Origin of the sequence: Hydrogenophaga sp. 2FB (genome assembly GCF_005503365.1) — a bacterium.
Taxonomy (GTDB): domain Bacteria; phylum Pseudomonadota; class Gammaproteobacteria; order Burkholderiales; family Burkholderiaceae_C; genus Hydrogenophaga.
The window spans coordinates 1-47,055 of record NZ_SCML01000050.1 but is presented as its reverse complement, the minus strand read 5'-3'; the positions used below and the strand labels follow the sequence as shown (position 1 = coordinate 47,055).

Annotated in this window: 47 protein-coding genes; 28 read left to right on the top strand and 19 right to left on the bottom strand. The window is 66.4% G+C overall.

Going from position 1 to position 47,055, the window contains the following annotated elements; translation table 11 throughout:
• The 3 genes from FFS09_RS23690 to FFS09_RS23680 all read left to right on the top strand — a co-directional run.
• Positions 1–1,018 (top strand): serine/threonine protein kinase (locus FFS09_RS23690; protein WP_137921404.1); only part of this gene is annotated, 1,018 nt, incomplete at its 5' end.
• 353 nt (positions 1,019–1,371) lie between these two features.
• A complete protein-coding gene (locus tag FFS09_RS23685) occupies positions 1,372–1,773 on the top strand; it encodes a GreA/GreB family elongation factor (RefSeq protein ID WP_137921403.1) in 402 nt (133 codons plus the stop codon).
• Positions 1,774–1,857: 84 nt separating this feature from the next.
• A complete protein-coding gene (locus FFS09_RS23680) occupies positions 1,858–2,694 on the top strand; it encodes a universal stress protein (RefSeq protein WP_137921402.1) in 837 nt (278 codons plus the stop codon).
• 12 nt (positions 2,695–2,706) lie between these two features.
• On the opposite strand, the gene FFS09_RS23675 is transcribed toward FFS09_RS23680, so the two are convergent.
• Both FFS09_RS23675 and FFS09_RS23670 read right to left on the bottom strand, forming a co-directional pair.
• The gene (locus FFS09_RS23675) at positions 2,707–3,870 is read right to left on the bottom strand and encodes a CaiB/BaiF CoA transferase family protein (RefSeq protein ID WP_252374495.1); all 1,164 of its coding nucleotides are present in this window, start codon (positions 3,868–3,870) and stop codon (positions 2,707–2,709) included.
• A gap of 62 nt (positions 3,871–3,932) precedes the next feature.
• Positions 3,933–5,096 carry an acyl-CoA dehydrogenase family protein gene (locus FFS09_RS23670; protein WP_502703755.1) on the bottom strand — a complete coding sequence of 388 codons (1,164 nt, stop codon included), beginning with the start codon at positions 5,094–5,096 and terminating at the stop codon, positions 3,933–3,935.
• 94 nt (positions 5,097–5,190) lie between these two features.
• On the opposite strand from FFS09_RS23670, the gene FFS09_RS23665 reads away from it, so the two are divergent.
• A complete protein-coding gene (locus FFS09_RS23665) occupies positions 5,191–6,096 on the top strand; it encodes a LysR family transcriptional regulator (RefSeq protein WP_171020156.1) in 906 nt (301 codons plus the stop codon).
• A gap of 3 nt (positions 6,097–6,099) precedes the next feature.
• Here the strand turns inward: FFS09_RS23665 and FFS09_RS23660 are convergent, their stop codons facing one another.
• Positions 6,100–7,074 (bottom strand): Bug family tripartite tricarboxylate transporter substrate binding protein, encoded by a 975-nt coding sequence (locus tag FFS09_RS23660; protein ID WP_171020155.1) that lies wholly within the window; start codon positions 7,072–7,074, stop codon positions 6,100–6,102.
• 213 nt (positions 7,075–7,287) lie between these two features.
• Here FFS09_RS23660 and FFS09_RS23655 point away from each other — a divergent pair, with 213 nt between their 5' ends.
• Positions 7,288–8,844, top strand: coding sequence for an AMP-binding protein (locus tag FFS09_RS23655; protein ID WP_137921398.1), 1,557 nt, complete (start codon positions 7,288–7,290; stop codon positions 8,842–8,844).
• Positions 8,845–8,923: 79 nt separating this feature from the next.
• Positions 8,924–9,835, top strand: a complete 912-nt coding sequence (locus FFS09_RS23650; RefSeq protein ID WP_137921397.1) for a glutaminase — start codon at positions 8,924–8,926, stop codon at positions 9,833–9,835.
• Positions 9,836–9,861: 26 nt separating this feature from the next.
• On the opposite strand, the gene FFS09_RS23645 is transcribed toward FFS09_RS23650, so the two are convergent.
• The gene (locus FFS09_RS23645) at positions 9,862–10,992 is read right to left on the bottom strand and encodes a substrate-binding domain-containing protein (protein WP_137921396.1); all 1,131 of its coding nucleotides are present in this window, start codon (positions 10,990–10,992) and stop codon (positions 9,862–9,864) included.
• Positions 10,993–11,124: 132 nt separating this feature from the next.
• On the opposite strand from FFS09_RS23645, the gene FFS09_RS23640 reads away from it, so the two are divergent.
• The 5 genes from FFS09_RS23640 to FFS09_RS23620 are packed head-to-tail and all read left to right on the top strand — an operon-like array spanning position 11,125 to position 17,118.
• Positions 11,125–11,604, top strand: a complete 480-nt coding sequence (locus FFS09_RS23640; RefSeq protein ID WP_137921395.1) for a formate dehydrogenase subunit gamma — start codon at positions 11,125–11,127, stop codon at positions 11,602–11,604.
• Positions 11,601–13,160, top strand: a complete 1,560-nt coding sequence (locus FFS09_RS23635) for a formate dehydrogenase beta subunit (RefSeq protein ID WP_137921394.1) — start codon at positions 11,601–11,603, stop codon at positions 13,158–13,160. Before FFS09_RS23640 ends, FFS09_RS23635 begins: the two co-directional genes overlap by 4 nt.
• Before the next feature lie 10 nt (positions 13,161–13,170).
• Positions 13,171–16,050 (top strand): formate dehydrogenase subunit alpha, encoded by a 2,880-nt coding sequence (gene fdhF / locus FFS09_RS23630; RefSeq protein ID WP_137921393.1) that lies wholly within the window; start codon positions 13,171–13,173, stop codon positions 16,048–16,050.
• Positions 16,047–16,892: a formate dehydrogenase accessory sulfurtransferase FdhD gene (fdhD, locus tag FFS09_RS23625; RefSeq protein WP_137921392.1), complete on the top strand. Its 846-nt coding sequence runs from the start codon at positions 16,047–16,049 to the stop codon at positions 16,890–16,892. The genes fdhF and fdhD overlap by 4 nt, the downstream gene beginning before the upstream one ends.
• Entirely contained in the window at positions 16,882–17,118 is a 237-nt protein-coding gene (locus FFS09_RS23620) for a formate dehydrogenase subunit delta (protein WP_137921391.1), read from the top strand. Before fdhD ends, FFS09_RS23620 begins: the two co-directional genes overlap by 11 nt.
• A 4-nt stretch (positions 17,119–17,122) precedes the next feature.
• On the opposite strand, the gene FFS09_RS23615 is transcribed toward FFS09_RS23620, so the two are convergent.
• The 11 genes from FFS09_RS23615 to phnG all read right to left on the bottom strand — a co-directional run bounded on the left by FFS09_RS23615 (position 17,123) and on the right by phnG (position 26,316).
• Positions 17,123–17,674 carry a phosphonate degradation HD-domain oxygenase gene (locus FFS09_RS23615; RefSeq protein WP_137921390.1) on the bottom strand — a complete coding sequence of 184 codons (552 nt, stop codon included), beginning with the start codon at positions 17,672–17,674 and terminating at the stop codon, positions 17,123–17,125.
• Between the two features lies 1 nt (position 17,675).
• Complete coding sequence (phnE, locus tag FFS09_RS23610; protein ID WP_137921389.1) at positions 17,676–18,482, bottom strand: phosphonate ABC transporter, permease protein PhnE; 807 nt, start codon at positions 18,480–18,482, stop codon at positions 17,676–17,678.
• A 22-nt stretch (positions 18,483–18,504) separates the two neighbouring features.
• Positions 18,505–19,449, bottom strand: a complete 945-nt coding sequence (gene phnD / locus FFS09_RS23605; protein ID WP_137921405.1) for a phosphonate ABC transporter substrate-binding protein — start codon at positions 19,447–19,449, stop codon at positions 18,505–18,507.
• Positions 19,450–19,510: 61 nt separating this feature from the next.
• The gene (gene phnC / locus FFS09_RS23600; protein WP_137921388.1) at positions 19,511–20,374 is read right to left on the bottom strand and encodes a phosphonate ABC transporter ATP-binding protein; all 864 of its coding nucleotides are present in this window, start codon (positions 20,372–20,374) and stop codon (positions 19,511–19,513) included.
• An 84-nt stretch (positions 20,375–20,458) separates the two neighbouring features.
• Positions 20,459–21,616 (bottom strand): alpha-D-ribose 1-methylphosphonate 5-triphosphate diphosphatase, encoded by a 1,158-nt coding sequence (locus tag FFS09_RS23595; protein ID WP_137921387.1) that lies wholly within the window; start codon positions 21,614–21,616, stop codon positions 20,459–20,461.
• A gap of 61 nt (positions 21,617–21,677) precedes the next feature.
• Positions 21,678–22,394, bottom strand: coding sequence for a phosphonate C-P lyase system protein PhnL (gene phnL / locus FFS09_RS23590; RefSeq protein ID WP_137921386.1), 717 nt, complete (start codon positions 22,392–22,394; stop codon positions 21,678–21,680).
• The gene (gene phnK / locus FFS09_RS23585) at positions 22,391–23,188 is read right to left on the bottom strand and encodes a phosphonate C-P lyase system protein PhnK (protein WP_137921385.1); all 798 of its coding nucleotides are present in this window, start codon (positions 23,186–23,188) and stop codon (positions 22,391–22,393) included. Before phnK ends, phnL begins: the two co-directional genes overlap by 4 nt.
• On the bottom strand, positions 23,185–24,084 hold the full coding sequence (locus FFS09_RS23580; protein WP_137921384.1) for an alpha-D-ribose 1-methylphosphonate 5-phosphate C-P-lyase PhnJ: 900 nt from the start codon (positions 24,082–24,084) through the stop codon (positions 23,185–23,187). Before FFS09_RS23580 ends, phnK begins: the two co-directional genes overlap by 4 nt.
• Positions 24,081–25,187: a carbon-phosphorus lyase complex subunit gene (locus FFS09_RS23575; RefSeq protein ID WP_137921383.1), complete on the bottom strand. Its 1,107-nt coding sequence runs from the start codon at positions 25,185–25,187 to the stop codon at positions 24,081–24,083. Before FFS09_RS23575 ends, FFS09_RS23580 begins: the two co-directional genes overlap by 4 nt.
• Positions 25,188–25,189: 2 nt before the next feature.
• Positions 25,190–25,816, bottom strand: coding sequence for a phosphonate C-P lyase system protein PhnH (gene phnH, locus FFS09_RS23570; protein ID WP_137921382.1), 627 nt, complete (start codon positions 25,814–25,816; stop codon positions 25,190–25,192).
• Entirely contained in the window at positions 25,813–26,316 is a 504-nt protein-coding gene (phnG, locus tag FFS09_RS23565; protein WP_137921381.1) for a phosphonate C-P lyase system protein PhnG, read from the bottom strand. The genes phnH and phnG overlap by 4 nt, the downstream gene beginning before the upstream one ends.
• Before the next feature lie 75 nt (positions 26,317–26,391).
• Between phnG and phnF the strand changes: the two genes are divergently transcribed.
• The 3 genes from phnF to phnN are packed head-to-tail and all read left to right on the top strand — an operon-like array spanning position 26,392 to position 28,401.
• Positions 26,392–27,141 (top strand): phosphonate metabolism transcriptional regulator PhnF, encoded by a 750-nt coding sequence (gene phnF / locus FFS09_RS23560; RefSeq protein WP_137921380.1) that lies wholly within the window; start codon positions 26,392–26,394, stop codon positions 27,139–27,141.
• Between the two features lies 1 nt (position 27,142).
• On the top strand, positions 27,143–27,844 hold the full coding sequence (locus FFS09_RS23555; protein WP_252374494.1) for a DUF1045 domain-containing protein: 702 nt from the start codon (positions 27,143–27,145) through the stop codon (positions 27,842–27,844).
• The gene (gene phnN / locus FFS09_RS23550) at positions 27,841–28,401 is read left to right on the top strand and encodes a phosphonate metabolism protein/1,5-bisphosphokinase (PRPP-forming) PhnN (protein WP_137921378.1); all 561 of its coding nucleotides are present in this window, start codon (positions 27,841–27,843) and stop codon (positions 28,399–28,401) included. Before FFS09_RS23555 ends, phnN begins: the two co-directional genes overlap by 4 nt.
• 9 nt (positions 28,402–28,410) lie before the next feature.
• Here phnN and putA read toward each other — a convergent pair whose 3' ends face one another.
• Complete coding sequence (gene putA / locus FFS09_RS23545; RefSeq protein WP_137921377.1) at positions 28,411–32,145, bottom strand: trifunctional transcriptional regulator/proline dehydrogenase/L-glutamate gamma-semialdehyde dehydrogenase; 3,735 nt, start codon at positions 32,143–32,145, stop codon at positions 28,411–28,413.
• Between the two features lie 90 nt (positions 32,146–32,235).
• Here putA and FFS09_RS23540 point away from each other — a divergent pair, with 90 nt between their 5' ends.
• From FFS09_RS23540 to FFS09_RS23490, 11 genes are all read left to right on the top strand, one after another.
• Complete coding sequence (locus FFS09_RS23540; protein ID WP_137921376.1) at positions 32,236–32,715, top strand: Lrp/AsnC ligand binding domain-containing protein; 480 nt, start codon at positions 32,236–32,238, stop codon at positions 32,713–32,715.
• A 261-nt stretch (positions 32,716–32,976) separates the two neighbouring features.
• On the top strand, positions 32,977–33,972 hold the full coding sequence (locus FFS09_RS23535) for a Bug family tripartite tricarboxylate transporter substrate binding protein (RefSeq protein WP_171020154.1): 996 nt from the start codon (positions 32,977–32,979) through the stop codon (positions 33,970–33,972).
• A gap of 3 nt (positions 33,973–33,975) precedes the next feature.
• A complete protein-coding gene (locus tag FFS09_RS23530) occupies positions 33,976–34,764 on the top strand; it encodes an aspartate dehydrogenase (RefSeq protein WP_137921374.1) in 789 nt (262 codons plus the stop codon).
• Entirely contained in the window at positions 34,761–35,606 is an 846-nt protein-coding gene (gene proC, locus FFS09_RS23525; protein WP_137921373.1) for a pyrroline-5-carboxylate reductase, read from the top strand. The genes FFS09_RS23530 and proC overlap by 4 nt, the downstream gene beginning before the upstream one ends.
• A gap of 67 nt (positions 35,607–35,673) precedes the next feature.
• Positions 35,674–36,567, top strand: coding sequence for an amino acid ABC transporter substrate-binding protein (locus tag FFS09_RS23520; RefSeq protein WP_137921372.1), 894 nt, complete (start codon positions 35,674–35,676; stop codon positions 36,565–36,567).
• A 24-nt stretch (positions 36,568–36,591) separates the two neighbouring features.
• Complete coding sequence (locus FFS09_RS23515; RefSeq protein WP_137921371.1) at positions 36,592–37,326, top strand: amino acid ABC transporter permease; 735 nt, start codon at positions 36,592–36,594, stop codon at positions 37,324–37,326.
• 3 nt (positions 37,327–37,329) lie between these two features.
• Positions 37,330–38,019 carry an amino acid ABC transporter permease gene (locus FFS09_RS23510; RefSeq protein ID WP_137921370.1) on the top strand — a complete coding sequence of 230 codons (690 nt, stop codon included), beginning with the start codon at positions 37,330–37,332 and terminating at the stop codon, positions 38,017–38,019.
• An 8-nt stretch (positions 38,020–38,027) separates the two neighbouring features.
• Positions 38,028–38,765, top strand: a complete 738-nt coding sequence (locus tag FFS09_RS23505) for an amino acid ABC transporter ATP-binding protein (protein WP_137921369.1) — start codon at positions 38,028–38,030, stop codon at positions 38,763–38,765.
• Positions 38,766–38,779: 14 nt separating this feature from the next.
• Positions 38,780–39,469, top strand: coding sequence for a GntR family transcriptional regulator (locus FFS09_RS23500; RefSeq protein WP_137921368.1), 690 nt, complete (start codon positions 38,780–38,782; stop codon positions 39,467–39,469).
• A 19-nt stretch (positions 39,470–39,488) separates the two neighbouring features.
• Complete coding sequence (locus FFS09_RS23495) at positions 39,489–39,941, top strand: VOC family protein (protein ID WP_137921367.1); 453 nt, start codon at positions 39,489–39,491, stop codon at positions 39,939–39,941.
• Positions 39,942–39,975: 34 nt separating this feature from the next.
• A complete protein-coding gene (locus tag FFS09_RS23490) occupies positions 39,976–41,343 on the top strand; it encodes an NAD(P)/FAD-dependent oxidoreductase (RefSeq protein ID WP_137921366.1) in 1,368 nt (455 codons plus the stop codon).
• Between the two features lie 55 nt (positions 41,344–41,398).
• Here FFS09_RS23490 and FFS09_RS23485 read toward each other — a convergent pair whose 3' ends face one another.
• The gene (locus tag FFS09_RS23485; protein ID WP_137921365.1) at positions 41,399–42,301 is read right to left on the bottom strand and encodes a LysR family transcriptional regulator; all 903 of its coding nucleotides are present in this window, start codon (positions 42,299–42,301) and stop codon (positions 41,399–41,401) included.
• Between the two features lie 94 nt (positions 42,302–42,395).
• On the opposite strand from FFS09_RS23485, the gene glaH reads away from it, so the two are divergent.
• Positions 42,396–43,325 carry a glutarate dioxygenase GlaH gene (gene glaH / locus FFS09_RS23480; protein WP_137921364.1) on the top strand — a complete coding sequence of 310 codons (930 nt, stop codon included), beginning with the start codon at positions 42,396–42,398 and terminating at the stop codon, positions 43,323–43,325.
• 57 nt (positions 43,326–43,382) lie between these two features.
• Positions 43,383–44,663, top strand: coding sequence for an alpha-hydroxy acid oxidase (locus tag FFS09_RS23475; RefSeq protein WP_137921363.1), 1,281 nt, complete (start codon positions 43,383–43,385; stop codon positions 44,661–44,663).
• Positions 44,664–44,705: 42 nt separating this feature from the next.
• On the opposite strand, the gene FFS09_RS23470 is transcribed toward FFS09_RS23475, so the two are convergent.
• Positions 44,706–45,281 carry an RBBP9/YdeN family alpha/beta hydrolase gene (locus tag FFS09_RS23470; protein WP_137921362.1) on the bottom strand — a complete coding sequence of 192 codons (576 nt, stop codon included), beginning with the start codon at positions 45,279–45,281 and terminating at the stop codon, positions 44,706–44,708.
• A gap of 139 nt (positions 45,282–45,420) precedes the next feature.
• On the opposite strand from FFS09_RS23470, the gene FFS09_RS23465 reads away from it, so the two are divergent.
• A complete protein-coding gene (locus FFS09_RS23465) occupies positions 45,421–46,437 on the top strand; it encodes an AraC family transcriptional regulator (protein WP_137921361.1) in 1,017 nt (338 codons plus the stop codon).
• Between the two features lie 393 nt (positions 46,438–46,830).
• On the opposite strand, the gene FFS09_RS23460 is transcribed toward FFS09_RS23465, so the two are convergent.
• On the bottom strand, positions 46,831–47,055 hold a 225-nt coding region (locus FFS09_RS23460; protein ID WP_137921360.1), incomplete at its 5' end, for a transposase.

Below are 47,055 nucleotides of genomic sequence, written 5' to 3'. Positions count from 1 at the left end.
CCACCCCTACAGCGCCCTCACCCCCGACGTGGTGCAGGACGCGCTGGCCCACATCGGCCTGTGGGGCGACGGGCGCATGAGCGCGCTCAACAGCTTCGAGAACCGGGTCTACCAGATCCACCTCGAATCGCCCGTGGACGGTGTGGACCAGGTGGTGGCCAAGTTCTACCGCCCCGGGCGCTGGAGCGACGCGCAGATTGCCGAAGAGCATGCGTTTGCCGAGGAACTCGCCGCCGCCGAAATCCCGGCCGTGCCACCGCTGCGCGTGCAAGGCCAGACCCTGCACCACTTCGGCGGCTTCACCTTTGCCGTGAGCCCACGGCGCGGCGGCCGCCGCCCGGAGCTGGACAACTTCGAGGTGCTCGAATGGATCGGCCGCTTTCTCGCGCGCATCCACAGCGTGGGCGCGGCGCGGCCGTTCGTGGTGCGCCCGGCCCTCGATGCCGCCGCGTTCGCACACGAGCCGCGCGACTGGTTGATGGAGCACGCCGCCGTCGCCCCCGAGGTGCGCACGGCCTGGGCCGCGGCGCTGGAAGAAGCACTGGCGCTGATCGAAGCGCACCCCGTTCTCAGGCCCGACGCACCGGCAGATGAAGACGGCATCCAGTGCATCCGCCTGCACGGCGACTGCCACCCTGGCAACATCCTCTGGACCCCCGAAGGCCAACCCGGCGCCGGCCCGCACTTCGTGGACCTGGACGACGCGCGCACCGGCCCGGCCGTGCAAGACCTCTGGATGCTGCTCTCGGGCGACCGCCGCCAGCAGACGCAACAACTCGGCGCGCTGGTCGACGGCTACGAACAGTTCCGCCCTTTCGACCGGCGCGAACTGGCGCTGATCGAACCGCTGCGCACGCTGCGCCTGATCCACTACAGCGCGTGGGTCGCGCGCCGCTGGGACGACCCGGCCTTCCCGATCAACTTCCCCTGGTTCGGCACCCGCGACTACTGGCAAGGCCAGGTCGACATGCTGGTGGAGCAGATCGGGGAAATGCAGAATGCGCCGTTGATGGCTTGAGGCCGGCCATCGCGCGCCAGGCCTGTGCGGTGCCACGCAATACCCCTGGCTTCAGTGCGACACTCGCGCCAGACCACCCGCGCGCCGCCCGGAAAGCCTACACTGCGGGCATGGCCTTCCACCACCCCATTCACACTGCACGACTCAGCGCGCGCCTGGCCCTCCTGGCCGGCGACACTGTGGCCGGTCGCAAGCTGATGGGCTCGGCGGGACTGCGCCAGCCGGCCGCACATTCCTAAGCCCGGCGATACCCCTTCCCTCCTTTTTGCGCATCCATCTATCGCCGGGCCCAAGCCCCGCGCGATCGCGGCCGTCGCCTGTGTGCGTCGTGTCCGCCCATGTTGGAGTGCCACATGCAAAAGACCCTGGACAGCGAACGTCTGCTCACCGAGCTCGACTTCGCCCGCCTGAGAAACCTGCCCAACGGGCAAGTCTCGCCCGACCTGCTCGATACCCTGGAATCGCTGGAGCAGGTTCCTTCGCAAGCGATCCCCGCCGACGTCGTCACGATGTACTCGCAAGTCATCGTCGCCGACCTGCAGACCGGCAAGCAGCAGAAACTCACCCTGTGCTACCCCGGCGATGCGGAGCCCCACGTGGGCTTCATCTCGGTGCTGTCACCCGTGGGCGCGAGCCTCATCGGGCAGCGCGTGGGCGCCATCGCGCGTTGGCAAACCCCGAACGGGGACCACTGCGCGGCCGAAATCCTCGAGCTGTTGTTCCAGCCTGAAGCCAGCGGCGACTACACCACGTAGTTCGCACCTCTTCGTTCACCACCGATAGCGTCCCTGCAGGCGGCATGCCACAGGGCGGGCTTTCGCACGTCCAGGATCTGTCTCATGAATTTCAACTCCATTCTTGCCGTCTCCGACTTCACCACGAACTCCGAGCATGCGCTGGAACGCGCAGCGCTGCTGGCCCAGCAACACCGGGCCACGTTGCGGTTGGTTTTCTACGCGGAAGAGCGCCACCCCTTCCTGAGCGACCCGATCGCGCGCCTGGAACAACGCGCCCGCCAACTCGCCCGGCGCACCCACGCGACGGTGCACACGGTGCAGAAAACGTGCTCGATCGATGACGTGTTGACCGAAGCGCGCACGGCGGACCTGCTGGTCATGGGGCCTTTGACGCACCGCAACTGGAAAAAATTCCACCGCGGGACCACGCTCGACCAGGCCGTGCACGGCAGCATGTGCCCGCTGCTGGTGGTCAAGCGCGAGCCCGCCAGCGTGTACGAACGGGTGCTGGTGGCGATCGACCTGTCGCCGCTGTCCACGAAGCTGATCGACATCGGCCGTCGGTTCTGCAAGACCTCCGAACTGCGGCTGTTCCACGCGATCGACACCATTGAAGACTCCCGGCTGCGCATGGCCGACGCGTCGTTCGAATCGATCCAGGCCCACCGCATCGGCTCGCGCCTGCACGCGAGAGACCGCCTCTCGCAACTCGTCGGCGCACTGGAAGAACAACACCCCGCATTCGCGTATGAAATTGGCAATGGCGACCCGGCCTACGCCGCCGCACTGCACCAGCACGCCACCCAGGCCGAGCTGGTCGTCGTGGGTCGACGCAAAAGCTCCACCCTGGAACGCCTGGTGACCGGCAGCGTGGCCCAACGCCTGGCAAAGTGGGCGCAGAGCGATGTGCTCGTGGCGCCGCTCGAAGCACGGCGCTGAAGGCCCGCCGCATCACCCGCGGGCGGTTGCCGGCAGTGCTCGGTCCGACGCCAGCCAATCCAGAATCGTTTGACGGTCGCCGTCCAGACCGGGCGCCGTCGGGTCTTGAGGGGAAAGGCCCGACGAGAACTTCACCGGAAAGCCGACGACGCGGCCGCCGTCCTCTGCCGAAGCGGAAGAGACCGCCCGTGCGACCACATGCGGGTCCTGCAACACCTCGTCGTACTCAAGCACGGGAGACCAGGGAATATCCGCATCGCCAAAGCACGCGGCCCATTGCGCAAGACTTCGCTGCAAGAACACCGAGCGCAACAGCGTGTTCAGCGCCCGCTTGTTGCGCATGCGCCTGGCGCGGGTTTCGTAGTCCATGGACGCCAAGGCGGGGAAATCGGGCGCCAGCAAGGCGCGCAGGTTTTCCCAGAATTTTTCTTCCAGAATGCCGAGGGCGATGAAGCGGCCATCGGCCGTGGCGAACAGGTCGTTGTCCGCCATCACGTGGCCCATCTGCCCGACGTCCTTGCCCGTCTTGCGCACCATGGCGTCGATGCCGTGCAGCGTCCATGCCGTGACGGCGTCGTGCAGCGACACATCCAGATGCTGCCCCACCCCCGTCTGGCGCGCGGTCATCATGGCCACCACGAGCGACAGCGCGGCGTACATGGAGCCGCAGTAGTCCGCGAGGCGCACGTTGGGGCGCCCGGTGTGGTCCTGCACCTGTGAAGGCACCGCCCAGTAGCCCGCCAGAGCCAGGTAGTTCAGGTCATGCCCCGGCCGCTGTGCGTAGGGGCCGGTCTGCCCGAAGCCCGAGATGGAGCACATCACCAGCGCCGGGTTCACCGCTTTCAATTGCGCATGGCCCACGCCCAATCGATCCATCACACCGGGACGGAATCCTTCGATCAGGGCATGGCTGCGCCGCGCGAGATCCAGCAACACCTTGCGATCGGCTTCGCTTTTCAGGTCCAGTGCGATCGACAGCTTGCCTCGGTTGTACTTGGCAAAGGTGTCGCTGCCCAGCGCGCGGCCCGAGTCCCCGACCTCGGGGCGCTCGACCTTGATCACGGTCGCGCCGAGTTGCTGCAACAACATGGCGGTGTGGGGCCCCGGGTGCAGTTGACCGAGGTCCAGCACGACCAGCCCGGTGAGGCATGTGGGCATGGGTGCGGCGGCGTTCACTGGACTACCCTCCGCGCGATGCGCTGCGGGGCTGAGCGCCTTCGGAGCGGCCGTGCGGCGCCTCATGCCAGCACCGCCTTGGCGATGGTGTTGCGCTGGATCTCGCTGGTGCCGGTCACGATGCGGTAGAGCCGCAGCCGCCGGAAGGCGAACTCGACCGGGTGGTTCTTGGTGACGCCCACGTTGCCGTGGATCTGCACCGCCTTGTCCGCGATCTCGAAGCACTTCTCGGACACGAACAGCTTGCACATCGCGGCTTCCTTGCGCACGTCTTCGCCCCGATCGGCCATGAGGGCGGCGGCCTTCACCATGCCTTCGCAGGCATAGAGGCCGGTCGCCATGTCCGCCAGCATGTGCTGGATGGCCTGGAAGCGGCTGATGGGGCCACCGAACTGCCGACGCTGGCTGGCATAGTCCAGCGACATGCGGTAGGCCATGCGCGCCAGGCCGATCATGTTGGGGCAATGCAGCAGGCGGTTCACGTTGACGCGCGCCATCGCGATCTTGAAGCCGGAACCTTCCTCGCCCAGCAGGTTGGCGCGCGGCACGCGCACGTTGTCGAAATGAATGTCGGCGTCGACGTGCTGGCCCGTCATCGGCAGATAGTCGTACGAGAGCGACACGCCTGGAGCGTCGAGGTCCACGAGGATGGCCGAGATGCCATCCGCGCCTTTGTCCGGATCGGTCACGCACATCACCACCGCGACATCGGCGAAGGCCGAGGCGGTGATGTAGTGCTTGTGCCCGGAGATGATGTAGTGATCGCCATCGCGCACCGCGCGGGTCTGGATGCTGGTGGCATCGGAGCCCGAATGCGTTTCCGTCATCGCGAAGCACGCGCCCTTCTCGCCTCGGGCCACGGGCAGCATGTAGTTCTCGATCTGGTACGGCGTGGCGACGTTGACGAGATTGCCGATGCGCGAGGGGCCACCCCAGTCGCCCAGCACATGGGGTGAGAGGATCGCGCCGGAGGCCGCCACGTCGTCCTTGAGCACACACAGGTCGCTCACGCTCAGACCGATGCCACCGAGCTCGACGGGCAGCTGCAGACCATAAAATCCCAACTCCCGCGAGCGCTTCCAGATGGTCTTCGCGAAGTCGCGCGACAGTTGATCTTCGTAGGAGATGCCCTGAGACTTCTCGAAAGGGATCAGTTCCTCCACCAGGTAATGGCGGAGTTTTTCGCGGATGCTGGCCAGGTCGGTGTGCGTGGAATGGTTCATGATGGTGTGTGGGTGAAGTACAGGCCACCGATCATGGAGATGCTTGCCCTGCAACGCGATCGGCAAACCGCGTGATCCGATAACCGACTGGAATGACGTGCGCATCGAAGACCTCAACTACTTTCTCGCGGTGGCGGAAACCGGCCATGTAGGGCGCGCCTCGGTGAATCTGGGCCAGAGCCAACCGGCGCTGAGCAAAGGCATTCAACGGCTGGAGAGCGAGTTGCAGTTGCAGTTGTTCGAACGCACCGCCACGGGCATGGCGCTCACCACGCCGGGGCAGGCGTTCTACCAGCGCGCACGGCACGTGCGCGCGAGTCTGGACAACGCGATTCGCGAGGCCAATGACTTGCATCTGGGGCGGGTCGGTCTGGTGCGCGTGGGCGTGGCCCCGACCTACTCGGAGCTTTTTTTCGGCAGTGCCTGCGCAGCGCTGCTGCAGCAGCGGCCCGCGGCGCGGGTGAAGGTCACCATCGGCCTCAACGACCAATTGCTGGCCGCCCTGCAGTTCGGGGATCTCGACCTGGCCATCAGCGCCCTGTCGTCCAACGACGGGCCCGAGTTCGTGCAGCAGCCCTTGTTCCGCGACGACCTGCAGGTGGTGGCACGCGAGGGCCACCCGCTCCTGCTCGCCCCCCGCCTGAACTTCGCCGATCTGGCCAACGCCTCGTGGATTCTTCCCGGGCCTGCGGTGGCGGCACGCCGCTCGATCGAGGCGCGTTTTGCCGAACACGACCTGCCACCACCGAACGTGGTGGTGGAGTCGAACTCATCCATCATTTCGCTGACCAGCGTGGTGCGCTCCACCGATCTGCTGACGGTGATGGCCACGTCGTTGCTGTCCAAGCCGGTGGGTGCGAACCTGGTGCCGCTGGGCTTGGCGGAAGCGGTATGGCCCCGCACCATCGGCATCACCACACGGCGTGGGGCGTACCTGTCGCCGCTCGCCGAGCGGCTCCTGGAGTTGCTGCGCCGGGAGGTCCCTGGCGCGGCGCCGGTCTAAGCTTCAGTCGGCGCTGATCTTGTTGTCGCGCACGACCTTGCCGTAGGTCTCCGTCTCGGCGAGGATGAACCTCTGGAACTGGGCCGGCGTGTTCGGCTCGACACGAAAGCCCATCTCCTCCATGCGCTTGCGGTTGGCCGGGTCTTCCTGGAAGGCACGCACCACCGCCTGCCAGCGCGCGACGATGTCGGCCGACATGCCCTGCGGCCCGGCCACACCCAGCCAGCTACCGGCATTCAGCTCGGGATAACCGACTTCCTGCAGCGCCGGCACATTCGGCAAAGCCAGCGACCGCGCCTTGCTGGTGATGGCAATGGCCCGCACGCGCCCGGCCTTGATGAACTCCTGTGCCGGCGCGATCCCCACGATGCCCAGGTTGACCTGGCCAGCGGCCAGGTCGGTGAGCGCATTGGCGCCACCACGGTAGGGAACGTGCAGGATGTCCAGGCCGTAGTTCGACTTGATCATCTCGAAGGTGAGGTGCATCGAGGTCCCCATGCCAGGGGTGGCATAGCTCAGCTTGCCCGGGTTCTTCTTCGCGTATTGCACCAGCTCGGCCATGGAGTGGATGGGCAAGGCCGCATTCACCAGCACGACGTGCGGCGTGATGCTGACCATGGAGACGGGCGAAAAATCCTTCGCGACGTCGAAGCCCGGCTTGGCGTAGAGCGTCTTGGCGATGGTGTGGTTGCCCCCCAGCAGCAACAGGGTGTAGCCATCCGGCGTGGCGTTCGCCACCTTGGCCGCGCCAATGTTGCCGCCGCTGCCGGTGACGTTTTCCACGATCACGGACTGGTGCAGTTCGCCGCTCGCGAACTGCGCGAGCATGCGGGCCACCATGTCGAACTGGCCGCCCGCGCTGAAAGGCACCACCAGCTTGACGGGGCGGTCCGGATAGCGGGCCTGGGCTTGGGCGGGTGCACTGATGGCGAGCAGGCCGGCCACGAGACCGCTCAGCATCGATCGAATTTTCAACATGGGATGTGTGTCTCCAGGGTGGGTTGTGCGGTGAAGCGAAATTGTCCGATCGCCGCAAGAGAAGCGCCATTCCGGAACGAAGAAATCCGATGCCGCGACGTTATGGCCAGGGTCCATTCCCGCGCGGCATCGGGACACGCAGAAACCTTATCGGATCGGCCCGCCACGGGTCCTAGCATCCGCCATCTTCATTTTCTGTCGAGAGGTCTTCGCATGAACCAAGGTCGTTTTGTCACCCGCAGCGCACGTTACTGGCCCGAGAACACGGCCATCCTGTTTCGCGATCAGGCCATCAGCTACCGCCAGCTCGACGAACGTTCCAACCGCCTGGCCAACGCCCTGATCGCCTTGGGCGCGCGCAAGGGCGACCGCGTGGCGATCCAGTCGTACAACCGGCCCGAGCTGATCGAATTCGAATGCGCGATGTACAAGGCCGGCCTGGTGAAGGTCGCGCTCAACGCGCGGCTGTCACCCGCTGAAACCGTGGAGACGGTCAACAACGCACAAGCCAGGATCCTGCTCGTCGGCCCCGCTCACCTGGCCGAGGTGGCCAAGCTGGTGCCGCAGTTGCCCGAGGTCGAGCGCTTCGTGGCCATCGACGGTTCGCATGAGGGGTTTCTCGACTACGAGGCCCTGCTGGCCCAGGCGGCGACCACCTCGCCCGACGTCGAGATGGCCATGGACGATCTGGCCGTGCTGCATTTCACCTCGGGGTCCACCGGCAAGCTGAAGGCCGCCATGCAGACCGTGGGCAACCGCATGGCGTCGCTGCGCAAGGTCATCATGGGTCGCATGCGCGCAAAACCGGGCGACGTGCTGGCACTGGTCGGCCCCATCACCCACGCCAGCGGCATGTTCATCCAGCCGTTCCTGTACCAGGGCGGCACCATCCTGCTGCACGAGCGCTTCGACGCCGAAGCCTTTCTCGCGTCGGTCGAGAAGCACCGCGTGACGGCCTGCTTCCTGGTGCCGACCATGATCAACATGATCGTGGCACACCCCCGTGTCGGCGATTTTGATCTCGGCTCGCTGCGCGACGTCACCTACGGCTCCGCTCCGATTGCGCCTTCGCGCATCAAGGAAGCCTGGAAGATCTTCGGGCCGGTGTTGTCCCAGGGCTATGGCGCGGGCGAAACCACAGGTGGACTGGTCATTCTCAACGCAGAGGACCACCGCATCGCCATCGAAGAAGGGCGGGAGGACCTGCTGCTGTCCTGCGGGCGCACCTTCGGCGAGGCGCAACTGCGCCTCGTGAACGACGCGGGCCAGGAAGTGGCCCAGGGCGAGATCGGCGAGATCCTCATCAAGGGGCCCGACGTGTTCGCCGGCTACTGGCGCGAACCCGAGATCAGCGCCAGCACATTGGTCGACGGCTGGCTGCACACCGGAGACCTCGCGCGCATGGACCCGAACGGCTACATCTCCATCGTGGACCGCAAGAAGGAAATGATCATCTCGGGCGGGTTCAACGTTTACCCGACGGAAGTCGAGCAAGTGCTGTACCGGCACCCCGCGATCTATGAGGCCTGCGTCGTCGGCGTGCCGGACGCGACCTGGGGCGAAGCCATCAAGGCGGTGGTCGTGCTGCGCGAAGGGCACACGGTGGCGGCCGAAGCACTGGTGGACCACTGTCGCGGGTTCCTGGCGGACTTCAAGAAACCGCGGTCCGTCGACTTCGTCCAGGAACTGCCGAAGAACGCCAATGGCAAACTGTCCCGCAAGGAACTCCGCGAGCGCTACTGGGTGGGGCACAGCCGCCGCGTTTCATGAGGACAGAAGGCCTGCCCCGAACGCGGTCGAACGGGGTGGCGCCGGCGGTGCCTCGTGGCGGCTGGTCAACAATGCGGCCATGCAATTCCAGTCCATCCTCGAAGACATCGTGAACACCCTGCGCCCCGAGCTCGGCGCGCAGGGCCAGGTGGCCAACTACATCCCCGCGCTGGCGCGGGTGCCAGCGGCGCAGTTCGGCATCGCCCTGCGCACCTGCGACGGCGAGGAAGCGCAGGCCGGTGCCTGCGCCACGCCGTTCTCGATCCAGAGCATCTCCAAGGTCTTCGCCTTGACCCTGGGCATGCGCGCCATGGGCGAGACCTTGTGGGAGCGCATCGGTCGCGAGCCCTCGGGCAATCCGTTCAACTCGCTGGTGCAGCTCGAAGCCGAACAAGGCACGCCGCGCAATCCCTTCATCAACGCCGGTGCGATCGCCGTCACCGACCGGCTGGTGAGCCAGGGTGACGCCAAGGCGGCCATGCTGGCGCTGGTCTCCAGCCTGTGCAACGAGCCGGTGCACTTCGACGAGGAAGTGGCGGCCTCGGAAGCGGCGACCGGCTTTCGCAACATCGCGCTGGCCAACTTCATGAAGAGTTTCGGCAAGATCGACAACGGCGTCGCGCCGGTGCTGGAGGCCTACTTCCACCACTGCGCGGTGCGCATGACCTGCCTGCAGCTGGCGCGGGCCACCGGCTTCCTGTGCCGCGACGGCCGGCACCCGTTCAACGGCGAGCCCGTGCTGACCGAGCGCCAGACGCGCCGCATCAACGCGCTGATGCTGACGTGTGGCACCTACGACGCGGCCGGCGAGTTCGCCTTCCGCATCGGCCTGCCGTGCAAGAGTGGCGTGGGCGGCGGCATCGTGGCCGTGGTGCCCGACCACCTGAGCCTGTGCGTGTGGTCACCCGCGCTGGACGCGACCGGCAATTCGCTGTTGGGCATGCGGGCGCTGGAACTCTTCACGTCCAGGACCGGCCTGTCGGTGTTCTGACCGCGGGTCCTCGCGCCTGGGCGTCCTCAGCCCTGCTCGGCCGATGAAGCGGTCACCGCAGGCCGGCCGCGGTTCTGCTGCCACGCCTTGAACGGCGGCAGCGCCTCTACCACCGTCTGCACATCGCCCATGCGGTCGAGGGAGTAACCCGGCAGGCCATTCACGTCCCGCTGGAACTCCGCGCTGCGAAGCACCTCCAGGAATTGCAGGACGTTCGGCGTGCCCAGCTGGTCCGCGCGGCAGAGCAGGAAGTAGGACTCCTGCTGCAGCGGGATGAACTCCAGCTTGAACTGCCGCGCGGGCGGCTCCACGCCCATGCCCGCATCGGCCATGCCACTGGCCACGAAGGCGGCCACCGCGGCGTGGGTGTACTCGTATTGGTCATAGCCCCGCACCTTGGCGGCGGCCATGCCTTGGCGCTTGAGCATCTGGTCGAACAGGAAACGGGTGCCCGAGCCGGGCTGGCGGTTGACGTACCGCACCTCGGGTCGCGCGAGGTCGTCGATGCTGTAGATCTTCTTGGGGTTGCCGGGCAAGGTCATCAGCCCCTGCCGCCGCGTCGCCAGCCGGATGACGCGCAACTCGGGGTCTTGCAGGGCGGGCCCGAAATGCGCGATGGCCGCCGGCGCGAACTCGCCAATGGGCACATGGAAGCCCGCGATATCGCATTCGCCTTGCGCCAGCGCCTCCAGGGCCTCGGCCATGCCGCAGTACTTGAGCTCGTGCGCCAGCCCCTGGCGGTTCAAGGACACATGCAGAAGCTGCACCGCGAAGCCGTGGCTGGCATGGATGCGCAGTTGCGCCGGTTGCGGGGAGACCACGCGTTCGATCTCCGCGCCCACTTCGGACGCGAGGGAGTCCAGCAGCGGCGTCAAGCGCGCCTGGATGCGGCGGTGCGCCCACACCAGCCGCGCGCCGAGCACGGTGAGCTCCGAACCGCGCCCGCGCGACATGGTGAGCAAGGGCTGGCCAAACACCTGTTCCGCGTCCCGGATCAGCGTCCACGCATAGCGGTAGGACACGCCGCAGACCGAACAGGCCTGGGCCAGGCTGCCCTGCTCGTCGACCTTCACCAGCAGATCGACCACTTTCATGCCCAGCGGATTGCCCTGCGGGGCGGCGATGGACCATTCCAGGCCGATAGAGACACGAATCATGGTTTTCAAATAGGCTTTTAAAAGCCTATTAAATCAAGGGTTGGCGCATATTGCGTCATTGGAACATTGCGGTCAATATCCGCAGACAAGAGAGTCAAGAATATGACTTCTGAAGCCTATATGAACCCCACCATGAACGTTGCCCCGCAAGACCCCGCCGCACTGGTCCGTCGCATCGCCGACGAACACCGACACGTCCCGGGCGGCCTGTTGCCCGCCCTGCACGCCGTGCAGGACGCGCTGGGCCATGTGCCCGCCGAGGCGGTGGAGGTGTTGGCCCAGGCCACGAACCTCTCGCGCGCCGAGGTGCATGGCGTGCTGACCTACTACCACCACTTCCGCACGGCCGCGCCCGGGCGCCACGTGGTGCAGCTGTGCCAGGCCGAGGCCTGCATCGCCTGTGGCGCGAACGAACTGGCCGCGCACGCGCAACGCCGGCTGGGCTGCGAGATGCACCAGACCCGGGCCGACGGCGCCGTCACCCTGGAGCCGGTGTATTGCCTGGGCTTGTGCGCGTCCTCCCCTTCTGCCCAGATCAACGGGCGCGTGTACGCACGCCTGACCCCGGAAAAACTCGATGGCATTCTGGCCAGCGCGGGGGTGGCGCCATGAAGCCCTTCAAGGTCTGGGTCCCGTGCGACTCCGCCGCCTTGGCCGTGGGCGCGGACGAAGTCGCGCAGGCCATCGCCACCGAAGCGGCGACCCGCTCCCTTGACGTGGCGCTCATGCGCAACAGCTCGCGCGGCATGTTCTGGCTGGAACCGCTGGTGGAAGTCGACACGCCACGGGGACGCGTGGCCTACGGACCGGTGCAGGCCGAGGACGTGAAGAGCCTGCTCGACGCCGACTGCCTGCGCGGCGGCGCACACCCCCTGTGCCTGGGCCCCGTCGATCAACTGCCCTTCCTCGCGAAGCAGGAACGCCTGACCTTCGCGCGCATGGGCGTCACCGAACCGCTGTCGCTGGCCGCCTACGAAGCCCATGAAGGTTGGTCGGGCCTCAGGCGCGCCCTGGGCATGGAACCCATGGCGATCGTGCAGGACGTGCTGGACGCGGGCCTGCGGGGCCGCGGCGGCGCGGCGTTTCCGGCCGGCATCAAATGGCGCACGGTGCTGCAGGCCCCGGCCGCGCAGAAATACATCGTGTGCAACGCCGACGAAGGCGATTCGGGCACCTACAGCGACCGCATGACGATGGAGGGCGACCCCTTCATGCTGATCGAGGGCATGGCGATTGCGGCCGTGGCGACGGGTGCCACGCGGGGCGTGGTCTACATCCGCTCCGAGTACCCGCACGCCGTGGCGACGATGCGCCAGGCGATCGAACGCGCGACGCAAGCGGGCTACCTCGGCGACAACGTCTGCGCCTCCGGCAAGGCTTTCCACCTCGAGGTGCGCATGGCCGCCGGCGCCTATGTGTGCGGCGAAGAAACCGCGATGCTGGAGAGCATCGAGGGCAAGCGCGGCATCGTGCGCGCCAAGCCGCCGCTGCCCGCGCTCTCGGGCCTGTTCGGGAAACCGACCGTCATCAACAACGTCATCACCTTCGCCAGCGTGCCGGTGATCCTGGCGCGCGGCGCGGACTTCTACAAGGACTACGGCATGGGCCGCTCGCGCGGCACCCTGCCCTTCCAGCTGGCGGGCAACATACTGCACGGCGGCCTGGTCGAAAAAGCCTTTGGCCTCACGCTGCGCGAGCTCGTGTTCGACTTTGGCGGCGGCACGCGCAGTGGCCGGCCGGTCAAGGCCATCCAGGTGGGCGGCCCCCTGGGCACCTATGTGCCCCCATCGAAGTGGGACGAGCCGCTGGACTACGAAGCGTATGCAGCGTTCGGCGGCGTGGTCGGGCATGGCGGCATCGTGGTGCACGACGACACGGCCGACATGGCCCGGCTCGCGCGCTACGCCATGGAATTCTGCGCACTGGAGAGCTGCGGCAAGTGCACGCCCTGCCGCATCGGCAGCACGCGCGGCGTGGAAGTCATCGACCGCATCGTGAGCGGCGAGAACCGGCCACAACAGGTGCACTTGTTGCGCGATCTCTGCGACACCATGGTCCACGGAAGCCTGTGCGCCATGGGCGGCATGACGCCCTACCCCGTGCTCTCCGCGCTGGACCACTACCCCGAAGACTTCGGCATCGCGGCGCCGACCGAGAAAGCCGCTTGAGGACACCCCGATGCTGCAATACCTGAAAGTCGAGATCGACCGCGGCACGCCCCAGCGCGTGTCCGCGAAGACCGTCACCCTGACCATCGACGGCAGCGCCGTCAGCGTGCCGGAAGGCACGTCGCTGATGCGCGCCGCCGCGGACGCGGGCGTGCAGGTGCCCAAGCTCTGCGCCACCGACAGCCTGGAGCCCTTCGGTTCCTGCCGCCTGTGCCTGGTGGAGGTCGAAGGCCGCAAGGGCTTCCCCGCTTCGTGCACCACGCCCGTCGAAGCCGGCATGGTCGTGCGCACGCAAACCCCCAAGCTGCAGGAGCTGCGCAAGGGCGTGATGGAGCTCTACATCAGCGACCACCCACTGGACTGCCTGACCTGCAGCGCCAACGGCAACTGCGAGCTGCAGGACATGGCCGGCGTGACGGGCCTGCGCAACGTTCGTTATGGGGTCGGCGCGGCCGCTGGCAAGCACCACACCGACGCGAAGAAGGACGAGTCCAACCCGTACTTCACGTTCGACCCGAGCAAGTGCATCGTCTGCAACCGCTGCGTGCGCGCCTGCGAGGAAACGCAGGGCACCTTCGCGCTGACGATCTCCGGCCGCGGCTTCGACAGCCACGTGTCGGCGGGCCAGGACCAGCCGTTCATGGAGAGCGATTGCGTGAGCTGCGGCGCCTGCGTCGAAGCCTGCCCGACCGCCACGCTGAGCGAGAAGAGCGTCATCGAACTCGGCCAGGGCGAACACAGCGTGCTCACCACCTGCGCGTACTGCGGTGTCGGCTGCGGCTTCAAAGCCGAGATGAAAGGCAACACGGTGGTGCGCATGGTGCCGTGGAAAGACGGCAAAGCCAACGAAGGCCACAGCTGTGTGAAGGGGCGCTTCGCCTGGGGCTACGCCACGCACAACGACCGCATCACCAAGCCCATGATCCGCGCGAAGATCACCGACCCGTGGCAGGAAGTGTCGTGGGACGAGGCCATCAACCACGCCGCCAGCGAGTTCAAACGCATCCAGGCCAAGCACGGCAAAGACGCGGTTGGTGGCATCACCTCCAGCCGTTGCACCAACGAAGAAACCTACCTCGTGCAAAAGCTGGTGCGCGCCGCGTTCGGCACCAACAACGTCGACACCTGCGCGCGCGTGTGCCACTCGCCGACCGGCTACGGCCTGGGGCAAACCTACGGCACGTCGGCCGGCACGCAGACCTTCAAGAGCGTGGAGGAGGCCGACGTCATCCTCGTCATCGGCGCCAACCCGACCGACGCGCACCCGGTGTTTGCCTCGCGCATGAAGCGGCGCATTCGCGAAGGCGCGCAACTGGTGGTGGTCGACCCACGCCGCATCGAGCTGGTCGAATCGCCGCACATTCGCGCGCAGCACCACCTGGCGCTGCGCCCCGGCACCAACGTGGCCATGATCACGGCCATGGCGCACGTGGTCGTCACCGAAGGGCTGGTGAACGAGGCTTTCGTGCAGGAACGCTGCGACACCAAGAGCTTCAACCACTGGCGCGCCTTCGTGGCGCTGCCGGAGAACTCGCCCGAGGCGTTCGAGGCCGTCACCGGCGTGCCTGCGACCGACGTGCGCGCAGCCGCCCGCCTCTACGCCAGCGGCCCGAACTCCGCCATCTACTACGGCCTCGGCGTGACCGAACACGCGCAAGGTTCGACCATGGTGATCGGCATCGCCAACCTGGCCATGGCCTGCGGCATGGTGGGCCGCGAAGGCGTGGGCGTGAACCCGCTGCGCGGCCAGAACAACGTGCAAGGCAGCTGCGACATGGGCAGCTTCCCACACGAGCTGCCGGGCTACCGCCACATCAGCGACACCACGGTGCGCAGCCAGTTCGAAGCGGCCTGGGGCGTGGACATCAGCCCCGAGCCCGGGCTGCGCATTCCGAACATGTTCGACGCGGCGCTGGGCGGCAGCTTCCTGGGCCTGTACTGCCAGGGCGAAGACATCGTGCAGAGCGATCCCAACACGCAGCACGTGGCCGCCGCGCTGTCCGCCATGGAATGCATCGTGGTGCAGGACATCTTCCTCAACGAAACCGCGAAGTACGCACACGTGCTGCTGCCGGGCACCAGCTTCCTGGAAAAAGACGGCACCTTCACCAACGCCGAACGGCGCATCAGCCGCGTGCGCCAGGCCATGCCACCGATCCCGGGCCTGGCCGACTGGGAGGTCACGGTGAAGCTGGCGAACGCGCTGGGCTACCCGATGCACTACGACCACCCCGAGCAGATCATGGAAGAGATCGCCTCGCTCACACCGAGCTTCGCGGGCGTGTCGTACGAGAAGATCGACCGGCTGGGCAGCGTGCAATGGCCTTGCAACGAGAGCACGGACGAAGCCGGCACAGCGTTGATGCACGTCGACGGTTTCGTGCGCGGCAAGGGCAAGTTCTTCAACACCCAGTACGTGCCCACGCAAGAGAAAATCACCAAGCGTTTCCCCCTGCTGCTCACCACCGGCCGTGTGCTGTCGCAGTACAACGTGGGGGCGCAGACGCGGCGCACCGACAACAACCAGTGGCACGAAGAAGACCGGCTCGAACTGCATCCGCACGATGCCGAAGAGCGTGGCGTGCAGGAAGGCGACTGGGTGGGCATTGCCAGCCGCGCGGGCCATACCGTGCTGCGCGCGCAGATAAGCGAACGCATGCAGCCCGGCGTGGTCTACACCACCTTCCACTTCCCCGAGTCGGGCGCCAACGTCATCACGACGGACAACTCCGACTGGGCCACCAACTGTCCCGAGTACAAAGTGACCGCGGTGCAGGTGACCAAGGTGATGCAGCCATCCGACTGGCAGCGCGACTACGCGGCGTTCAACGAGCAGCAGCTGGACTTGCTCGCGCAGGCACGCAACGTCGAAATGGTGACCGGCAAGTGAAACCTCTGGATGTCGGCGCGGTCCCGCAGGGCGTGTGCGCTGCGCAGGTGACCGAATGGCGCCACGCGCAAGCCACGCCGCGCACCGACTGGATCGCCGACGAAGCTCCCGTTGCGCTGGTGTTCAACGGCGTGTCGCACGCCGTCATGCTCGCCAGCCCCGAAGACCTCGAAGACTTTGCGCTCGGATTCTCGATCACCGAGGGATTGCTCGAATCGCCCGGGGAGCTCTACGGCGTGGAAGCGCAACCGGTCGAAGGCGGCATTGAACTTCGGCTGGAAGTGGCCGCTGCCTGCGAATGGCGCCTGAAGGAACGGCGGCGCACCATGGCGGGCCGCACCGGCTGCGGCCTGTGTGGCACCGACAGCCTGGCACAGGTGCGGCGCGAGCTGCCACGCGTACAACCAACCTCCGTGGCCATCGCTGCCTTGGCCTTGGCCCAACGCGAACTGCAAACCCGGCAAGCCATGCAACACCTCACCGGGGCCACCCATGCCGCCGCCTGGTGCGCACGAGATGGCGCGGTCCGCCTCGTTCGCGAAGACGTGGGCCGCCACAACGCGCTGGACAAATTGATTGGCGCCATGCTGCGCGCCGGTGAGGATGCTAGCGACGGCTTCGTCACCATCACCAGCCGCGCCAGTTTTGAAATGGTGCAGAAGACGGCTGCGATCGGCGTCGGTCTGTTGTCGGCCGTCTCAGCCCCGACCGCCCTCGCCGTGCGCACCGCGCAAGACCTGGGCGTTGCCCTCGCCGGCTTTGTGCGCGGCGACGACTGCGTGGTCTATACCTTCCCCGAACGCTTTTCATTGCCTCTTCAAGCTCAAGCCCATGGACATTGACAACCTGGTTCAGATGGCCAACCGCATCGGCGAATTCTTCGAGTCGATGCCCGACCAGGAAGAAGCGCTGGACGGCATCGCGACGCACCTGAAGCGCTACTGGGAGCCGCGCATGCGCACGCTGTTGCTGGAACACGCCGATCGCGCGGGAGACAGCTCGGGTCTCAGCCCGCTGGTCGCGCAAGCGATCCACACGCGGCGGGCCTCGATCGTCTCCGCGAGCTGAAGGCCTACAAGGCCACGCTCTCCATCACGGTCCGGTAGTGCCCCAGGTCGGGCACGGCCTGGCCCGGCACCTTGGCCAGGTCGTCGTAGCGCCGCAGGCGCACCGCGCTGAGCGAATGGGGCACGCGCGCAAACGCCTCGCCCTGCGCGGTGGTGAAAATGCCGCCCTGCTGTTCCAGGCTGGCCTTGGACGCGGGTGATAGCCGCGTCCAGTAACCCGCTTCGATCAGGCACAGGTAGCGCTTGGCATCCACGTGCAGGCGGATCGGCGCGAGCACGCTGTCGGGGAACACGCCGCGCAGAAATGGCAGGGCCATGAACTGGTGCAGGTCGTCCTGGTCGGGCGGTGGCTCGGCCGACGCGGCCTGTTCGGCGGCCAGCAAATGCCCCAGGTCGTGCAGCAAGGCGGCCACGACCACCTCGGGCCGTTCGCCCGCCGTCTCGGCCAGGTGAGCGCACTGCAGCGCGTGCTGCAACTGGCTCACCGCTTCCTGGCCGTACTGCGCTTCGCCGCGGGTCTGCAGCAGCAGGACGATGTCGTTCAGACTCAGTGCCATGTCAGACCGCCACCTGGCGAATGCGCGCCGAGATCATGTCGATCGCGGTGACGGTCACGATGATGATGATCATCACGGCGCAGGTCTCGGCGTACTGGAAGCCGCGGATGATTTCCCACAGCACCACGCCGATGCCGCCCGCGCCCACCATGCCCACCACCGAGGCCGAGCGCACGTTCGCCTCAAAGCGGTAGAGCGTGTACGAGATCCACAGCGGCATGACCTGCGGGATCACGCCGTAGACGATTTCGTGCAGCGCCGACGCGCCGGTGGAGCGGATGCCTTCGACCGGCTGCGGGTCGATCGCCTCCACCGCTTCGGAGAACAGCTTGGCCAGCGTGCCCGCCGTGTGGATCCACAACGCCAGCACACCCGCGAACGGGCCCAGGCCCACGGCCACCACGAAGAGCATGGCGAACACCACCTCGTTGATCGCGCGGAACGCGTCGAGCAGGCGGCGCACCGGCTGGTACACCCACCACGGCACGATGTTGCTCGAGGCCAGCAGCGACAGCGGGATCGCGGTGAGCACGGCCAGTGCGGTGCCCCACAGCGCAATCTGCAGCGTGATGACCATCTCGTGCACGTAGATGCGCCAGTCCGCGAAGTTGGGCGGGAAGAACTCCGACGCGTAGGCCGCCATGTTGCCCGAGTCGCTGATGAGCGCGAGCGGCCGCATGTCGGCGCCCTGCCACGAGGCCGCGAGCAGCGCCAGCAGCGCGCCCCAGGACAGGTACCAGAGCAGGCCGTGTTTCGGTGAGGCGTTCTCGGCAGCCACCAGCCATTTGGACGAAGAGAGCGTGGTCATGGGGGATGGCCGACGGAATCGTTTACTTCAGCAACGCGATCTGCTGATCGATCTGCGCCATCTGGGCCTTCTTGTCGGCCTCGGCCATCGTCGCGTCGGCTTCGATCTTGTTGCGCTTGGCGAACAGGTCGAGCTGGCGGATCGGCTTGAGCTGGTCGTTGGTGGACGGCTTGAAGCCCGAGAGCTTGGAGATCTTCATCACGATGTCCTTCTCGCGGGCATCGGTCTTGGCGTAGTTGTAGAAGAAGTTCTTGAGCTTGGTCTTGGTGGCCTCCGGCAGACCCTTGTGCATCACCAGCGGGTCCAGCGGAATCAGCGGCGAGGTCCAGACGATCTTGATCATCTTGAACTTCTCGGGCTGGCGCTCGACCAGCTTGTCCATGGTCTCGCTGTTGGTCACGGCGACGTCGACCTGCTTGTTGGCCGCGGCCAGCGCGTTGGTTTCGTGGTTCGCGCTGCGCACGATCTTGAAATGCGTCTTGGCGTCGATCTTGTTCTGCGCGAAGACGTAGAAGCCGGGCACCAGGAAGCCGCTGGTGGAGTTCGGGTCGCCGTTGCCGAAGCTCAGCGACTTGCCGTTCTTGAGCACGTCATCGAGGTTGTTCAGCGGGCTCTCGGCGTTCACCACCAGGTGCGAGTAGTAGCCCTGCGTGCCATCGGCGTTGACCATCTGCGCGAACACCTCGCCGTTGGCGCGGTCCACGGCCTCCATCGCCGACTTGTTGCCCAGCCAGGCCACCTGCACCTTGGCAAAGCGCATGCCTTCGATGATGCCGGCGTAGTCGGGCGCGAAGAAGGCCTTGACCTTCAGGCCGGTCTGCTTCTCCATGTCTTCCAGCAAGGGCTGCCAGTCGGCCTTGAGGTTCTGCGTGGACTCGGTGGAGATGATGCCGAAGTTGATGTCCTGGGCCTGCGCGGTGGCCAGGCCGAGGCCCAGGGCCAAAGCGGCGACGGAATGTTTGAACATGGGAAACATGGAGAACGCTCCTGATGGATGTGAAGGGTTGGGAGAAAAAGATGCGCCAGGCTCAGGCGGCGTGCGCCACCGGCTGGTGCCAGGCGGGGGCAGGAATGGGTGGATTCATGGGAACCACGGTGCCACCGTGGATGAACTCGCTGCCGTTCAGAATTTCGTCGGCCTGCATGCCGTAGAGATCGCGCAGCAGCGCGGTGGAGAGTTGGCTGGCCGGGCCGTCGTACACCACGCGGCCCTGGTGCAGCGCGATCACGCGGCGGCAGAAGCGCTTGGCCATGTCGACCTGGTGCAACGAGACCACCACCGTGCTGCCGTCTTCGCGGTTGATGCGCGCGAGCATCTCCATGACGTTGCGCGAGGCCTCGGGGTCGAGCGAGGCGATCGGTTCGTCGGCCAGCACCACGCGCGCGCCCTGCACCAGCGTGCGCGCGATCGCGGCGCGTTGTTGTTGTCCGCCCGAGAGCGTGGAGGCGCGCTGCGCGTGGCAGTCGGCGATGCCCACGCGGTCCAGCGCTTCCAGCGCCAGCGCGCGTTCCTGTCGGTTGAAAAGCTGGAACCAGCTGCGCCACCACGGCATGCGGTGCAGGCGGCCCACGAGCACGTTGACCAGCACCGGCAGGCGATCGACCAGGTTGAACTGCTGGAACACGAAGCCCACTTGCGAGCGGATGTGGCGCACGTCGCTCTGGATGGCGCCGCCGCGTTGCACGCAGCGCCCGTCGATCTCGATGCAGGCCTGGCTGCCCGCGTCGGCCGGCATGAGGCCGGCGATGTGGCGCAGCAAGGTGGACTTGCCCGAGCCGGAGGCGCCGATCAGCGCCACCATCTCGCCTTGGGCGATTTCCAGGTTGATGTCGCGCAGCGCGTGCTTGCCGTTGGCGAAATGTTTGTCGAGGTGGCGGATGCTCAGCGTCATGGTGTTCGTCCGTTCAAGATGTCTATACAAGCAGTGTCGGGAGAAGCTGTGACAGTTTCTTGACGCTCTCGGGAAACTTTAGGGTCACATCACGCGCCGGCCTTCGCGCCACACACCGCGCACCACCCCTTGCTGGCTGCCGTCGGGCAGGTTCACCACGCGCACCTGGATGAGGTCGGCACGCAGGTCGGGCGCGATCGCGCCGCGGTCGTGCAGGCCCGTGGCGCGCGCGGGGTTCAGGCTCACCATGGCGACCGCTTGCGGCAAGGGTGTGATGCCGTCCTTCACCAACCGCAGCATCGCGCTCAGCAGGCTGCCCGGCACATAGTCGGACGAGAGGATGTCGAGCACGCCGTGGCGCGCCAGGTCGGCGGCGGCCACGTTGCCCGAATGCGAGCCGCCGCGCACCACGTTGGGCCCGCCCATCACGGTGAGCAGGCCGCGCTGGTGCGCCGCCTGCGCCGCGGCGAGCGTGGTCGGAAACTCCGACATGCTGGCACCTTCGGTGTGGGCCTGTTCCACATGCGCGACGGTGGTGTCGTCGTGGCTGGCGAGTGCGATACCGTGCGCGCGGCAGTAGTCCACGAAGTAGGCGCGGTGCGGTTCGGCGTACTGCGCCTGCAGTTCTTCCGAATGCGCCACCTGGCGCTCGAACTTCTCGCCGCTCCAGCCCTTCTTGCCGGTGAAATAGACGCGCGCGTGTTCGATGTTCTCCCACTGGCGCTGGCCCGGTGTGTGGTCCATCAGCGAGATCAGCGACAGGCGCTCGTGGCCCTTGAACGGCTCGAACAGGTCGATGGTGTTGGGCGCCGGCAGTTCGCAGCGCACGTGCAGGTGGTGATCGGCGCGCAGCATCTCGCCGCGCGCGCAGTCTTCCAGCGTGCCCAGCAGTTTGTGCCAGGTGCTGCCGCGCAGGCTGTCGGGGTCGGCGTCACCCACGCCGAGGGCGTCGAACACGGTGGTGATGCCGGCCGCGACCACCTCGGCGTCGTGCGCCATCAGCGCCGGCATCTCGGCCCACTGCACCTTGGGCCGCGGCATGAGGTGGCGTTCCAGGTTGTCGGTGTGCATCTCCACCAGGCCGGGCATGAGGTAGTCACCCTCCAGGTCGACGGTGCCGGTCACGCCGGTGCCATGGCCGTTCACGTCGTGGATGCGGCCGCGCTTCACCGAGACGCTGCCGTGGTGCACCGCGTCGGGCAGGACCACGCGGGCGTTGTTGAACACGATGTCGTGGCTCATTGGACTACCCTCCGCGCGATGCGCTGCGGGACTGAGCGCCTTCGGAACGGCCGTGCGGCGCTCATGCGCGAACTCCCCGAAATTCGGCCACGTTGACGCGGCGGGTGGCCACGGCGTCGCCCACATGGGCGTCGTGGAAGATGCCCATCACGGCGGCGCCGCGCGCCACCGCTTCGCGGATCAGCTCGATCACGGTCTGGGTGTTGGCCGCATCGAGCGAGGCCGTGGGCTCGTCGAGCAGCAGCACCGGGCGCGGCTTGATCATGTTGCGTGCGATGTTGATGCGCTGCTGCTCACCACCCGAGAAAGTGGCGGGTGGCAGCTGCCACAGCCGTTCGGGAATGCGGAGGCGCTGCAGCCACTGGCGCGCCTGCTCCCGCGCGGTATCGCGCGCCGCGTCGTCGGCAGCGTCTTCGAGCAAGGGCTCGGCCACCACGTCGAGCGCGGACACGCGCGGGATCACGCGCAGGAACTGGCTCACGTAGCCCACGGTGTGGCGCCGCATCTGCACCAGCGCACGGGGTGTGGCGGTGGTCACGTCGATCGCGTCGCGCTGCGGTGCGTTCACGGTGATCTGGCCGCTGCTGGCGCGGTAGTTGGCGTAGACCAGCTTGAGCAGCGTGCTCTTGCCCATGCCCGAAGGGCCATCGAGCACCACGCATTCGCCCGGGTCGACGCGCAGGTCGACGGCTTGCAGCACGCGCAGTTCGGCGCCGTGCTGGTGGTGCAGGGTAAAGCTCTTGCTCACCCCCTGGAATTGAAGTGCGGCGGTGTTCATGGTTGCAGTACCGAAGAAACAAGAAGCTGGGTGTAGGGGTGTTGCGGGTCGTCGAGCACCTGGTCGGTCAGGCCGGTCTCGACGATCTCGCCGCGCTGCATCACCGCCATGCGGTGTGCCAGCAGGCGGGCCACGGCGAGGTCGTGCGTGACGATCACCACCGCGAGCTGCATCTGCTGTGTCAAGCCGCGCAACAGGTCGAGCAGGCGCGCCTGCACCGACACGTCCAGGCCCGAGGTGGGTTCGTCCATGAACACCAGGCGCGGTTGCGTCACCAGGTTGCGCGCGATCTGCAGGCGCTGGCGCATGCCGCCGGAGAAGGTGCGCGGCGCGTCGTCGATGCGGATGGCGTCGATCTCCACGCGCTGCAGCCACTCTTCGGCCTGGCAGCGCAGGCGGCCGTAGTGGCGCTCGCCCAGGCCCATCAGGCGTTCGCCCACGTTGGCGCCGGCCGACACGTCCATGCGCAGGCCATCGGCCGGGTTCTGGTGCACGAAGCCCCAGTCGGTGCGCGCGAGCAGGCGCTGCTGCGCTTCGCTCATGGCGTGGATGTCCTGCAGCTGGCCGTCGCGGCCGAGGAACTCGACGCTGCCCGCGTCGGGCCGGCTGCGCGCGGCAATCGCGTTGAGCAGCGTGCTCTTGCCCGAGCCGGATTCGCCGACGATGGCGAGCACCTCGCCGGGCCAGAGGTCGAAGGAGGCGCTGTGCAGCGCCACGCGGTCGCCGTAGCGCTTGGCCACGTTGCGCACGCGCAGCAGGGGCGTGGGGTCGGTGTGAAGGTTCTGCAGGTTCATTGGACGTCCTTCGTGCAAGCGACCTGCCGCGTCTGGCAGTAATCGGAGTCCGAGCACACGTGCATGCGCTGGCCGGCGTTGTCGGTGATCACCTCGTCGAGGAAGGAATCGTCCGCGCCGCAGAGCGCGCAGACGGCGTCCCATTTCTGGATCTCGAACGGGTGGTCCTCGAAGCCCAGGCTCTCGACTTCGGTGTAAGGCGGCACCGCGTAGATGCGCTTCTCGCGGCCCGCGCCGAACAGCTGCAGGGCCGGGTTCATGTGCATCTTGGGGTTGTCGAACTTCGGGATCGGCGAGGGCGCCATGATGTAGCGCCGGTTCACCATCACCGGGTAGTCGTAGGTGGTGGCGATGTGGCCGTAGCGCGCGATGTCCTCGTACAGCTTCACGTGCATCAGCCCGTACTCGGCCAGGCCGTGCAGCGTGCGCGTCTCGGTCTCGCGCGGCTCCAGCCGCTGCATCGGTTCGGGCACCGGCACCTGGTAGACGATGACCTGCCCTTCGGTGAGCGGAATTTCCGGAATACGGTGGCGCGTCTGGATCACCGTGGCCTCGGGGGTGCGCGTGGTCGTCCGCACACCCGCGGTGCGCTGGAAGAAGCGGCGGATGTTGACCGCGTTGACCGTGTCGTCCGAGCCCTGGTCAATCACCTTGAGCGTGTCGTCGGGCCCGATCACGGCCGCCGTGACCTGGATGCCGCCCGTGCCCCAGCCATACGGCAGCGGCATCTCGCGCGAGCCGAACGGCACCTGGTAGCCGGGAATGGCGATGGCCTTGAGGATGGCGCGGCGGATCATGCGCTTGGTGCGTTCGTCGAGGTAGGCGAAGTTCACGCCGGCCTCGACGTGGGCCGCCTCGGTCTCGGCGATGAAAGGGGATTCGATCGGGGCGTTCATGCGCGCTCCTCCTGTGTGTCGTGGGTGGGCGCGGTGGGCTGGGCGCGCATCTTGCGCACCAGCTCCAGCTCGGCCTGGAAGTCGACGTAATGGGGCAGCTTCAAGTGCTGCACGAAGCCGGAGGCTTCGAGGCTGTCGCTGTGCGAGAGCACGAATTCCTGCATCTGCGCGGGCGACTCGATGGCCTCGCCCAGTTCGTCGGCGCGCAGCGCGCGGTCGACCAGGCTCATGGCCATGGCCTTGCGCTCGCTGTGCCCGAAGGCCAGGCCGTAGCCGCGCGTGAATTGCGGTGGCTCGTGTTTGCTGCCGGCGAACTGGTTCACCATCTCGCATTCGGTGATCTCGATGTCGCCGATGGAGATCGGGAAATTCAGTTCCTCGGGCACCACCTCCAGCGCCACACGGCCCAGCCGCAGCTCGCCCACGAAGGGGTGCGAGTGCGCGTAGCCGCGCTGCGTCGAGTACGCCATCGACAGCAGAAAACCTTCGTCGCCGCGCGCCAGGTTTTGCAGGCGCGTGGCGCGGCTGGCGGGAAAGCGCAGCGGCTCGCGCGTGAGGTCCTTCGGTGCGGGGTCGCTCTCGGGGCGCGGGTGGCGCTCGATCAGACCCTCCTGGTTCAACAGGTCCACCACGCGCGGCACGGACTCGCCTTGAGGCGATGCCGCGTCGCCCGCCGGGAGGTCGGCGCCCTGCGCCTGGGCCAGCAGCGTGAAGTCGAGCAGGCGCTGCGTGTAGTCGTAGGTCGGGCCGAGCACCTGGCCACCGGGCAGGTCCTTGAAGGTGGCGGAGATGCGGCGGTCGAGCTGCATCTGCGCGGTGTCCAGCGGCTCGGTGCTGCCCAGGCGCGGCAGCGTGGCGCGGTAGGCGCGCAGCAGGAAGATGGCTTCCACCAGGTCGCCGCTGGCCTGCTTGATGGCGAGTGCCGCGAGCTCGGGGTCGCAGACCGAGCCTTCGGTCATCACACGGTCCACCGCGAGCTTGAGCTGGGTCTGGATCTGCGCGACGCTCAGTTCGGGCTGGGCGGTGTCGCCGCGGCGTTGCTGGTCGAGCAGCTTGTAGCTGTTGAGAATGGCGGCTTCACCGCCTTTGACGGCCACGTACATGGTCAGGCCTCCTCGGTGTGTTGCGGCGCGGCTGCGCCGATGCGGGTGGTGCGCGGCAGGCCGGCGATGTGCGTGGGCGTGCTCAGGAACACGTCGACACCGCGCGGAAAGCTGGCGTGGTTGTGGGACCACTGCGCGGCGAAGTCGGTTGGCAAGCCGTGCACCGACAACAGCGCCGTGCCCTGGATGCCGGGGCCGCTGAGCGTCCAGGCGTCACCGTGCGTGTCGAGCACTTCCAGGATGCAGGTGGCCGAGTGGTCGGGCTGGTTGTCGCTGCCGCGGAGCAGGCTGGCGAGCGCGGGCATCGCGTCGCCTTTGGCCACCCACACGAACTGCGCGTCGCACGCGTTGGCCACCCGTTGGCAACCGGTGTGAAAGCGCAGCCACGACGCGGCGTCGGACGCGGCCAGCGTGGGCGAGAGCCACACGGTGCAGTCGGCATCGAGCAGCGACAGCAGCAGCACGGCCGCCGCGCCGTGGCCTTGCCGTGGCCGCTCGGCGTGCATCGGCATGGCGGTCCAGCGGCCGGGGTAGGACAACGCATTCATGGACGCGCGAAACGCGGCCTGGCTGCCGAAGGCTTCGTGCTCGAAGCCGCCGACGATGTGTTGCAGGTCGGTGGCGTTCATGCGTCGTCCTCTTCGTCGTTGCCCGCACCCGCTTCGCGCGCCACGGTAAAAAATTCGACCTTGGTGGTCTGCGCCCGTGCGTGCCGCTGCGCGGCCTCGTGCCGCAAGTGCACGCGAATGGGTTCGAGCAGGCTCAGCTCCAGCGCGGCCTGGTGCGCGGGCTGCTGCAGCAGCGCGTCGGCCACGGCGGCCAGGCGGGCCTGGCGCTGGTTGCGGCCCATCACATAGGCCACGCCCACCGATGCGTCGCCCGCGGCCAGGCGCAGAGCGCAGCGCGTGACCGTGACCTCGCCGAGGTTGAAACGTTCGCCGGTGCCGCCCGCGCGGCCCTGCACCATCATCAGCCCGGTTTCGGGCCGGCGCAGCCAGCGCACATCGCTGTGCGCGTGGGCCGCAAGCGCGGCCTCCAGCAGACCCTGCGGCGCGCGTGCCAGCAAACCCATCCAGGCTTGCCGGCCCATCGGCCGGTTCGGTGCTGCATTGTCAAATGCATGAAACATGTCGGTGGTACTCTGTGGATTGTCTATACAACTTCAAACACAGCCCCGAGCGTAGAGACCCACTGTGTAGCTTTCATGACAACAAATCTGGTTTTGGATTCCGATGCCGCGCCGCGCCAGAGCTTCTGGTCACACATCGCCAACGAGATCGCGCAGGCCATCGGCCAGGGCGTGTATTCGCCCGGCGAGCGGCTGCCCTCCGAGCACACGCTGGCCGAGACCTTCGGCGTGAACCGGCACACCATCCGCCGCTCGATCGCGGCGCTGTGCCAGCGCGGCCTGCTGCGTTCCGAGCAAGGCAGCGGCACCTATGTGGAGGACTTCGCGGTGGACCTCGCCATCGGCAAGCGCACGCGCCACCGCCAGAACCTGGCGCAGGCCGGTCTGCGCGGTGGCCTGCAGGTGCTGATGGCCGAGCGCGTGCGCGCCAGCGCCGACCAGGCGCGCGCGCTGCAGGTGGCGGCGCGCAGCGCGTTGCTGCACCTGCAGATCCTCGGCGAAGGCGGCGGGCAGCCGCTGCACGTGAGCGACCGTTACTTTCCGTTGCCACGTTTCGAGAGTCTGGAAGACGTGGTGCGCGAGACCGGGTCCATCACCGCCGCGTTCGCGGCGCACGGCGTGAGCGACTATGTGCGCCACGAAAGCCGCATCAGCGCGCGCCTGCCCAGCGCCGGGACCGCCGCGCTCTTGCGCCAGCCGGTCACCCGCCCCGTGCTGCTGGTGACCAAGGTCAACACCGACCTCGACAACCAGCCGATCGAACTCGCCGAGACCTGGTTCGCCGGCGATCGCGTCACGCTCACGGTGAACCACGATGGCGAATGACATGCAACAGCCGCACCGTGTCGCGGTCTATTTCGCGCCACGTCCTCAGAGCGTGTGGTGGCAGGCCGGCAGCCAGTGGCTGGGGCGTTGTGCCGCGACCGGTGCGGCGTTCGAACTGCGCGAGGTGCCCGGCGTGTCAACGGACCTGCTGCGCGACCTCACCGCCGAGCCGCGCCGCTACGGCTTTCATGCCACGCTCAAGCCGCCGTTCCGGTTGCAACAAGGCCAGAAGCTGGACGATGTGCTGCAGGAGCTTCACCGCCTGTGCGGCGGCATCGCGCCCTTCACCTTGCCGCCCCTGCGGGTGGCGATGCTGGGCGACTTTCTCGCCTTGCGGCCCGAGGGCGACAACCGGCGCGCCGATGATCTCGCCGCACGCTGCGTGACGTCGCTGCAACCCTTGGCCGCACCGCTGTACGCCGACGAGTTGGCGCGCCGCCGGCGGCAGCCGCTCACGCCCGAGCAGGACGGGCTGCTGCAGCGCTGGGGCTACCCCTGGGTGCTGCAACAGTTCCGTTTTCACCTCTCGCTCACCAGCAGCCTCAAGGCCTGCAGCGAGGCACAGCGCGCGGCGCTGGTGCACGCCGCCGAGGCCGTGTTCCACCCGCTGCCGGCGTGCAGCGTCGACAGCATCGCCGTCTTCGTCGAGCCCCGGCCCGGCGCGGACTTCGTGCTGGCGGACCATCAGGCGTTGCGCGCATGAGCCGCCGCCTGGTGTATGTGATGGGCCCCTCCGGCGTGGGCAAGGACAGCGTGCTGGACTGGCTGAAGGCGCACGCGCCCGCCCGACCCGTGGTGCATTTCGCGCGGCGCACCGTGACGCGCCCGGTGAACGCCGGTGGCGAGGACCACGAAGCCCTGTGCACCGACGCCTTTGAACAGCAGACGCAGGCCGACGCCTTTGCGCTGCACTGGCAGGCCAACGGCTTGCGCTATGGCGTGCGGCATGGGCAACTGGCGCCGCTGCGGCAAGGGCGATGTGTGCTGGTCAACGGCTCGCGCGGCCACCTGCGGCAAGCCCTGGAGGCCTATCCGGACATGACGGTGGTGCACATCACGGCGCGGCCCGAGACCGTGCGGCACCGCCTGCTCGGGCGGGGTCGCGAGACCGCCGACGAGGTCGAAGCCCGGCTGCAACGCGCACAGGCGTTCGTGGCTCCACCGGGCGCGCACCGCATCGAGAACGACGGCGCGCTGCAGGACGCGGGGCTGGCCTTGTGGCGCATCGTGGGTCGGCTCGACGCTTCGGCGGGCGCGTGAGACCCGGGGTCAGCCGATCGTCATGAGCGACGCATTGCCGCCCGCCGCTGCTGTGTTGACACTGAGCGCGCGCTCGACCACCAGACGCTCCAGGGGCACGTCGCTCTCACCGGGCGCCAGGCGCTCCACGCTGATGACGGGCCCATCACGACGGGCCAGCTGCTGCTGGATCTCTTCGAGCCGGGACAGGTCGCCATGCAGCAGGACAGCATCGAACGCCACCGCAGGGCTGAACGGGTCGCTGGCGACCCGCACGCAGGCCTGGAACTCCGCGGGGAGACGCTCCAGCTGGTGTTGTGCCTGCGCGGGCCAGATCGCGCGGCTGCCCACCGCCAGCACCGCCGCCAGCTGCACGAGGCGGTCCTGTGGGTCGTCGGCGATGCTCAGCACCGCGGTGCGCGGCACCAGCGAATAGACGTTGCGTTCGCCGGTCGGCCCCGGCAGCTCCAGCGAATTCCGTGCGGGCATCGCACGTTGAAGGGCGTCGCACACCTCGGCCAACGGGTGGTTGTTCTGCGCGACGGCCCAGTTCCTGAAGCGGTGCAGCGGCGAACGCCCATTCTCGGGTTGGGCGGCGTCCTGGGCCTCCAGCGCCCGTGTCAGCACGTCCTTCGGCCGCGCCGCCAGCAAGCGGACCAGGTAGAGCGGCCCACCCGCCTTGGGGCCCGTGCCCGACAGGCCTTCGCCACCGAAGGGCTGCACGCCCACCACGGCGCCCACCATGTTCCGGTTCACGTACAGGTTGCCCGCATGCGAAGCGTCGACCACGCGGGCAATCGTCTCGTCGATGCGCGTGTGCAGGCCCATCGTCAGTCCATAGCCAGTGCCATTGATCTGGGACATGAGCCCATCGAGTTCTTCGCGTTTGTAGCGGACGAAATGCAGCACCGGGCCGAACACCTCGCGCTGCAGCGCGGCCAGGCTGTCGATTTCGATCAGGGTCGGCAAGACGAAGGTGCCGCTCTCCAACGCGTGTTCGCTGTGCCCGGCAATCTGGTGCACGCGGTGGCCCTTGGCGCGCATGGCGTGGATGTGGCGGTCGATGTTGGCCTTGGCCTCGCCGTCGATCACGGGACCCACGTCGGTGGCCAGGCGCGACGGATCGCCCACGCGCAGCTGCGCCATTGCACCGAGCAACATCTCGAGCACCCGGTCGGCGGCATCGTCCTGCACACACAGGACGCGCAGCGCCGAGCAGCGCTGGCCGGCGCTGTCAAACGCGGAGGCCACGACGTCGCCCACGACCTGTTCAACCAGCGCGGACGAGTCCACGATCATGGCGTTCTGCCCGCCCGTCTCCGCGATTAGGGGAATGGCCCGGCCGCGCGGATTCACACGGCCCGCCAGGTTGGCCTGCAGCAACCGCGCCACTTCCGTGGACCCGGTGAAGAGAACGCCTTGCACCCGCAGGTCGCGCACCAGTGCCGCGCCCACCTCGGCGCCGGAACCCGGGAGCAATTGCACCGCGTCGCGGGGGATGCCCGACGCCCACATCGCTCTCACGGCCTCGGCCGCGATCAGCGGTGTCTGTTCCGCGGGTTTGGCCAACACCACGTTCCCCGCCGCGAGAGAAGCGGCGATCTGACCGACGAAGATGGCCAGCGGAAAATTCCAGGGGCTGATGCACACCACGGGGCCCAGCGGCACATGGGTGGCATTGTCAAAGTGCGTGCGCACGGCTTGCGCGTAGTAGCGCAGGAAGTCGACCGCCTCGCGCACCTCGGCCACCGCGTTGGCGGCCGTCTTGCCGGCCTCGCGGATCAGGATGCCCATGAGTCGGGGCATGTCGCCTTCGAGGTGGTCGGCGGTGGCCTCCAGCAAACGGGCGCGTTCCTGCGGGCCCGTGCCGGCCCAGCGAGGAGCGCCCTGCGTTGCCGAGCGCAGGGCGAGCTCGATGTCAGCGCCAGAGCTCGAGCGCACCGTGCCGACGATGTCCGCGTGGTGGGCCGGGTTGCGCAGCGCTTCGGCGCTGGCGCCAGCACTGTCTTGCGCCAGCAGGGGGCGGGCTTCCTGGGCGTCGAGCCTGACATCGGCGAAGGTGGCGGCCAGCTGCTGCAGCTGTGCGTCGTTCGACAGGTCCACGCCCGACGAGTTGCGCCGCTGCGAACCGAACAGGTCCTTGGGCAGGGGAATCAACGGGTGCGGCAGCCCCACCGCGCCCTCCGCGCGTGCATGGGCTTCGATGATGTCGACCGGGTCGTCCACCAGCGTGTCGATGTCGATGGTCTGGTCCGCGATCTGGTTCACGAACGAGGTGTTGGCACCGTTCTCGAGCAAGCGCCGCACCAGGTAGGCCAGCAAGGTTTCGTGCGTGCCGACGGGCGCGTAGATGCGACAGGGTCGCCCCAGCTTGCCTTGTGCAGCGTCGCCCACGACCTGCTCGTACAGCGGCTCGCCCATGCCGTGCAGGCATTGGAATTCGTACTGCTGCGGCGTGTAGCGCGACGGGTCCGCCAGCTCGTAGATGGTGGCGAGGGTCTGTGCGTTGTGCGTCGCGAACTGCGGGTAGACCGCGTCGGGCGCGGCGAGCAGCTTGCGCGCGCAAGCGATGTAGGCCGCATCGGTGTACGGCTTGCGGGTGTAGACCGGATAGCCGTCCATGCCGTCGACCTGGGCGCGCTTGATCTCGGTGTCCCAGTAAGCGCCCTTGACCAATCGGACCATGAGCCGGCGCTGGCTGCGGCGGGCGAGGTCGATGATGCAGTCGATCACGTAGGGGCAGCGCTTCTGATAGCCTTGGACGACGAAGCCCAGCCCGCTCCAGTGCTGCAACTGGGGTTCGAACGAAAGCTTCTCCAGCAGATCGAGCGAGAGCTCGAGCCGGTCGGCCTCTTCGGCGTCGATGTTCAGGCCGATGTCGTGGCGCTTGGCCATGGCGCAAAGCCGCACCAGGATGGGATAGAGCTCGGCGATCACGCGGTCATATTGCGCGCGGCTGTACCGCGGGTGCAAGGCCGAGAGCTTGATGGAGATGCCGGGCCCCTCGTGCACGCCTTTGCCGGCCGCCGCCTTGCCGATGGCCTGGATGGCGTGCTCGTACTCGCGCAGGTACTTCTGCGCGTCGCGCGCCGTGAGCGCCGCTTCGCCGAGCATGTCGTAGGAGTAGCGAAAGCCGTCCTTCTCCCGCGCGCTCGCGTTGCGCAGGGCCTCTTCAATGGTCTCGCCCGTGACGAACTGTTCGCCCATCATCCGCATGGCCATGTCCACACCCTTGCGGATCAAGGGCTCTCCGCCCAGACCGACCAGGCGGCCCAGCGCCGACGACAGGCCCGACTCGCTGTGCGTGGCCACCAGCTTGCCCGTGATGAGCAAGCCCCATGTCGCGGCGTTGACGAACAGCGACGGGCTGCGGCCCAGGTGCGAATGCCATTGGCCGCGCGAGATCTTGTCGCGGATCAGGTCGTCGCGCGTGGCCTTGTCGGGAATGCGCAGCAGCGCCTCGGCCAGGCACATCAAGGCGATGCCTTCCTGCGAGGACAAGGCGTATTCCTGCAGGAGGTTCTGCACCAGGCCGGCGCGGCCGGCGCTGGCCTTGCGCGTTCGCAAAGTGTCGGCGATGCGCGATGCCAGCGCCTTGACGCGCGCCGCGGCGTCCGGCGCGAGCCGCGCCGCGTCCAGCACGCGGGCCACGGCCTCGGGCTCGGGCAGCCGCCACGCGGTCGTGATGGCCCGGCGAAGCAGGGTCGAGCCGAACGGAGAGGGTTGGAAAAAGGTCTCGGGGATGTGCGTGGGAGCTGTCGGCATGCAAGGCACCTTTGAAGTGATTGCTGCAATGATCCTGGTTTTTTATGGCATATTGTTTCGAATTTTCAACTTCTATCGGAGCTATTCACTATGAACGATCTTCCCGAACTGGACCGGATCGACTGGCGCATCCTGCAGAACCTGCAGGACGATGGCCGGATGTCGAACCTGAAGTTGGCCGAGGCCGTGGCGCTGTCGCCCACCGCCGTGCTGGCGCGGGTCCAGCGGCTCACGCGGGACGGCTTCATCGAAGGTTACGAAGCGCGCTTGAACCCCCGGTTGATCGGCGTGGGCATGCTGGTGTTCGTGGAGGTGCTGCTCGACCGCACCACGCCCAATGTGTTCGACCAGTTCCGCGCGGCCGTGCAGGTCCATCCGGAGATCCTGGAATGCCACATGGTCGCGGGCGGCTTCGACTACCTGATCAAGACCCGTGTGGCAGACATGAACGCCTACCGCCAGTTTGCCGGCACGGTGCTCTGGCAACTGCCTGGGGTGCGGGAGACCCGCACCTACGCGGTGATGGAAGAGGTGAAGAACTCGACGAAGTTGCCGCTCGCGCTGAACTAGACCCGGCGCGGGCACAGCTCTTGCGTCCGATTTCATGGACTGACCCGACTAATTGCGACGCTTTTCTTGGTGAAAACCCGAGGTTTTTTGTGCCTATACTTCCCAAGAAATGGGCCTTACTAGCGAAAACCTCTGCCTACTGCTTCAAATTCGAAGTAATGTTCACTCCAGACTTCAGATAATTGCCATATTCTCAGATTTTTGCGAATGTCTCACCTTAAATTGGATCCAATCATGGATCTAATAATGGAGCACAAACACATGTCAAATGCCGTCCACGTTTCTCGCCGCAACGTCCTTCTGGGCGCGTTGGGTGCCGCCACCGTGCTGACCTGTGGTGCACAGACGCCCGAGCCCGGATGGGACCCTCGCCGGCCCATCCGCTTCATCGTTCCGTTCGGCGCGGGTGGCTACACGGATGCCGTGGCCCGCCTCGTCGCCCAGCACCTGGGCGTTGCCTTGGGTCAACCCACGACCGTTGAAAACCGCCCCGGGGCAAACGGGGTCGTCGGCACCGGCGAGGTGGCGCGCGCGCCCGCCGATGGCCACACGCTGTTGGTGGTGGCGCCGGGCCACGCGGGGAACGTGACGATGGTGCCCAAGCTGCCCTACGACACGCTGAAGGACTTCACGCCCGTCAACCTGCTCGTCACCCTGCCGAGCGTGGTCATCGTCCCCGCGTCGAGCCCCATCAACACCCTGCAGGACCTGTTGAAGACCGCCAAGGCACAGCCGGGCCGGCTGAACTACGGCAGTGGCGGCAATGGCTCTTCGCAGCACATGGCCATGGAGATGCTCAAGCACAAGGCCCGCGTTTCGATGACGCACATTCCCTACCGCGGCAGTTCCTTTGCCGAGGCGGACCTTCTCGGCGCCCAACTCGATGTGATGTTCTCCTCCACGATCTCGGCGATCCCGCTGGCCAAGGCGGGCAAGATCAAGATCCTGGCCATCTCCAGCGAAACACGTTCCGCGGCGTTGCCGAGCGTGCCCACCATCGCCGAAGCCGCCCTGCCCGGCTTCAGCGCCGTGACGTGGAACGGCTTGTTTGCCCCCGCGGGCACGCCCCCTCAACTGATCGCCCGTCTCAGCGCCGAGGTGAACAAGCTGATGCTGCTGCCGGAGGTGCAGGAACGCCTGGTCAAGCTCGGCGCGGAGCACCCCGTGAACACCCCGCAGCAGTTCGATGCCTTCGTGCGCAAAGAGATTGCCGAACAGGGTGCGGTGATCAAGGCCGCGGGCATCAAGGCGGACTGACCCATGCCAACGATCGGACTTATCGGGTACGGAGCGATCGGGCGCTCGGTGCATGCCCTGCTGGAGCGCAGCGGGGCCTGCAAGGTGGACGCCATTCTGGTGCGCAACGCGGTGGAAGGTGCCGGCACGGCGAAGGTCGTCCACACGCTGGATGATTTTCTGGGCATGCGCCACGACGTTGTCGTGGAGTGCGCCGGGCAGTCGGCGCTGCGCCAATACGCCAGCGCGGTGGTTGCGTCGGGCAGCCATCTGGTGCCCGCCTCGGTCGGCGCGCTGGTCGACGACGCGTTTCGCATCGCTCTGTGTGACGTGGCCGATCGCCACCACAGCCACATCCGGATTCCCTGCGGCGCGATGCCCGGGATCGATGGTCTGGCATCGGCGCGTTGGGTCGGCCTGGACCGCGTGGTCTACCGCGGCACCATGCCACCGCACGCCCTGAAGAACTTCGACGCGGCGACACCCATTCAAGGAGCCGCGTGTGTGTTCTCGGGCAGCGCGCGCGAGGCCGTGCAGCGCTTCCCGAAAAACGCCAACCTCACCGGCACGATCGCCCTGGCGGGCATCGGCTTCGACGCCACACGGGTCGAGATCCACGTAGATCCGGCGGCCGCGGCGAACATCCACGAGCTCGAAGCCGAAGGGGACTTTGGAAAGTTCCAGGTCAAGGTGGCGGGCAACCGCATCGCCGCGAGCTCCCCGTCGTCCCGCATCGTTCCGGGCAGCCTGGTCCTCGCGGCATTGGGCTCCGGCTACACCTTGCTGACATCCAGCAGCGGTACCCCGACATGAAGGCAGACACCAACGCCCTTGGCAACGTGGTCATCGCCTTCATTGGCGGCGGCCAGATGGCGACCGCGCTCATTGCAGGGCTCAGGCGCTCTGGCAGATCGGCCGACAGCATCCTCGTCGTGGAGCCCGACGCGCAACAGCGCAGCCGATTGGGCGAGCGCTTCGGTGTTCAGGTGTTCCCCTCCAGCACCCAGGAACTCGCGCGCGCGGGTGCCGTGGTGTGGGCGGTCAAACCTCAAGTGATGGAGGAAGCCGCGAAGCCCGTCCGGGACATCGTGCGCTCCGCCCTGCACATCAGCATCGTCGCGGGTATTGCCACACCGCTGCTTCAGGAATGGCTGCAGACGGATCGGGTGATTCGTGTCATGCCCAACACACCGGCGCTCGTTGGCGAAGGCGTGACAGGGATGTTCGCCGGCCCTGGCGCAGCACCCGCCGACCGCGAACTCGCCCACCGCATCTTCGCCGTCACGGGCCACACCTTCTGGGTCGACGCCGATGACCGCATCGATGCCGTGACCGCCGTGAGCGGCAGCGGCCCAGGCTACGTGTTCCAGTTTCTGGCGAGCTTCCAGGCCGCCGCGCAGGCCTTGGGCTTCTCCGAAGAACAGGCCCGGGACCTGGTCTTGCGGACGTGCGCTGGCGCGGTTCAGCAGGCCTGCGCGGAAACCACCGCGTTGACGACGCTTCGAGACCGCGTGGCCTCGAAGGGCGGAACGACCGAGGCAGGCTTGAACGTCCTGACCCGCTACGAACTCCCCCGCGCCATGACCGAGGCGGTGGGCAGTGCTTTCGCGCGTGCGCGGGAGCTGAGCAACCGGCAGGCGGCCAAGCCCGTCTGACCGATCCTTTCAAAACCTCTCTGCAGAGTTTTTCCCTGGGCATCGCCCGTTCACACAGGAGCCATCCATGAAAACATTCCGTTCTCTCCTTCTGGGCGCCAGTGTCGCCCTGGTCGCCACAGGCGCCGCGCAAGCGCAGGCGGATGGCACGCTGCAGCGGATCAAGGAAACCGGTGAAATCCGCATCGGCCACCGCGATGTGTCCGTGCCCTTTTCCTACCTCACCGACGAGGGCAAGCCGATCGGCTTCTTCGTCGACATCTGCAACCGCGTGGTCGACACCATCAAGGCCGACCTGAAGCAGGACGTGAAGGTCGTGTACCGGCCCGTCACGCTGAGCACCCAGATTCCCTTGTTGCAGAACCAGGGCGTGGACATCGTGTGCGGCCCCGCCACCAACACCATGGAGCGCCAGAAACAGGTCGCATTCAGCAACACGCTCTATGTCTCGAGCATCCGTGCCGTGGTGCGCAAGGACAGCAACATCAACAAGTTCTCCGATCTGAACGGCAAGACGGTGTCCGTCACGGCCGCGTCCACCTCGATCAACCTGCTGACCAAGTTCGAACAGGAGCACAAGTTCGAGACCAAGAAGCTGACCAACCCGGACCACTCGCAGTCCTTCCTGATGTTCAGCACCGGCCGCGCGCAAGCCTTCGTGATGGACGACATCCTTCTGGCGTCCCTCGTCGCGAACAGCGCCAAGCCGGCCGACTTCAAGCTCATCGACGAAGCCCTGCGTGTGGAACCCTACGGCCTCGTGATGCGCAAGGACGATCCGACCTTCAAGGCCGCGGTGGACCGCACTCTGGCCAGTCTGGTCAAGTCCGGTGAGTACCAGAAGCTCTACGCCAAGTGGTTCGAGTCGAACATCCCGCCGAAGAACGTGAACCTCAACTTCCCCATGACGCAGGCGCTGAAGAACGCGCTGGCCAACCCGAACGACAAGGGCATCGAGTAACCGGCACCCACGGAGCTGACCGACATGTACACATGGAACTGGCCCATTCTGTGGGCCACCACATCGGACGGCGTGTCCACGTACCTGGGAACCCTGTTCCACGGGCTTCGATGGACCCTGACGGTCGGTCTCTCCGCGTGGGTCGTCGCGTTGCTGATCGGGATCGCGGTCGGCATCGCGCGAACCTTCAAACCGGGCATCTGGGCACGTCTGGCGGGCGGCTACGTCGAACTGCTGCGGAGCATTCCGTTGATCGTCCAGATGTTCATCTGGTTCTATGTGGTGCCCGACCTGCTACCGTCGGGCTGGTCCGACACCGTCAAGGCATGGAACCAGTACAACGTGCTGGCGGCCATCATCTGCCTGGCCTTTTTCACCTCGGCCCGGGTGGCGGAACAGATTCGCGCGGGCATCCAGGCCATTCCCACCGGTCAATCCTATGCGGCAAGGGCCTTGGGCATGGAGACCGCCGAGGTCTACCGGTTCGTCCTGGTGCCTGTGGCATTTCGCAAGATCATGCCGGCGCTGACCAACGAGTTTCTCAACATCATCAAGAACACCTCCGTGGCTTTCACGATCGCGGTGGTGGAGCTGATGGCGGCGACCCGGTCCATGCAGGAGATGACCTTCCAGATCTTCGAGGCATTCACCGCCGCCACGCTCATCTACCTCGGGGTCAATCTCCTGGTGGTGCGCTTGATGGGCTTCATCGAAGGGCGCCTGGAGGTCCCGGGTCTCAGCATCCGGCAGACGAGGTAAACCATGTCCATCCTGTTTGACACCGACGTCATCGCCCGTGCCGCGCCGCAGCTGGTTCAGGGCTTCTGGTTCACGCTGCAGCTCACGGGCATCTCCGCCCTGGGTGGCGTGGTGCTGGGGACCTTGCTCGCGCTGGCGCGCCTGTCCGGCAACAAGGTGCTGTCCTCGGTCGTGGGCGCCTATGTCAACACGCTGCGCTCCATCCCCTTGCTGCTGGTGATCTTCTGGTTCTTCTTTCTGGTGCCCTTCATCGCGGCCTGGATGACGGGATCGAAACGCCCGATTGAAATCGACGCGCTCACCTCGTGCGTGATCACCTTCATTCTGTTCGAGGCCTGCTACTTCTGCGAAATCATGCGCGCGGGCATTCAGTCGATTCCACCTGGGCAACTGAATGCCGGCAAGGCCCTGGGCATGGGTTACTGGACGATCATGGTCTTCATCATCGTGCCGCAGGCCTTTCGCAACATGCTGCCGGTGTTGCTGAGCCAGACCATCGTGCTCTTTCAGGATGTCTCGCTGGTCTCCGTGCTGTCCATCAAGGACTTCTTCGGCAGCGCCGATTTTGTGGCCAAGCGCGACGGGCGGCCGCATGAAATGTATTTGACCGTTGCCCTGGTGTACCTGGTGGCCTGCGTGCTCCTCTCCCGCTGCGTCAAGGCACTGCAGCGCCGCATCGCCATCGTCCGATAGAGAACGACATGATTGAACTGCGCAACGTCTCCAAGTGGTATGGCCCCGTCCAGGTGCTGAACGGCTGTTCCGTCACGGTCCAAAAGGGCGACGTCATGGTCGTCTGTGGGCCCTCGGGTTCGGGAAAGTCCACCTTGATCAAAACCGTCAACGGGCTTGAGCCGATCCAGGGCGGCACCATCCTGATCGACGGCGTTTCCGTGCACGACCCCAAGACCGATGTGTCGCGCTTGCGCGCCAAGGTCGGCATGGTCTTTCAGCACTTCGAGCTGTTCCCTCACCTGAGCGTGACCGAGAACCTGACGATCGCCCAGATCAAGGTGTTGCGCCGAAAGCCCGAGGAGGCGCGCACGCGCGGCCTCAAGATGCTGGACCGGGTCGGGCTGCTCCCCCACAAGGACAAGTTTCCCGGTCAACTGTCGGGCGGCCAGCAGCAACGGGTGGCCATCGCGCGGGCATTGAGCATGGACCCCACGGTCATGCTCTTCGACGAGCCCACCTCCGCGCTCGATCCCGAAATGGTCGGCGAGGTGCTCGACGTCATGGTGCGCCTGGCCACGGAGGGAATGACCATGATGGTCGTGACCCACGAAATGGGATTCGCGCGCAAGGTGGCCAATCGGGTGATCTTCATGGACGTGGGCGGCAAGGTGCTGGAAGACTGTTCGAAGGACGAATTCTTCGGCAACCCCGATGCGCGGCAAGCACGCACCAAAGAGTTTCTCGGGAAGATTCTTCAGCATTGAACACGGAGCTCCTCATGACCAACACCCTGCCTCTGGATGAACGCGCCGTGGAGATCGCGACACCGGTCGAGCACCTGGATGCCGCTCCCGTCCTGACGGCTGACGCCATCACGGACGAGCTGCGAACACTGATCCTGACCGGCGTTCTCGCGGTGGGTGTCCAGCTGAAACAGGAGGCGCTGGCCAAGCGTTTTGGCGTGAGCCGTTTCCCGATCCGCCAGGCCCTCAAGAAGCTCGAAGCCGAAGGCCTGATAGAGCACACACCCTTCGCAGGGTCCGTCGTCGCGGGCCGTTCGTTGACGGATCTGATCGAGATCCTAGACATCCGGATCGCCCTGGAAATGCGTGCGCTCGAACTGGCCATTCCCCACATCGAACAGAAAGACGTGGAGGCCGTTCAGGCCATCATGGAACGCTACGACGGCAGCGAGAATCCGCGCGAGTGGTCGGAGTTGAACCTTGAGTTCCACCTGCGGCTCTACGCCCCCTGCGCGCGGCCCAGGCTGCTGAAGATGATCGAAGACATCGTCCGGGGCATCGACATCCAGCTGCGCACGCAGCAGTCCTACCGCGTCGGCCGCAAAGCCCCTCAGAACGAGCACAAGGCCATCCTTCGGGCTTGCATCGCCAAGGATGTGAGAAAGGCCCTTTCGCTGCTCAAGGAGCACATCGAACACACGCAGATCGCTCTGCGCCAATCCTGAACGCACCGGGCCTTTCGCCATGGCTCCAGATCTCTTTCGCAACCTCCACCACGTCTGCATCGTTGTGCGTGACATGACGGCGTCGGTTCGCTACTACGAGTCCATCGGCGTCGGGCCCTGGCACGACTTTCCATCGCTGGAGACTTTTCGGCACGACCTCCAGGTGCCCGATGCCGACGCCTTCTTGAAGCTCCACTACCGCTACGCAAATCTGGACAACGTGCAGCTGCAGTTGTGCGAGCCGGCGCCGGGCAACACGCCTCAGCGCCGATTTCTGGAGACGCAAGGCGAAGGCGTTTTTCACCTGGGCTTCACGGTGCCCGATTGCGATGCCGCGGAAAGCCAGGGACTGAATGCCGGACTCTCCGTCCTGATGCACGGCCGCAAGCCCGACGGCGGCGGCTTCACCTACTTTGAAACGGCGCACCGTGGCGCCGGGGTCACGCTCGAAGTTCGAGCCGCGGCCCAGTGATTTTTTCCATTCTTCCATTTGAAAGGTCTTAACCATGTCCACTGACAAGGATGTTTTCGACGTTGCGGTGATCGGTGCCGGCAACGTGGGTATCGCGGTCGCCTACTACCTGATGAAGGAGCAGAACTTCAAGCGCGTTGCGCTCATCGACCCCAGGGATCCGATGAGCCTTACCTCGGCGCAATCGGGGGAGAACTACCGGAACTGGTGGCCCCATCCCACCATGACCGCGTTCACGGACCACAGCATTCGACTGATGGAACAGATCGATGCGAACACGGGCGGTCGGTTGAACATGACGCGGGGCGGCTACGCGCTCGTGACCCGCCGCGAGCGACCGGAAGACCTGATTGAAGACCTGTACCGCGGCTACGAGGGCACGCCCGAGAAGATCCGCATCCGGGAGTCCGCCACCAGCGACTACGCCGCACCGCTGCGTTCGCCCTGGCAATCGGCGCCCGATGGGGTGGATGTGCTGTTGAACACGGACCTCATCCGCCAGGCCTTTCCCATGTATGCGCAGGACGTGCGCAGCATCATCCACATTCGCCGCGCGGGCTCCATCAGCGCCCAGCAGCTCGGCCAGCACATGCTGGAAGACATCCGGGCGGCCGGTGGCACGCTGATCCGCGCCGAGCTCAAGGGTGTGGTGACAGGCCAGCCTTTCCAACTGGACCTGGCGGCGGAGTCGGGCGCCACGACCATTCGCGCCGAGCGCATCGTGAACGCAGCGGGCCCCTACCTTCGCGACGTGGGCCAGATGCTGGGTGAGGATCTGCCGGTGACCTGCGTCTACCAGCAGAAGATCGCCTTTCAGGACCGTGAGGCCGCCATTTCGCGCGCGATGCCTTTCACGATCGATCTCGATGGCCAGACGCTCGCCTGGTCCGACGAAGACCGCGCGTTGCTGGCCAGCGATCCGGACACGCGCAAGCTGGTCGAGCCCATGCCCGGCGGCATTCACTGCCGGCCCGATGGTCCGGTGGATGGCAACTGGATCAAGCTCGGCTGGGCCTACAACAGCACCGCCTCCGATCCGCATGCGGAAGATCCGGTGGACCCGCAGTTTCCGGATTCGGTTCTGCGCGCAGCCAGCCGCCTGCATCCGAAGCTGGCGGCCTATATCGGCAAGTTGCCGCGCGGTGCGCACCACTACGGTGGGTACTACGCGATGACCGAAGAGAATTGGCCCCTCATCGGCCCCATGGGAACCCAGGGCGCCTTCATCGCCGGGGCCCTCTCGGGCTTCGGATCGATGGCGGCCTGTGCAACCGGTTCACTCTGCGCAGCCTGGGTGGCGGGCAAGCCCGTGCCGGCCTACGCCGCTTCACTCAGCATGGACCGGTACAAGGATGCAGAGCTGATGAGCCGGCTGAAGCAGTTGGGCAGCGGCAGCCTCTGAGCGCCTGGGCGCCGCGCAACCGCGCGGCCAGCCCGATGAATGGCATGCCGGGCCGCTAGGTCGACTTCTTGCCCCGGCCTTTCGCCAAGGCGACGAACGTCTTGACGGCGGGCGAGGCTTCACCCCGCCGATAGGCCAGCGCGAGGTGCACCAACTCCTTGAAGTCCCTGATCGGCCTGAAGGTCACCCCGGGCTGGCGCAGCATCTGGAGGGACTCGGGGACGACGACGATGCCGTATCCCGCTGCGGCCATGCTGGTGGCCGTGATGATGTCGTTGACGCGGTAGGCCGGTGCGGCCTCGAAGCCGGCAACCGCCGCCAGCTTGCCCAGCACTTCCGCAAACCCCTCCGAGTCATCGAACTGCGGAGAGACAAACGTCTGGTCGCGCAAGTCCCGCACGCCCACCGTGGGCTTGCGGGCCAGGGGGTGCTCGTCGGCCATGGCCACCATGAGCGGCTCGCTGTGAACGATGGTGGTCTCTACCCCGTCCGGATACCGACGGCGCGGCCGCACGATGCCCACATCGAGCTCCCCGGACTCCAGCGCGCTCAGCTGTCTGGGCGTCTCCATGGCCAACACCTGCATGTGCACAGCCTCGTGACCCGGCCGGAAGCCCGCGAGGATTCTGGAGAGCAAACCGGAAGACACGGCCGACGCCACGTAGCCCAGGCGAATGTTGCCGCTCATGCCCTTGGCCGCCAACACCGCAATGTTCTCGGCCCGTTCAAGGTGCCGAAGCGCGGCGACGGCTTCCGTGTACAGCAGCGTGCCGGCGTCGGTCAACGAGATGGGCTGGCGCTTGCCCCTGTTGAGAAGCCGCACGCCCAGCTTGTGTTCGAGCTGCTGCAACTGCACGCTCACGGCCGACTGGGCCATCCCCAGGCGCTCACCGGCCCGCGAAAAGTGCAATTCTTCCGCGACCGCGACCAGGCATTCCAGTTGGCGTCTCGTCAGCATCAATATGGTTTCCAGATCAAAGTATCTTGTTTTCGATCTGGATGTTATCAATGAATTCCGCTTCAATCTGGGCTCCACCTTGAAGGAAACCCTCATGAACGCACGGACAGAGCAGAAGTTTTTGAAGCGCGCGAACGCGAAGTTCGAGCTCTCGCCCAACCCCGACCACGAGCGGCTTCTTCACCTGACGCTGGATGAGGCCGCACTCACCGGTTTCCTGGAAGATGCCAGGGACATCGATGTTCAGAATCTGGAGTACGTGCCGTTCATGCGGTTTCACCTGGCCCGGTTGCTGACCGAACGCCTGGGAGAGGAATTCGCCGAGACCGTGCGGCGCATCGTCAGGGACCGGAACCACGGTGGTTTCACGGTGGGCCTTCAGGGGCTGTCCACGGACAGTCCGGATTACGTGAAGTTCGGCACCGCCATCGGTCACCTCCTCGGCCCTGGCAACCACGACTCGATGTCGGGCACCTACTACGCACGCTTCCTGGTCAAGCACACCGACGCGAGCGACTCCTACCTGCGCCAGGCTTACCGCCTGTTCACCATGCACACCGACGGCACCTTCGTTTCCGAGGCGACGGACTGGCTGCTGATGATGAAGTTCGACGAGCGCAATGCCATCGGCGGTGAGTCCCGCTTTCTGCACCTCGACGATTGGGCGGAGCGCGACGGCTTCGTGACCAACCCGCTGGGCGCCAGACCCTTTGTGTACAAGGCGCCCGGGTCCAAGAACGTCGACGAGCGGGTGGAGCGGCCGGTGTTTTTCCACGGCGAGTTCGGGCTTTCGATCTCGTTCATCGACCAGTTCGTGCAGCCTCGCAATGCCGCCGAAGCGGTCTACCTGAAGTCGCTCTCCGAGTCGATGGAGGCCTCCAGCGGCACGAGGACCGTCCGACTCCCCGTGGGAGACCTGGTGGTGCTCAACAACTACTTCTACGTGCATGGCCGTGCACCCTTCCAGCCCGACGCGCAGCTGCACCGCGAACTGATGCGCCAACGCGGCATGTTTGCCGAGTAGCGCATTCTCATCGCGCCTCGACATCTCCACCGACCCGCTTCCATCAAAGGTGCATCCGTGACCTCTACGACCCTGGACACCGCAGCGAGCGCCCAGCCCGCAGCCGCCTATGGCAAGCGCACGGGCATTCCCCGTCGCCTTCAAGGCATTCTGTCGCTCGAGGACTTCGAACACGCGGCCCGCGCTCACCTGCCGCGGCCCTTGTTCGGCTACATCGCGGGAGCAGCGGAAGACAACACGTCGTTGCGGGTCAACCGGGCCGCCTTCCAGGATTACGGATTTCGCACGCGGGTCATGGTCGATGTTTCCCAACGCCACCAGAAAACCACCGTCTTTGGCACCACGTACCAATCGCCCTTCGGCATCGCGCCCGTGGGCATCAGCGCGATTTCGGCCTACCGCGGCGATCTGGTCCTGGCCACGGCGGCCGAACGCGAGGGCGTCCCCGCCATCATGAGTGGCACCTCGCTCATCAAGATGGAGGACGTCGCACGGGCAGCACCGTCCACCTGGTTTCAGGCCTACCTTCCCGGCGACGTGTCGAAGATCGACGCCCTGGTGGAACGCATCGATGCCGCCGGCTTCAAGACCCTGGTGCTCACCGTGGACATTCCGGTCTGGGCCAACCGGGAGAACAACGTTCGCACCGGGTTCTCGATGCCGCTGCGCCCTTCGCTTGGGCTCGCTTGGGATGGTCTGGTGCGTCCACGCTGGCTCGTCGGCACCTTCCTGCGCACCTTCGCGCTCCATGGGATGCCGCATTTCGAGAACTCGTTTGCGACCCGCGGCGCACCGATGCTGTCCAGCTCGGCCATCCGCGACACCACCGGCCGAGACCATCTGAACTGGTCCCACATCGAGGCCATCCGCCGCCGCTGGTCCGGGAACCTGGTCCTCAAGGGCATCCTGAACGAGCGCGACGCGCGCCGCGCTGCCAGCCTCGGCGCAGACGGCATCATCGTGTCGAACCACGGCGGCCGACAACTGGATGGTGCGGCGGCGCCGCTGGAAATGCTGCCGCGCATCGTGGACCAGGTCGGCCACCAGACCGTCGTCATGATGGACAGCGGCGTTCGGCGGGGTGGCGATGTGCTCAAGGCCGTCGCACTGGGTGCCCGGATGGTGTTCCTGGGACGCCCCTTCATGTACGCCGCCGCGGTGGGTGGTGAAGACGGCGTTCGCCACGCCATCACCTTGCTGAGGGACGAGGTGGACCGCAACATGGCCATGCTGGGGGCCAACTCGATGCACGAGGTCACCGCGGAATGTCTCGTCAACCGGCGCGCCGCCTGCGGCACACCGCCACCGGCAATGCCCCGCGCCAGGGATATCGCATGAGCCGACCTGCCTGCCTGTCTTGCGACGGGCAGGCCGCTGGCATCAGGGCTCGAGGGACTGGAGCAGTTGTTCGGCCATCGGCCATTCGCCAAAGCCCGACGCCGGGTTGATGTGGCCCAACGCCCCCACGTTGACCAGCTCGCTGCCCCACTCGCGTGCCATTTGCATGACGCGATCCAGCCTGGCCAGCGGATCGTTGGTGCTGGCCGCCACCACGCTGCGGAAAGGCAGCGCGCGCCGGGGCACGGGCAGCCAGCCGTTCGCCTGCAGCGCGTCCAGGGTCGGATAGCCCGCGGGAAGCGGCGTCTCGAAGTCCGGCGGTGCCACCAGCAAGGCGCTCTGGATGGCGCTGGTGTCGTGTTGCTGCGCCCAGTGCATCAGCATGACCACACCGCCACTGTGCGCGACGACGACGACGGGACCTTCGATGGCCTCGATGGTCCGCTGGATCGCCGCCACACGCGCGGCGCAACTCAGCTTCTCGATTTCCAGCGGCTGCACGCAAACGACCTTGCGCACGGCGGACAGCTGGCGCTCCAGGTGGGTCTGCCAATGGTCTTCCACATGGTCGCGCAGACCGGGAACGATCAGAATCGTGGCTTGCTGTGAGGCGTTCATATCGAAGTCTTTCTTCCAGTTCAAAGGTGGTCGGCGGTCCGTCGGCGCGCCACAGTGTGATGGCACCGGCCGTGCCTCGCTTGACAATGGACGACTGGCACTTATCCTTGGGCGCCACCCACCTATCCCCGCGTTTCCGATGGCCTCACTTGTTCGCGCTGCGTGCCTTACCAACTACAGCGCGGTCGCCCGCGCGAGTGGCCTGGACCCTGCCCGCATGCTTCGCCATGCCGGGCTTAGCACCAACGTCGAGCGCGAACCCGACCTCCTGATCCCGGTCGAGCGCGTCGGGCAACTGCTGCAGACGTCGGTGATCATGTCGGGCAACGAGAGTTTCGGTCTGTGCATGGCGGAGTCGCGCATGCTCTCCAATCTCGGCGCGGTGGGCATGCTGATCCGCGACCAGACGACGTTGCGCGAGTCGCTGGACGTGCTCATGCGCTACCAGTTGCTGCTCAATGGATCGCTGTCGCTGATGGTGGAATCCCACGACGACGTGGTCGTCATCCGCGAAGCGATCAAGGCGGGCAAGCCGCAACAGCCCACGCGCCAGAGAATCGAACTGGCGCTGGGCGTGATGCTGCGCGTGTTGCGCCAGTTTCTCGGGGCCGACTGGCAACCACGGCGGGTGTGCTTCGAGCACCCGGCGCCGCAGGATCTGCGCGTGCACCACAGGATGTTCGGCTACGGCATCGAGTTCTGCGCCGACTTCAACTGCATCGTCTGCGCGAAGACCGATCTCGATGCCCGCAATCCATCGGCAGACCCGGCGATGGCGCGCTACGCGCAGCAGTTGCTGGACGCATCGACCCCATTGCAGCGGCCCACCATGCTCGAGGACGTGCGCCGCACGACCCTGCTGCTGCTGCCCAGTGGGCGCTGCAGCGTCGAACAGGTGGCCGAGCACCTCGGCGTGGCGAGCCGCACGGTCCAGCGGGGGCTCGCGGAACAGGGGCAGAGCTTTTCATCGATGCTCAACGACATCCGCATGGAGCTCGCCACGCGCCATGTTGTGGAGAGCGATCGCCCCTTGACCGAGGTGGCGTTGCTGCTCGGTTTTTCCGCGCCCAGCGCTTTCTCCCGCTGGTACCACACACAGTTCGGGTGCAGCGCCAAAGAGAGCCGGGCCGCCCGCGCCACCGGTCAGCCCGAGTAGCGCGCCACGCGCCCTCTCGACCCACAAGCCAGCCTTGCCTGGCTTTTTTTGCGCCCAGGCGGTGCGCTCGTAGAGCGCCAAAGTAATTGCAAAAAGCGACTAAGTGCTGCGAATAAATGACGTGATTTGGTGCGACTTGAGCCGAGGGCATCTCAATGCGGCATGCGGGCTGGCTTGAGTATGGCCGTGCGAAGCTCGCTCTTGCCTCGGATACGATGTCGGCACTCGGCCGAGGCTGTGTGGAAACGCACTCGGCACGGCAGTATGCCGAATTCTTGTGCGGCCAAGGGTCTGATGAGCCTCGCTGGCCGTCCTGTAGGCCATTTTTTTGCGAAGTGACTGTGTGGGGGAGATCTGAAGTCCTGCTCAACGGCAAGGCCGCATGAGAAGGGCTCACGCCCCCACCAGCCGCACCGCCTTCATCGTCCTTGCGATTCCCAGAATCCGCATCACCCGCTTGAGGTTGTAAGCCAGCACGTGCAGGCTCATCTCGGTGCTCACATGCGCCAGCGTCTTCGTCAGGAAGTGCGTCGAGCCCATCCAGTGCTTCAACGTGCCGAACACATGCTCGACGGTGCGCCGTCGCAAGGTCATGGCGTCGGGCTTGCGGTCCAGTCG

What these genes read in the sequence shown, in the direction of transcription:
- FFS09_RS23505 (WP_137921369.1), top strand. Translation starts at nt 38,028, where the DNA reads ATGATTGAACTGCGCAACGTCTCCAAGTGGTATGGCCCCGTCCAGGTG.
- FFS09_RS23660 (WP_171020155.1), bottom strand. Translation starts at nt 7,074, where the DNA reads ATGTTGAAAATTCGATCGATGCTGAGCGGTCTCGTGGCCGGCCTGCTC.
- FFS09_RS23580 (WP_137921384.1), bottom strand. Translation starts at nt 24,084, where the DNA reads ATGAACGCCCCGATCGAATCCCCTTTCATCGCCGAGACCGAGGCGGCC.
- FFS09_RS23680 (WP_137921402.1), top strand. Translation starts at nt 1,858, where the DNA reads ATGAATTTCAACTCCATTCTTGCCGTCTCCGACTTCACCACGAACTCC.
- phnD (WP_137921405.1), bottom strand. Translation starts at nt 19,449, where the DNA reads ATGTTCAAACATTCCGTCGCCGCTTTGGCCCTGGGCCTCGGCCTGGCC.
- FFS09_RS23620 (WP_137921391.1), top strand. Translation starts at nt 16,882, where the DNA reads ATGGACATTGACAACCTGGTTCAGATGGCCAACCGCATCGGCGAATTC.
- FFS09_RS23575 (WP_137921383.1), bottom strand. Translation starts at nt 25,187, where the DNA reads ATGTACGTGGCCGTCAAAGGCGGTGAAGCCGCCATTCTCAACAGCTAC.
- FFS09_RS23645 (WP_137921396.1), bottom strand. Translation starts at nt 10,992, where the DNA reads ATGATTCGTGTCTCTATCGGCCTGGAATGGTCCATCGCCGCCCCGCAG.
- FFS09_RS23465 (WP_137921361.1), top strand. Translation starts at nt 45,421, where the DNA reads ATGGCCTCACTTGTTCGCGCTGCGTGCCTTACCAACTACAGCGCGGTC.
- phnF (WP_137921380.1), top strand. Translation starts at nt 26,392, where the DNA reads ATGACAACAAATCTGGTTTTGGATTCCGATGCCGCGCCGCGCCAGAGC.
- phnH (WP_137921382.1), bottom strand. Translation starts at nt 25,816, where the DNA reads ATGAACGCCACCGACCTGCAACACATCGTCGGCGGCTTCGAGCACGAA.
- FFS09_RS23535 (WP_171020154.1), top strand. Translation starts at nt 32,977, where the DNA reads ATGTCAAATGCCGTCCACGTTTCTCGCCGCAACGTCCTTCTGGGCGCG.
- FFS09_RS23640 (WP_137921395.1), top strand. Translation starts at nt 11,125, where the DNA reads ATGAACGTTGCCCCGCAAGACCCCGCCGCACTGGTCCGTCGCATCGCC.
- FFS09_RS23500 (WP_137921368.1), top strand. Translation starts at nt 38,780, where the DNA reads ATGACCAACACCCTGCCTCTGGATGAACGCGCCGTGGAGATCGCGACA.
- FFS09_RS23595 (WP_137921387.1), bottom strand. Translation starts at nt 21,616, where the DNA reads ATGAGCCACGACATCGTGTTCAACAACGCCCGCGTGGTCCTGCCCGAC.
- phnE (WP_137921389.1), bottom strand. Translation starts at nt 18,482, where the DNA reads ATGACCACGCTCTCTTCGTCCAAATGGCTGGTGGCTGCCGAGAACGCC.
- FFS09_RS23540 (WP_137921376.1), top strand. Translation starts at nt 32,236, where the DNA reads ATGAACGATCTTCCCGAACTGGACCGGATCGACTGGCGCATCCTGCAG.
- FFS09_RS23530 (WP_137921374.1), top strand. Translation starts at nt 33,976, where the DNA reads ATGCCAACGATCGGACTTATCGGGTACGGAGCGATCGGGCGCTCGGTG.
- fdhF (WP_137921393.1), top strand. Translation starts at nt 13,171, where the DNA reads ATGCTGCAATACCTGAAAGTCGAGATCGACCGCGGCACGCCCCAGCGC.
- proC (WP_137921373.1), top strand. Translation starts at nt 34,761, where the DNA reads ATGAAGGCAGACACCAACGCCCTTGGCAACGTGGTCATCGCCTTCATT.
- putA (WP_137921377.1), bottom strand. Translation starts at nt 32,145, where the DNA reads ATGCCGACAGCTCCCACGCACATCCCCGAGACCTTTTTCCAACCCTCT.
- phnC (WP_137921388.1), bottom strand. Translation starts at nt 20,374, where the DNA reads ATGACGCTGAGCATCCGCCACCTCGACAAACATTTCGCCAACGGCAAG.
- FFS09_RS23555 (WP_252374494.1), top strand. Translation starts at nt 27,143, where the DNA reads ATGCAACAGCCGCACCGTGTCGCGGTCTATTTCGCGCCACGTCCTCAG.
- glaH (WP_137921364.1), top strand. Translation starts at nt 42,396, where the DNA reads ATGAACGCACGGACAGAGCAGAAGTTTTTGAAGCGCGCGAACGCGAAG.
- phnN (WP_137921378.1), top strand. Translation starts at nt 27,841, where the DNA reads ATGAGCCGCCGCCTGGTGTATGTGATGGGCCCCTCCGGCGTGGGCAAG.
- FFS09_RS23685 (WP_137921403.1), top strand. Translation starts at nt 1,372, where the DNA reads ATGCAAAAGACCCTGGACAGCGAACGTCTGCTCACCGAGCTCGACTTC.
- FFS09_RS23520 (WP_137921372.1), top strand. Translation starts at nt 35,674, where the DNA reads ATGAAAACATTCCGTTCTCTCCTTCTGGGCGCCAGTGTCGCCCTGGTC.
- FFS09_RS23635 (WP_137921394.1), top strand. Translation starts at nt 11,601, where the DNA reads ATGAAGCCCTTCAAGGTCTGGGTCCCGTGCGACTCCGCCGCCTTGGCC.
- FFS09_RS23655 (WP_137921398.1), top strand. Translation starts at nt 7,288, where the DNA reads ATGAACCAAGGTCGTTTTGTCACCCGCAGCGCACGTTACTGGCCCGAG.
- FFS09_RS23650 (WP_137921397.1), top strand. Translation starts at nt 8,924, where the DNA reads ATGCAATTCCAGTCCATCCTCGAAGACATCGTGAACACCCTGCGCCCC.
- phnL (WP_137921386.1), bottom strand. Translation starts at nt 22,394, where the DNA reads ATGAACACCGCCGCACTTCAATTCCAGGGGGTGAGCAAGAGCTTTACC.
- FFS09_RS23515 (WP_137921371.1), top strand. Translation starts at nt 36,592, where the DNA reads ATGTACACATGGAACTGGCCCATTCTGTGGGCCACCACATCGGACGGC.
- FFS09_RS23495 (WP_137921367.1), top strand. Translation starts at nt 39,489, where the DNA reads ATGGCTCCAGATCTCTTTCGCAACCTCCACCACGTCTGCATCGTTGTG.
- FFS09_RS23490 (WP_137921366.1), top strand. Translation starts at nt 39,976, where the DNA reads ATGTCCACTGACAAGGATGTTTTCGACGTTGCGGTGATCGGTGCCGGC.
- phnG (WP_137921381.1), bottom strand. Translation starts at nt 26,316, where the DNA reads ATGTTTCATGCATTTGACAATGCAGCACCGAACCGGCCGATGGGCCGG.
- FFS09_RS23485 (WP_137921365.1), bottom strand. Translation starts at nt 42,301, where the DNA reads ATGCTGACGAGACGCCAACTGGAATGCCTGGTCGCGGTCGCGGAAGAA.
- FFS09_RS23615 (WP_137921390.1), bottom strand. Translation starts at nt 17,674, where the DNA reads ATGGCACTGAGTCTGAACGACATCGTCCTGCTGCTGCAGACCCGCGGC.
- FFS09_RS23470 (WP_137921362.1), bottom strand. Translation starts at nt 45,281, where the DNA reads ATGAACGCCTCACAGCAAGCCACGATTCTGATCGTTCCCGGTCTGCGC.
- FFS09_RS23510 (WP_137921370.1), top strand. Translation starts at nt 37,330, where the DNA reads ATGTCCATCCTGTTTGACACCGACGTCATCGCCCGTGCCGCGCCGCAG.
- phnK (WP_137921385.1), bottom strand. Translation starts at nt 23,188, where the DNA reads ATGAACCTGCAGAACCTTCACACCGACCCCACGCCCCTGCTGCGCGTG.